Raw genomic sequence first — 48,720 nt, forward strand, 5'->3', positions numbered from 1 at the left:
ACCGCCGAGAACGATTCGAGCCCCGTCGTCCCCAGCACGCGCGACAGCGCCCCGCCAATCAGCTTCGAGAGGAACTGCAACACGCCCCAGTGCTGCAACAGCCCCAGAAGGGCTGCGACATAAACGATCTCCGGCAGAACCTTGAGCGCGAAGACGAAACTGTCATTGCCAAACAGCCCGTTCATCTTCGGCCCCACCAGCCCGCCGAAAAGGAATGCACTGCCCACATCCCCGTAAGACAGGACCTTCGTCACCGCATCGGACATCAGATGCAGCCCATGCGCACCCGCCGGCACCCACAGAACGACCGCCGCAATCAGCACCTGCAACAGCAGCGCCCGTCCTACGAAAGGCCAGTCAATGGCCCGGCGGTTGGTGGACAAAAGCGCACCCAGAATCAGAAGACCGGCCATGCCGACAAGGACGCGCAGGATCACGCAGGCAAACTCCTCACCCAAAAACAGAACGACGCACCCGGAACTGAACCTGAAACGACCTGAACCTGTCCGTCATGTCACGTCCTGTCCACCCCTCCTCTCTCGCCTGCACGCCCCCGAACCGCTAGGATGCCGCCGACTGATAGGGAGAAGCCCCATGACCTGTGCCTATGATTTCAGCCTTCCCGGCCTGTCCGGCGACACGATCGACCTCTCGGCCTATCGCGGACGACCGCTGCTGATCGTCAACACGGCATCAAAATGCGGCTTCACTCCCCAGTACGAAGACCTCCAGCACCTCTGGTCCCGCTATGGCCGCGACTACCCCGAAGGCCTGATGATCATCGGCGTGCCGTCAAACGATTTCGGCCAGCAGGAACCCGGCTCGTCGGAAGACATCAAGAATTTCTGCCACCGCAATTACGGCGTGAGCTTCCCCATGACCGCACGCCAGCATGTGCGCGGCCCCGAAACCACTCCGCTGTTCCGCTGGCTGGACAAACAGGGTGGCTTCCTCGCCCGCCCGCGCTGGAATTTCTACAAATACCTGACCGACCGCGACGGCAATCTGGCCAACTGGTTCACGCCCCTGGCCAAGCCCGCCTCAAACCGCGTCGAGGAAGCCGTCCGCAAGGTCCTGCTGGATCACTGACCCCTGAGCCGCCCCGCAAGCGCGGCTTCGATCAGCGCAATATTCCGCAGATCGGCCTTGAAAACCGTATCAAACAGATCCCCCGCCAGCGGTACGAGACCCACCACGGCCTCGATCGCCACATTGCCCAGCATCCGCTGCACGGTCTGGCGATCAACACCCATCCGGCGCCCTTCCCAGACAATATAAAGCGACAGCGCCGTCCCGATCAGCGCCCCGCCCCCCGGCAGAAGCCCGAGCAGCGTGTCCAGCCCCGCCCGCAGCCGCAGACCCGGAATCCGCGCGGCAGAGTTCAGAAGCCAGGCCAGACGCCGGATCCGATCCAGCCTCAGACGAAGCTCGGCGACACTCACAGGCGGCGAAATCGTTGAAAAATCGGTCATGGCACCCCCTATCACGCAACATCGACAGGGAAGTTCGTCTTTTTTCCTTGAACAACCGTATCGAAAGCCGCCACAGTTCAAGTCAGAAATGTGACAGGAGACATTTATGAAGGACTCACCCCTCCGCCCGATCCTGCCCCTTCTGGTTGTCGCCGCCCTCGGCGCACTGACCCCGGCCGTGGCCCATCACGTCACGACCTTCCTCGGCCTGTCCGGCATCTTCTGGGCCAGCGCCATGCTGATGCTTGAAGTCACGCTGCTCTGCATCGGCCTTGCCGCGATCCGCCCCACGATCCAGCAGCCCGCCAGAGCCGAAACGCCCCTGCACAACCGCGAAACGGTTCTGCGCTGAAGCCCATCCGTCACAGTGCGCTTTTCCTGTAACGGAGGATATGTCGCGGCGCTGAATGATCGGCTAGGATCGGGAAATGCTTCGCAATTTCCTGACAGTCGGCAGCTGGACCATGCTTTCGCGTGTCCTCGGCCTCGTTCGTGACCAGCTTCTCGCCGCGTTCCTTGGTGCCGGCCCCGTTCAGGATGCCTACCTGATCGCGCTTCGGCTGCCCAACATGTTCCGGCGCCTCTTCGGCGAAGGCGCGTTCAACGCCGCCTTCGTTCCGATGTTCACCGAACGCTACGAAACAAAGGGCCACCAGTCCGCCCTGCGCTTCGCGGGACAGGCCCTGTCCGGACTGATGCTCTGGCTCGCTTTGCTGACCATCCTGGCTGAAATCTTCATGCCGCTGGTCGTGAGTTTCATCGGCTCGGGCCTCACCGGCACCCGTTTCGAAACCGCGGTGCACCTGTCGCGAATCACGTTCCCCTACATGCTGCTGATCTGCGGCGCAGCGCTCGTCTCCGGCGTGCTGAACGGCCTCGGCAAGTTCACCGCAGCGGCCGCCGCCTATGTCACCTTCAACATCATCGGCATCGCCGCCATCCTCCTCGGCGCACTGGTCTGGCACAATACCGCCGTCGTCAGTGCCTGGGGCGTGACGCTCTCTGGCGTCGTCCAGCTCGGCGCCCTGTACTGGGCCGCCCGACGCGCCGGCATGGCTCCTCACCTGACATGGCCCAGCCTGTCGCCCGACATGCGCGCCCTCCTGCGCCGCATGGGCCCCGGCCTCGTCGGCTCCGGCGTCACCCAGATCAACCTGACCGTCGACACCATCATTGCCACGCACCTACCCGTCGGCACACCCTCGATCCTGTATTTCGCCGACCGCATCAACCAGCTCCCGCTTGGCGTGCTGGGCTCGGCGGCGGGCACGGCGCTGCTGCCACTCCTGACGCGCCACATCGCCAATAACGACCGCGCTGCCGTCCATTCGAGCCTCAACCGCGCCATCGACTACACGCTGCTCCTGACGCTCCCCGCCATGATCGGCATGATCGTTTTGGCCTCCCCCATCATGGCCGCCCTGTTCGGCTACGGCCATTTCACCGTCAGCGACGCCATCCTCTCCGGACAATGCCTTCAGGCCTACGCGCTCGGCCTGCCCGCCTTTGTCCTCATCAAGGTCCTCTCCCCGGCCTTCTTCGCGGAAGGCGACACCGTCACCCCCGTCCGCATCGGCTTCTTCACACTGGCGCTGAACCTCGTCCTCAACCTTCTGCTCTATCGCCCGCTCGGCCATATCGGCCCGCCGCTGGCCAGCACGATCGCCGCTTTCGTCAACTGCACACTGCTCGCCGTCATCCTGCACCGACGCGGCCTCTTCATCGCAGACCCGCTCCTGAAAGGCCGCGCCCTGCGCATTGCCGGTGCCGGCATCATGATGGCCCTGTGGGTCGCGGCCGCCGAAAAGCTCGTTGCCCCCGGCCTGCCCGCCTGGCACGGCGTGTGGCGTCTGGGCATGCTCACGGCGCTGATAATCTTCGGCGTGCTCGTCTACGCCGTGATGCTCGACGCCCTGAAAGTGGTGCGCCTGCGTGACGCCACCGTGGCTTTCCAGTCACGCCTGAACCGCCGACGCGCCCGCTGACCCCATCCCGCCGGTTCACACACCGGCGGAGAGACGTTATTTTCCCATCCCCTTCCCGAAATGACAGCCCGGAGACCGGACCCATCGGCACCTTCATGCCCCTGCCTACCGCCGAAAACGCCAGCCCCGCGATGGCCCAGTGGTTCGACCTCAAACACCAGGAACCAGACGCCCTCCTGTTCTTCCGCATGGGCGATTTCTACGAACTGTTCTTCTCCGATGCGCAGGCCGCCGCCATGGCGCTGGATATCGCACTCACCGCCCGCGGCACCCATCAGGGCGAGCCGATCCCCATGTGCGGCGTCCCCGTCGCGGCCGCCCCGGCCTATCTGTCACGCCTGATCCGCCGCGGCTTCCGCGTCGCCGTCGCCGAACAGACACAGGCCCCGCCGAAAAAAGGCGAAAAGCCCCAGAAAGGCCCGCTCGCCCGCGCCATTGTCCGCGTCGTCACCCCCGGCACCCTGACCGAAGACGAACTGCTCGAAGCCGGGCGCGCCAACCTGCTCCTCGCCATCGCCCGCAGTCCGGAAAAGCGCGCAAAGATGATAGGTGCGGCGTGGATCGACATCTCCACGGGCGCCTTTGAAACCGCCTCGGTCCCCGAAAGCGCCCTGCCCGAACTGATGGCCCGGCTCGACGCCGCCGAGATCCTGTCCGAACCCGACCTGATCCCGCCGGATTACGCCTCCCGACTGGCCCCCGTCGCCGTCCCCCCCACGCTCGACAGCGCCCGCACCCTGGTCGCCCGCGCCTATGGCGTCGCCCAGATTGACGCCCTCGGAGACTTCCCGCCCGAACAGGCCATCGCCTGCACCATGGCCCTGAACTACGTCCAGCGCAGTCAGGCCGGAGCACTCCCGCGCCTCTCCCGCCCCATCCCGCAGGGCACGGATGGCGTCCTTGGCATCGACCCCGCCACCCGAGCCAGCCTCGATATTCTCCGCACCCGCGACGGCGAGACGAAACACAGCCTCCTCGGCGCCGTCACCCGCACTGCCACGGCCGCAGGCTCCCGCCTGCTTGCCCAGTGGCTCGCCTCCCCCCTGACCGACGCCACCGCAATCACGGACCGCCAGAACGGCTGGCTCTGGCTGCAATCCATTCCCGGCCTGTCCGGCGCTCTCGGCGACATCCTGCGCCGCACGCCAGACCCCGCCCGCGCCTTGGGCCGCATCTCCGCCGGACGCGGCCAGCCGCGCGATCTCGCCGCCATCCGCGACACGCTGATCGCCGCCAACGACATCACCGCCCTGTTCCAGCCCGCCTGCGACCCCAACACGCCCACGCTGATCCGCACCCTCACCGCAGGCCTCTACGGCCGCGCCGACACCCTGCTGGAGCAGCTTCAGGCCGCCGTCGCCGAAACCCTGCCCGCCCGCATTGAAGACGGCGACTTCATCGCCCCCGGCTACAACGCCGAGCTGGACCGCTATCGCGGCCTGCGTGACGAAAGCCGCCGCATCATCGCCGCCATGCAGGGCGAGCTGTCCGAAAAATTCGGCGTCTCAAACCTGAAGATCAAACACCACGCGCAGCTCGGCTACGTGATCGAAGTCCCGTCCGCCGCCGGCACGAAACTGCGCGACAATCCGGAACTGTCCTTCCGTCAGGGCACGGCCAGCCTCGCCCGCTTCTCAACGGAAGAACTCGCCGGTCTGGACCGCGCCATCCTCGAAGCCGCCGACAAGGCGTCTGCACTGGAACGCCGCATCTTCGCCGAGCTCTGCGCCCGCATCCTGCAAACCCCGGCCCTCGATGAAGTCGCGGAGTTCCTGGCCCTCGCCGACGTCCTGCGCTCCTGCGGCCTGCTCGCCGAAGGCGGCTCATGGTGCCGCCCCACCGTCACGGACAGCACCGAGTTCAATCTCGTCGCCTGCCGACATCCCGTCGTCGAAGCCGCACTGGCCGAGTCGGGAAGCGCGGACGCCCGTTTCATCCCCAATGACTGCGCCCTGCCGCCCGAACACCGCGCCATGCTGCTCACCGGCCCGAACATGGCGGGCAAATCCACCTTCCTGCGCCAGACCGCCCTGGCCGTCATCCTCGCGCAGGCCGGCCTGCCCGTTCCGGCGAAATCCGCACAGATCGGCGTGGTAGACCGCCTGTTCTCCCGCGTCGGCGGCGCGGACGACCTCGCCCGCGGCCGCTCAACCTTCATGGTCGAAATGACCGAGACGGCGGCGATTCTCAATCAGGCCGGCCCCAAGTCCCTCGTCGTCGTGGACGAGATCGGCCGCGGCACCGCAACCCTCGACGGATTGTCCATCGCCTGGGCAACGCTGGAAGCCCTGCACACCCAGCTCGGCTCGCGGACAATCTTTGCAACACATTTCCATGAGCTCGGTGCCCTGACCGAATTCCTCCCCCGCCTCGCCCCCTACACGATGGCCGTAAAAGAGTGGCGCGGCGAGGTGATCTTCCAGCACGAGGTCCGCCCCGGTGCGGCCCGCAAAAGCTGGGGCCTGCATGTCGCAAAACTGGCGGGAATTCCCCAATCCGTCGTCAATCGCGCCAGCCGCCTCCTCACGCAGTTCGAGCGCGAACAGGCCGATTCCCGCTCCTCGCTGCCCCTTTTCGAAGCCGTGGCAGAGCCGGAAATCCCCCCCGCGCCCGAGCCCGCAGCGCCCCCCATTCCCACCCCGCTGGAAGACGCCATCAGGGCCCTGAACCCCGATGATCTCTCTCCCCGGGACGCGCTGGATGCGCTATACGAACTGAAACGCCTCGCCTCAGGAAACGGCACTTGAAAGAAACCTCTTTCTGGGGCGAAACTCCCTCTCTTTCCTTCGCTGACGATACGGATAAGCCCCTGTCTGACCGAACCGCCTCCCCCCCGTGCGACCCGGCCTCCTCCCTGCAGACCGCTCTCGATACGGCTGCGGCACAGGGGCAGACGACCCGCGAGAACGTCCTCTCGATCCTACGGCGGCATCTCGGCAGCGGTAACGCCACTGTCCGTCGCGAGTTCGAAAAGCGCAGGATGTCGGGAATCGACGCCGCCCGCGCCCTCGCCCGCCAGGCCGACGACATGGTTTGCGCGCTGGCCGAACTCGCCGCACAGAAACACGAATCCCCCGGCGAAACCCTCTGCCTCTGCGCCACCGGCGGCTACGGCGCGGGACTTCTCGCCCCCTTCAGCGACATCGACATCCTCTTCCTGATCCCCGGTGACCCGACCCCGGCCATGACCGCCCGGATCGAGTTCATCCTCTATGCCCTGTGGGATCTCGGCCTGCGCGTCGGCCACGCCACCCGCTCCATCGCCGAATGCGTCCGCGACGCCGACAGTGACCTCACCATCCGCACGGCTCTGCTGGACCTGCGTTTCCTTCACGGCGAGCGCGGCCTCGCCCGCGACCTGCGCTGCGCCCTCGGCGCCGATCTGCAGAACGACCGGCTCTGCGAATTCGTCATGGGCAAGATCGCCGAACGCGAACAGCGCCACCGCCGCTTCGGCGACAACCCCTACATGGTCGAGCCCAACATCAAGGAAGGCCGCGGCGGCCTGCGCGACCTGCAAACCCTGAACTGGATGGGCCGTGCCGCCCTGGGCTGCGCCGTCTCCACTCCGGATCGCAGCGGCCAGCCCGCCGAAGCCCCGCAAACCCCGTCCTTCGCCTCCTTCGGCCTGCTGACAGACCGCGAATCCCTGCGCGCCCGCCGCTCATGGGATTTCCTGTGGACCGTCCGCCTGCACCTGCACTACATCACCGGCCGCGCCGAGGAGCGCCTGACCTTCGACGTCCAGCCCGTCATCGGCGGCCGCATGGGCTACGCAACGCACGGTCGCCAGCGCGGCGTCGAGCGCTTCATGCGGCACTATTTCCTCACCGCCCGCGACGTAATGCGCCTCACCAGCGTGCTGCAACCCGTCGTGCTGATGCATCTTCAGGACCAGACCACGGGCGAGCCACCCAAGGTCGTCCCCGGCCCCGAAGAATTCCAGACCATCGCCGGCCGCATCTGCCCCATCGAGCCCGTCACCTTTGCAGCCCAGCCTCGCGAAATGTTCCGCCTGCTCGATTGCGGCCGCCGCCACGACCTGCCCCTGCATCCCATCGCGATGCAGCAGATCATCCGCAACGAACGCCACGCCGTCACCCTGCGCGACGATCCCGAAACCGCAAAAATCTTTCTGGACCTGCTCTGTGAGCCCAGCGCGGACGAAACCAAAGCCGTCCCCTTCTGGCTCCCGATCCTGAACGAGACCGGCCTGCTGGGCCGCCTCCTGCCGGACTGGTCCCGCGTCGTCGGGCAGATGCAGTTCGACAGCTACCATATCTATACGGTCGACGAGCATATCGTCGAAGCCGTGCGCATGATGGGCCAGATCGAAGCGGGGCGCATGGCGGACGAGATCCCCCTGGCCTACACGCTGGCCAGCGACCTGCGCTCCCGCCGCGCGCTCTACGTCGCCGTCCTGCTCCACGACATCGGCAAGGGACGCGGCGGCGACCATTCCGAAATCGGCGCCGATCTTGCACTCACGATCTGCCCGCAGCTCGGCCTCGACCCCGAGGAAACCGACACCGTCTCCTGGCTGGTCCTGCACCATCTCCTGCTGTCCCAGACTGCTTTCACCCGCGACATCGACGATCCCCGAACGATCCTCGATCTCGCCGATACCATCCAGTCCCCCGAACGCCTGCGCCTCCTCCTTCTCCTGACCATCGCCGACATGCGCGCCGTCAGTCCGAAGGTCTGGAACGCCTGGAAAGCCACCCTCCTGCGCGAGCTCTTCTCCCGCGTCGCCGAGGTGCTGGAAGGCGGACTGGCCGCCACCGAACGCGACAGCCGCGTCAATCACGCCCGCGAATTGGCCCGCGACGGCCTCACCGGCATCCTGCCCGAAAGCAGCATCGACCGCTTTCTGGACCTTGGCTATCCGAGCTACTGGCTCGGCTTCGACACCGACACCCAGATGCGCCACGCCCGCATGGTCCACGACTCAGACCGCTACCGCTCCCCGGTCACGGTCGAGGCCTATCCCATCCCCGAACGCGGCGTCACCGAACTCACCGTCCTCTGCGCCGATCATCCGGGTCTGTTCTCCCAGATCGCAGGCGCCCTCGCCGTGTCAGGCGCCTCCATCGTGGACGCCCGCATCCACACACTCAGCGACGGCATGGCGCTCGACACCTTCTGGGTGCAGGACGGAGAAGGCTGCTCCTTCGAGGAACCGCATCAGCTCGGCCGCCTGAACCATCTCGTGGAACAGGCTCTTTCGGGCCGTCTCGACATCCGCAAAGGCATCGAGGACGCCAGCCATCACAGCACCTCACGCCGGATGCGCGCGATCCACGTCCCACCCCGCGTCGTCATCGACAACACCGCTTCGGACCGTCACACCGTCATCGAAGTCAACGGCCGCGACCGTCCCGGACTGCTGCACGACGTCACCTCCGCACTCAGCAGCGCGTCACTCCAGATTTCCTCGGCCCATATCACGACCTACGGCATGCGCGCCGTGGACGTGTTCTATGTCCGGGACCTGCTGGGCATGAAGATTACCGATCCGGTCCGCCTCGCCCGCCTGCGCGAAACCCTGCTCGCCTCCCTCACAAGTGCTCCGGTCACCACACCCGCAAGCTAAGCGCCTCCGCAACATCCCGCAGCACGGCCTCCCATCCCGCGGCAACCGCCGCGCCGGAGGGCGGCCGGAACTGCCGGACATCCCCGTACCAGTCCACATCCTTCCACCGCCAGTCGCCCCCCTCACGGTTAAGCAGCCATAACGGCCGCCCCAGCGCGCCCGCGACATGCGCCACCAGCGTATCCACGCTGATCACCAGCGCACACCGCTCCACTTCCCGCGCCAGATCCACAGGCGTCTCAAGCGGAACCTGCTCCATCCAGTCCGGCACATCGCCGCGCTGAAGTGCCACAAACCGCACATCGGACACCTGCCGCAACGCGTCCAGACACTCCACCGGAACCGACCGCCGGCGATCAAACCGATAGGACGGATTCCCCAACCAGCAGACCCCGATCCGCCCCGCCTCGACCCGCTCCGGCACCGTCAGATAAGGCCGAACAGACGGTACATCCTCCATCCCAAGCACCGCCGGCAGACTCAGCAGACTGACCTCAGCCGCCACCGGCCCGTCCGCTGGCAGGATCCGCCCCTGATCCAGCTCCGGCATCAAATCCGCCAGCGCAGCAGCCCTGAACCTCAGCCGCAACGGTCTCCGCTTGGCCGCTTCCGTCAGAAACCGCAGAAACTGCACCTCATCGCCCAGCCCCTGCTCGCCCACAACGGCCACAGGCTCCTCTCCCGCCGAACCATCCCAGTGTGGAACATCCGAAACCAGACGCAGCAGCGACCGGCGACTTTCAAAATCCCGCCACCCTTCCGCAAACCGCCCCTGCCCCAGCAGAATGGTCGCCCGGTTGAAGCGCGCCCGATCCGCCTCCTCTCCGCTCTCGCGCATCATGATCGCCCCGAAAAGCGCCTCGGCCTCTTCCAGCCGCCCGATTTCCATCAGCACCGTCCCCAGACTGTTGGCGATCCGCCCATCCGAAGGCCGGAGTTGCAGCGCTTCCCGCAACGTCTCACAGGCCGCGCGAAGATCGCCCAGCGCCATCTCCACCAGCCCCAGACTGTTGAGCGTCTCCGCAGTCCGCGCCCCCCGCTCACAGGCCTGCGACAGAACAGTCGCCGCTTCGTCGAATGCATTGCAGGCAAATAACGCCGCCCCCAGATTGGCCAGCGCGCCCCCATCCTGCGGCCTGCGATTCACGACTTTCCGGAACTGTCCGACGGCCTGCCCGGACAACCCGTCCTCAAGAAACAGTCCTCCAAGCCGCGTTCTCACGAAACTGTCATCTGCTGAAAGAGCCGCCGCTTTTTCCAGCGCCGCACGCGCCTCGTCCCGACATCCCAGCCTTTCAAAAGCCTCGCCCAGAGCCGCATGCGCACGCGGATCGGAAGGCTGCAGAATCACCGCTACATTCAGCGCCGCACGCCCCGCTTCGGCATGTCCCTGAGCTATAAGCGCAAGCCCCAGCGTGATATGCATCCGGGCCTTCCGATCAGGAGAAATGCCGCTTTTCTGCAAGGCGCGCCCGACCAGCGCGATGGCCGTGGCATCCTGTCCACGGGCCCGCGCCAGACAGGCCATCCCATGCAGAGCATCCGGCTGTCCCGGCTGCCCGGCCAGAATAGCCCGGAACCCGGCCTCCGCCCCCGCAAGATCCCCGGCACTGAAACAGGCAAAGGCGGGCTCGGTGGGGTCATATGAAAACAGAGGTCTCATCAACTCTTCGTGCTCCAAAATTCCCGGAAAATCCACCTAGACATGCGTTAACGAAGTTTTCACAGTTCTTTGGTCAAAATGACAAATCCAAGTCAGTGTCAGAGGTTTTGAGACGATGCATCTTGAACAGAGAACCGGCCCGGTTCCGGGTCTGGTGTACGCGACTGTCCGACAGGGAATGACGACCCGTACGTTCCCCATCGAAGTCCGGCGCACTGCTTCGGATCACTACATTTCCCGCATGCCAGATAACCGCTGGTCAATCGAATGTCTGACCATCGAAGCCGCTCTTCTCATGCACGCCGCCGTTCTTTTCCCGGTAGAGCACGAACTCTCGCCCTGGCTCTCAAATCCACGCCCCGCACCTCTTGCCGTCGATCACATTCCAGGCCCCATCAAAAGCCCGATTGCTGACGGCCAGGAACTCCCAATGAGTGTTCCATCCAAAACCGAAGTGGACTCCTGACCTCACTTCTGACTTGCCAAACACGACTGGCAGGGCAATGTCAGAGGCATGAAAACCCGTCTCCTGCACGTCGCCGCCGCTACCGGCCTTGCGGCACTGGCCGTCATGGCCACCCCCGCCAGAGCGGATCATCCCTGGCAGGACGCTCCCGTTCAGGCGTCCATCACAGCAGACGCAACGCTCCCGGGCCTACAGCCCACAACGCTGCTCGCCGCCGAAAACGGGACCTATCTGGCCCTCGATACCAACGGACATCCCGTCCGGATCGACGCCACCAATACGGTCTCCCCCCTTCCCGGCCCCAGTCAGCCCACGGACCGCCTGGTCGCGCTGACCCGGTCCGGTACCGATCTCTGGGGCCTGGCAACCGGCGTACAGCCCGCCCTTATCCGGATGTCGCAGGACGGATCGGTCCAGTCCCGCATTCCCCTGAGCGGCGCCACGGTCCAGGGCAGCAACCTGGTCGCCCTTCAGGTCCACGATACCCACGCCTATCTAGCCGATGAAGGCAAACCCGCCCTCGTCGTGGCAAACCTCCAGACCGGCAAGGCCACCCGCTTCCTGCCCTACGACATGTCCCTCACCGGCCGTCACCCCCTCCTGCGCAACAACCAGCCGCGCATGGGACCGGACGGCGACCCCATGGCCGGCGGCAATGTGCGCTTCCTCATGCTGGATGCGAAAGGCCAGTGGCTCTTCTACCAGCCCGCCTGCGGCCCCATGTCCCGCATCGAAACCGCCCTGCTGACCGATACGACCTTCACCGCCGTCGAACAGCTCGACGGCATCACCGAGTGGCGGACAACCCCCAGCCTCGGCGGCGCGACCCTAACCCCGGATGACACCTTCTACCTGTCCGACATCACGATCGGCAGCATCCTGAAATTCGGCAGCGACCGCATCCCGCTACGGATCCTCCGTGACCAGCGCCTCTTCGATGCAGGCGCCCCCGCCGTCTCAGACAGCCACCAGATGGCCGTTCTGGCCACGGAAGATGGCACAACCCACATTCTTCGCATCGCCTTGCCCTGACAGGACGTGATATAAATTCCCCCATGCGCTACCGATCGACCCGCGGCGAGCTGACCGCCGACGCCCCGAACTTCTCTGACATCCTTCTCGCAGGCCTTGCGGGAGATGGCGGTCTCTACATGCCGGAGAGCTGGCCCAAGATCAGCCCGCAGACCCTGCGCGAGTGGCGCACGCTCTCCTATCCGGACCTCGCCGCCGAAGTCATTGCCCTCTTCACCGAAGGCGCGATCGACGTCGACACCCTGCGCGACATGACCCGTGACGCCTATGCGGATTTTGATCACGCCGCCGTCGTCCCGCTGGTCGAGGTCGAGCAGGATCTGTACTCCCTCGAACTGTTCCACGGCCCGACGCTCGCCTTCAAGGACATGGCGATGCAGATGCTCGGCCGCCTGTTCGACCACGTCCTGACCCAGCGCAACCGCCACGTCACGATCGTCGGCGCGACCTCCGGCGACACCGGCTCAGCCGCCATCGAGGCCTGCCGCGGCCGCGAACGCCTCTCCGTCGTCATCCTGCACCCCAAGGGCCGTACGTCTGACGTCCAGCGCCGTCAGATGACGACCGTTCAGGACGACAATATCCTCAACATTGCCGTCGAAGGCGATTTCGACACCTGTCAGGATCTGGTCAAGGCGATGTTCGCAGACCACACCTTCCGTGACGAAGTCTCGCTCTCAGCCGTCAATTCGATCAACTGGGCGCGCATCGCCGCCCAGATCCCGTATTACGTCCGCGCAGCCCTCGCTCTGGGCGCCCCGGACCGCGAAGTCTCCTTCTCGGTCCCGACCGGCAATTTCGGTAACGTCCTCGCCGCCTGGGCCGCAAAACAGATGGGCCTGCCCATCAAGAAGCTCTGCATCGGCTCCAACCGCAACGACATCCTCACCCGTTTCGTCATCGACAACGACATGAGCGTGCGCACGGTCGAGCCCAGCCTGTCGCCTTCGATGGACATTCAGGTTTCGTCCAACTTCGAGCGCCTACTGTTCGAACTGCTGGACCGCAACTCCACCCGCTGCGCCGCCATCATGCGCGAGTTCCGCGAGACCGGCCGCATGGCCGTCCCGCACGACGCCTGGACCCGCATGAAAGAGGTGTTCGAGGGCATGACCCTCACCGATGAACAGACCAGCGAAGCCATGCGCCTGTTCTATAACGAGAGCCTCTATCTCGCGGACCCGCACAGCGCGATCGGCCTCGCCGTCGGCAAGCGTTTCCAGGAACCCGGCATCCCCATGGTCGCGGCCGCTACGGCCCACCCGGCCAAGTTCCCGGACGCCGTCATCGCCGCCACCGGTATCCACCCCAAACTCCCGCCGCACCTGTCCGACCTGTTCGAGCGCACCGAGCGCTACGAGTGCATGGACAGCCAGATTGCCGGCCTTCAGGACGCCGTCCGCGCCCATATCAAGCGCGGCTGATCGTCCAACACAGGCTCCCCGGCCGGGGAGCCTGCCTTCCTTCGACAATACGGAACCTCATGCCCGATACGATTGAAGTCACCAGACTCGATAACGGCCTGACCATCATCACCGAACGGATGGACCGCGTCGAAACCGTCTCCTTCGGAGCCTATGTCTCCATCGGCACGCGCGACGAGACCGCCGACAACAACGGCGTCTCCCACTTCCTCGAACACATGGCCTTCAAGGGCACCGAGCGCCGCTCCGCCTCCCGCATCGCCGAGGAGATCGAGAATGTGGGCGGCTACATCAACGCCTACACCGCCCGCGAAACCACCGCCTATTACGTCAAACTGCTGAAGAACGACCTCGCCCTCGGCGTAGACATCATCGGTGACATCCTGACCCACAGCACGTTCCTCGATGCCGAAATCGAGCGCGAACGCGGCGTGATCCTTCAGGAAATCGGTCAGGCCAACGATACCCCGGACGACATCATCTTCGACCAGTTCCAGGAACGCGCCTTCCCCGAACAGCCCATGGGCCGCCCCACACTGGGCTCGGAAGAACGCGTCTCAACCATGACGCGCGACACGCTCATGTCCTACATGCGCGAGCACTACACGACCCACAACATCACCATCGCCGCTGCCGGGAACCTGCATCACCAGCAGGTCGTCGATCTGGTGAAAGACCACTTCCGCGACCTCCCAACCCATCAGACGCCCCGCCCCCGCGCCGCGTCCTATGAAGGCGGAGAACTCCGCACGACCCGCGAACTGGATCAGGCCCATCTCGTCATGGGCTTCCCCTCGGTCAGCTACATGCACCCCGACCATTACGCGGTCATGATCCTCTCGACGCTCCTCGGCGGCGGCATGTCCTCGCGCCTGTTCCAGGAAATCCGCGAGCGTCGGGGTCTGGTCTACAGCGTCTATTCCTTCGCCTCCCCCTTCAGCGACAGCGGCCTGTTCGGCCTCTACGCTGGTACGGGCGAAGAACAGACCGCCGAGCTTGTCCCCGTCATGATCGACGAACTCAAGCGCCTGCAGGACGGGCTGAGCGCAGAAGAGCTGTCCCGCGCTCGCGCCCAGCTCAAATCCTCGCTCCTGATGTCCCTGGAAAGTACCGGCAGCCGCTGCGAGCAGCTCGCCCGCCAGATCCAGGTCCATAACCGCCCCGTCCCCACGGCCGAAACGGTCGGCAAGATCGACGCGGTGACGGAAGAGGACATCCTGCGCGTCGCCCGCACCATTTTCTCTGGCACGCCGACCTTCACCGCCATCGGCCCCATCGACAACATGCCCTCGCTCGAGGACATCACAGCAAGGCTCGCCGCATGACCACAACGCCCGTCGAAGCCCTCCTCGCCGCAGCCCGCCGTCATGGCGCGGACCACGCGGACGCCATCCTCGTCCGCGACGAGTCCGAGTCCGCGCTCGTCCGCAAGGGCGTCCCCGAAGGCATCGAGCGCTCCGAGAGCGTCGCCCTCGGCCTGCGCGTCTTCCGCGGCAAGCGGGCGGCCACGGTTTCGACAAGCGTCCTGAACGAAGCCGAGTTCGACCGTCTGGCCGAACAGGCCTGCGCCATGGCCCTCGTGGTCCCCGAAGACCAGTATGCCGGCCTCGCCGAAGCCGCCCTTCAGGGCCGTTTCGACGCCGCCGGACTGGACCTCGAATGCAGCTCCGCACCGAGCATGGACGACCTCCTCGCCCGCGCCCGCGAAGCCGAGGACACCGCCCTGTCCTTTGAAGGCATCACCAACACCAACGGCGCCTCCGCCGGTCACGGCCGCACCTCCGTCATGCTCGGCACCTCCGCAGGCTTCTTCGGCGCCTACAGCCGCACCGGACATTCCACCAGCGCCAGCGTCCTCGCCGGCGAAGGCGCCACGATGCAGCGCGACTACGCCTTCCGCAGCGCCGTGCATCTCGAGGACCTCGAAAGCCCGGCCGTCATTGGCCGCGAAGCCGCCGAGCGCGTCCTGGCCCGCATCAATCCCGGCCGCCCCCGCACCGGCACGTACAGCGTCATCTACGACCCGCGCGTCTCCGGCACCCTGCTCGGCCATCTGGTCGGAGCCATCAATGGTGCCGCCATCGCGCGCGGAACGTCCTTCCTCAAGGACAGCCTCGGCAAGCAGATCCTCTCCGCCGGCCTGACCGTCCATGACGACCCGCGCCGCATCCGGGGTGCAGCCTCCCGCCCCTTCGACGCCGAAGGCTGCGCCGCCCTGCCGCTGGACCTGATCGCGGACGGCATCCTCCAGACGTGGCTCCTCGACTCCCGAAGCGGCCGTCAGCTCAACATGCCCACGAACGGCCGCGCGAGCCGCGGCGTCGCCTCACCGCCCTCCCCGAGTGTGACAAATCTTCATCTCGCAGCCGGAACCCTTTCTTCCGAGGCCCTGCGTTCCGATATCAGTGAAGGGATCCTGATCACCGAGCTCATGGGCTCGTCGGTCAACATGCTGACCGGCGATTACAGCCGTGGCGCTTCGGGCTTCATGATCCGCAACGGCGAAATTGCCGAACCCGTCGCCGAACTCACGGTCGCGGGCAACCTGAAAGACATGTTTGCCCGCATGATTCCGGGCAGTGATCTAATGTTCCGGCAGAGCGTTAATGCGCCAAGTATCCGGATCGACGGCATGAATATTGCAGGACTTTGATGCGTAAATTCCGACTTTCTACGACCGCCCTCGCCCTCCTCTGCGCTGTCAGCCTCGGCGCGCTGGGAACAGCGGATGCGCGTCCGGGCGGCGGCAGCTCCATCGGAAGCCGCGGCTCCCACACCTGGAGCGCCCCGCCGCGTACCTCCATCACGCCCGGCTGGGCCCGCCCGATGGACCAGTCCGCAACCCCGCGTCCCTCGCCCAATTACGGCTCACCGGACTATGCCTCTCCGGCCCGCCCGATGCCCGGCTTCGGCGCCCCAGCCTACAGACCCTCCTACCCGGTCCGCCATCCGTTCCTGAGCGGCTTTGCAGGCGGCTTCCTGGGCGCAGGCCTGTTCGGTCTGCTGAGCGGACACGGCTTCATGGGCGGCATGACCGGCGGCACGTCGTTCTTCGGCTTCCTGCTGCAGGTGCTCATCATCGGCGGCCTCATCGCCTTCGTCCTGCGGATGTTCGGCAACCGTGGCCAGCGCAGTCCGATGGGCATGCCCTCTTCCGCAGGCGCAACCCCCTTCGGCAACGCAGGCGGCAGCACACCCGTAACGCTGACCAATGACGACTACCTGAGCTTCCAGCGCCTTCTGCTCGATATCCAGGCCGCCTGGAGCGCACAGAACATGCGCGCCCTCGCCAGCATGGCGACCCCGGAAATGACGGGCTATTTCAACGCCCAGCTTTCCGATCTCGCCAGCCGTGGCGCCCGCAACATCGTCTCCAACGTCCAGTTCCAGCGCGGAGACCTCTCCGAAGCCTGGCGCGAAGGCAACCTGACCTACGCCACGGTCGCCATGCGTTACTCCATGACGGACGTCACCACCGACTCCATGGGCAACGTCATCGACGGCAGCTCCACCGAGCCCGTCACCGTGACCGAACTCTGGACCTTCGTCCGCGCCGACGGCCGCGGCAACTGGATCCTCTCCGCCATCCAGCAGGCCGGCTGAAAAGCCCCAGAAACAGAAAAAGCCCGGGAAACCCCCGGGCCTTTTTTATTGCCTGAATGCGAAGCTGAACGCCGGCCGTTACAGCCGCGTCAGCGTAATCACGTAAAAAATCACGGCCAGCAGCACCACGCCGCCAACAATCCCCGTAATCCGGCTCAGACGCCGCTTGCGGGCAAGATCAATATCAGTGGTCATATTCATCCGATCAGAACCCGGTCAACCAGCAGCCCACAGAACAGCAGGAACAGATAGACCAGCGAATACCGGAACGCGAACCGCGCCGGCTTGTCCTTCGTCAGGCTCGCCCCTTCCGCATCCTGCTTGTCCATCAACACCCGGAACGCGCAGAGAATGAACCCCAGATCCAGCAGACTGGTCACAACCGTATAGGTCAGCCCGACTTCATGCACGAAGCTCGGCACCAGTGATACGGCCGTAAGAATGAACGTGTAGATCAGGATCTGCCACCGCGTATGCCGCGCGCCCTTCACGACCGGCAGCATCGGAATGCCCGCCTTGCCGTAATCCTTGCACGCATACAGCGACAGCGACCAGAAATGCGGCGGCGTCCAAAGGAACACGATCGCAAACATCGCCACCGGCAGCACAGCCATGGAGTTCATGGTCGCAGCCCAGCCGATCATCGGCGGAAACGCCCCCGCAGCCCCACCAATCACGATGTTCTGCGGCGTGCTCCGCTTGAGCCACATCGTGTAGATGACGCTGTAGAAAAAGATCGAAAACGCCAGAATGTCAGCCGCCAGCGCATTCGTCGCCAGCCACAGCACAATCACCGACAGAACCGAGAGCACAACGCCATAAACCAGCGCCGCCTGCTCCGGCATCCGCCCGTCCGGAATGGGCCGCACGACCGTCCGCTTCATGATCGCGTCAATGTCGCGGTCATACCACATGTTGATCGCACCAGCGGCCCCGGCCCCGATGCAGATGCACAGAATGGTAATCAGCCCGATGGGAATGGACGGCCAGCGCGGCGCCACGGCCATGCCCGCAGCACCCGTAAACACCACCAGCGAAATCACGCGCGGCTTGAGAAGCGCCAGCCATTCGCGCAGAGACGGATCACCATCCTTGCCCGGAACGGAAAAAACCCCCGAAGGGGCTAAAGGTGTCGCCGTATCGCTCATGCCGAGACCCGGGCACGCCCGGTCTCCCTCAACAGGAACAGCCCGACCAGACCAAAGGCCAGCAGACTGATCCCCATAAGAACCTCACCATAGATCATGACGCCCGGCACGATCGAGCAGAACGCCCCGCCCAGCATCAGTCCGGCATGCAGCCGGCTCATCATCACGGGAATCCGACGGGGGAGAAGCATCTCAACCCAGGCATAGAACCCACCGCAAAGCGCCATGATACCGCCGAACGCCACAGCCGTATGATCGCCCGAATGTCCCGGAAGCCAGTCAGACAGCCATCCCGCCGTGAAAAGCAGAATGCTGCCGATCGCCCAGAGCGCGGCACCATCCAGATCCCGCTTCTGCTGCCACACATCCCGGCACAGCGCACCAATCAGCACCACCGACGGCACGATCTGCGTCACAAAAACAAGACTGGCCGTCACGCCAGCGGGAAGCGAGCCATACAGCCCGTCCATCCACAGAAGCGGTCCACCAATACCCATGACGCCAAAAACATAAGGCGCCACCGTCCAGGAAGCGCCCTCATTGGCCGAGCGCGACAGCAGCGCGGAGGCCACCAGCCCCAGAGCAGGCGTCAGCATCAGAGCGGTTTCCGGAAGATGCAGCGTCTCGATCAGGGCCGTGGTCGTAATCCCGTCCATCATGCCGCGCGTCACAACCGCCGCCAGAACCGGCGCCACGAGAACAACGCTGCACGCCGTCGCCAGCAGCGACCAGGCCAGCGGCGACATGTCACGGAAACGACAGGTCCGTCCCTCCAGGCATGTGGTGATCACGTCAATCGCCACAGCCAGAATCCCGACTGACCACAGCAGCAGAGCTACGAACGGCAGAACCGGAAGCAGCACCACACCGGAAGACAGGAACCCGAACCCCGCCATCGTCAGGCCCCGAAGCACCGTCCGGTCAGTCCCCAGCGCGGACGGCAGAAGCCACTGGCCAAAACCACCAAGCGCTGCCGGGCACATGACGAAGAACGTCATGAGAATACCGTGGCAGAACGCCTGACCGCTCGTGGGATGTGCCTGAAGAATTGGCAGAGCCAGCGACCCGCCCAGCAGACCGGCAAAAAGTGCCAGCAGAATGAAAGACGTTCCGACTCGGCGGCTGGAACGGGCTGGGGCAGTATCGACGGCCTGATAAGTCATGATCGCGTAATCGGTCCCTGAACTAGGAATACCGCAGCGAGCGTCGGAATACTCGGCGCCGACACAAGTGCGGAACCAAACGCCGATCAGGCGACCAGGGCTGCTGCGTCGCTTTTACTCTCGCATTGCGGCAATGTCACGAGTGTAAACAGCCCCGCGGGCGGAACCGGCGTCAGCGTGGCGCGGCGCAGGTCTTCCGGCGGCAGCAGCGATTCAATCGCAAAATCCGGATGCCAGCCCAGCGAACGCGACGCGCGGGCCATGCCCCGCTCGACCGAAAGACGCAGACCGCCCGTCGCCAGGAAGTGGTTGACGAACAGGATATGCCCACCCGGCTTCACGACACGCTTGAGTTCGGCCAGCAGCCGGTCCGGATGCGGCACGACGGAGGCGACAAACATTGCAACGGCAATATCGAAGCTGTCGTCTTCGAACGTCGTGGCTTCCGCATCCATTTCCAGCAGATCATCCACATTCGTCAGATGATCCTGCAGGACGCGGATGCGCGCACGCTCCAGCATGTCTTCGGAAAGATCGATTCCCGTGATCCGCTTGTCACGGGAATAGGACGGCAGGGCCAGCCCCGTTCCAACGCCGACTTCCAGAACCCTCTCGCCTGGCAGAGCATTGACCGCAGCCACTGCTCTCTTACGTCCGTATCCCGAAATACCGCCAAAAACAGTATCATAAACGCGGGCCCATCGGCGATAAGCCGTCTTGACGGCTTCCGCGTCCAGTGCCGAACGCGGGGAAAGGGTTGAGGACATGATGATATGCGACCTTCTTTGTCCGCCCGGCCCTCAACAGGCCAGAGCTGTCCGGAACATGTTCAATTGGCACCTTCTTGCCCTCCCGGATATGCATCTGGCAAGACACGCAGTGCGCAAGACGTTTCAAAGCGACACATCGGACAGGCCCGAGGAGGACAACAGTGCTGATCTATTCCCTCGTGGGGCTCACATTCATCATCTGGACAGGAATCTATTTCCTGTATTTCCGCCAGCAGGTTATCGCCTGGTTCAGCAACCGTTTCGGGAAAGACCGCCCCGTCCCCGTCGAGGACAATGCACCCGAAGCCCAGCTTCCGTTCAGTTACACGCCTCCGCCCAAAGACGATAAATCCTGACCGGGCCCCTCAGGCCAGAACACGCCTCTCGATCGCATCCCAGATCAGCCCGGCACTGTTGATCCCGTCAAAACGGTCCAGTTCCTGCAGACCCGTCGGCGATGTGACGTTGATTTCCGTCAGCCAGTTGCCGATCACGTCAATCCCCGTGAAAATCAGCCCGTGATCGCGCAGATACGGCCCGATCGACTCACAGATTTCCCTATCCCGCGCCGTCAGTTCCACGCTCATGGCCCGACCGCCAACATGCATGTTTGACCGTGCCTCACCCGTCGCCGGAACGCGGTTGATCGCGCCAATCGCCTTACCGTCCACCAGAATGATGCGCTTGTCGCCCTGACGCACGGCCGGCTCATAGCGCTGGATCATGAGCGGCTCACGCGACCGCGCAAAATGCATCTCCAGCAGCGCACCGAGGTTCTCATCATCCGGCTTGATCCGGAAAATCCCTGATCCGCCATTGCCGTAAAGCGGCTTGACGATGATGTCCTGATACTTCTCGCGGAACGCCAGGATTTCGCGCGTGTCCCAGGTCACGAGCGTCGGCGGCATCAGATGCGGAAAATGCGTCACCAGCAGCTTCTCCGGCGCATTGCGCACGGCGACCGGATCATTCACCACCAGCGACCGCCCCTCGCCCACACCATGCACATGCTCCAGCATGTGGGTAGCCGTGATGTAGCCCATGTCGAACGGCGGGTCCTGACGCATCAGGATCACATCCGTCTGCCCCAGATCCAGCACCTGCTCCTCACCGAACGTCGCATGATTGCCCCGCTCGCGCCGCACCTCGACACGCCGCGCCCGGGCCTGCACACGCCCGCCCTTGCCCTGCCCCTCGACAAGGCTCAGCGTCGTCACCGGATAGACCCACAGCTCATAGCCGCGCGCCTGCGCCTCAAGCATCATCGCAAACGTGGAGTCACCATCAATATTGACGTACTCCAGAGGATCCATCTGGACAGCAACGCGAAGAGAACGGGACATCGGAAAACTCCGGCAGGGAGAAAGAGGAGTGGTCCAGTCCTCTGTAACCGCATGCCCCGGTTTTTCAAAATCCCTCTTCTGCGAAGTTCCCGACCCTGACCGCGCCAAGCCCCACCCTGTTCCAAGGCCTCCGTCCGGCGCCGCGATTTCAACGGCTGGCAATTCATCGCAGCCGGCGAAACACCCCTGTTCCCGCTACTGGCCTGCACCACCATCCCGGTCAGCCATTTCGCAGCCCGCTCCGAATAACCGCCACTGCTCTACGCCATCCCCGAACATTGCTTCGAAGCCGACACCACCGGACAGATCCTCTCCGCCGCCCCCACGACCTGCATGTGGTTTTGCTACGAAAACGCCCGCCAGCACCTGACATGGGACTCCAGCAGCACGCCTGCACGCTGCTCCCAGAAGCGCTCAGTCCGTCGCCACAGCCACCGGATAAACAATCTTCAAAATCTCGATCTCGACCGGCCCCCGCGGCGTCTGCAACATCGCAACGTCCCCGACCCGCGTCCGCATCAGCGCCCGCGCCACAGGCGACATCAGACTGACCTCTCCCCGCGCCAGATCGGACTCGTCCACGCCGAGGATCGTCACCGTATGCTCGACGTCATCCTCGTCCACATACGTCACGGTCGCCCCGAAAAACACACGGTCCCGCGTCGTCTGGGCCGCAGGATCCACGATCACCGCATTCTCCAGCCGCTTGCCCAGAAACCGCATCCGCCGGTCAATCTCCCGCAACCGGCGCTTGCCATACTGGTAATCCGCATTCTCCGAACGATCGCCATTCCCCGCCGCCCAGGACACGATCTCCACAATCCGAGGCCGCTCCTTCTGCGCCAGCTCCTTTAGCTCGGCGCGCATGACGACCGCCCCCTTCGGCGACAGATAATGCGACAGCGGCGTCTTCTCAGCCATGCGCCCGACCTGCCCAGACCGAAGAAACCAGCAACGAAAAACCCATGTTCAGATCCTGAAAAAACCAGCCACGTCCAAAAACCGAAAAGACCGTATGGCCCGGATCAACGCCCTCGGCCACGCTTCTTCTTCGCCGGATCGTAGCCGCCCCCACCCGGTCCCAGCGGCACAGGCGTTTTCGGAGCCTTCCGCGCGCCCGGCCGCCCGGCGGTCGAGTTCGCAATCGGCGGCGGCTCCAGCCCCATATCGATCGCTTCCAGACGCTTGACCTCGTCGCGCAGCCGCGCCGCCTGCTCGAAGTCCAGATTGGCCGCAGCCTCCCGCATCCGCTTTTCCAGATCCTGGATCGTGGCCGGCAGGGACTTGCCAACAAACTGCTCCGTATCGCCAGATCCATCCGGCGCCACGGTCACATAATCCTGCTCGAACACCGAAGACAGCGCATCGCCAATCTTCGAGCGCACCGTCATCGGCGTAATTCCGTGCGCCTCGTTCCATTCCGTCTGCTTGGCCCGACGCCGCGCCGTCTCCTCGATCGCGTATTTCAGACTGTCCGTCATCTTGTCCGCATAAAGCAGCACACGCCCATCGACATTACGCGCCGCACGTCCGATCGTCTGGATCAGCGAAGTCTTCGAGCGCAGGAACCCTTCCTTGTCCGCATCGAGAATGGCCACGACCGAACATTCCGGAATATCCAGCCCCTCACGCAGCAGATTGATCCCCACCAGCACGTCAAACGCCCCAAGGCGCAGATCGCGGATGATCTCGATCCGCTCCAGCGTATCCACATCCGAATGCAGATACCGGACCTTGACGCCCGCTTCCCCGAGATAATCCGTCAGATCCTCGGCCATCCGCTTGGTCAGCGTCGTGACCAGAACACGCCCGCCCTTGCTGATCGCCTCGCGACATTCATGCAGCAGATCATCGACCTGCCCTTCGACCGGGCGCACATCCGTCACCGGATCAATCAGCCCCGTCGGACGAATGATCTGCTCGGCAAACACACCGCCCGTCTGCTCCATTTCCCAGGGGCCCGGCGTCGCCGAGACGAAAATCGACTGCGGCCGAAACGCATTCCACTCCCCGAACGCCAGCGGACGGTTGTCGATGCAGGACGGCAGACGGAACCCGTAATCCGACAGCACGCTTTTCCGCGCCCTGTCCCCGCGCTCCATCCCGCCAATCTGCGGCACCGTGACATGGCTTTCATCCACGATCAGCAGCGCATCTTCCGGCAGATATTCGAACAGAGTCGGCGGCGGATCACCCGGCCCACGCCCGGAAAGATAGCGCGAATAGTTCTCGATCCCCTTGCACGCCCCGGTCGTCTCGATCATTTCCAGGTCGAACGTGGTCCGCTGCGACAGACGCTCCGCCTCCAGCAGCTTCCCCTCTTCGGTAAACTGCGCCAGACGCTGCCGAAGCTCGTTCTTGATCCCGATCATCGCCTGATTGAGCGTCGGCCGCGGCGTCACGTAATGCGAATTCGCATAGACGCTGATTTCCGCCAGATCCGCCGTCTTGTTCCCCGTCAGCGGATCGAATTCCACGATCTGGTCAATCTCGTCGCCAAACAGCGACACCCGCCAGGCCCGGTCCTCGTTCTGCACCGGGAAGATGTCGATCTGCTCCCCCCGAACCCGGAACGTCCCGCGCTCGAACGCCGCATCATTGCGCCGGTACTGCAACTCCACCAGCGCCTTGATCAGCCGGTCGCGGTCAATCGACCCCCCAACCTCAAGCCGCACCACCATCTTCGAATACGTCTCGACCGACCCGATACCGTAAATGCACGACACGGACGCCACGATGATGACGTCATTGCGCTCCAGCAGAGCCTGCGTGGCCGCATGGCGCATCCGGTCGATCTGTTCGTTAATCTGGCTGTCCTTCTCGATATACGTGTCCGACCGCGGCACATACGCCTCCGGCTGGTAGTAATCGTAGTAGGACACGAAATATTCGACCGCATTGTCCGGGAAGAACTGCTTCATCTCCCCGTAAAGCTGCGCCGCCAGCGTCTTGTTCGGCGCGAGGATGAGCGTCGGCTTCTGCGTCGCCTCAATGACTTTCGCCATGCTGAACGTCTTGCCCGAGCCCGTAACGCCCAGCAGGACCTGATCCCGCTCGCCGCCCTCGACGCCCTGCACAAGCTCCGCAATCGCCGTCGGCTGATCGCCCGCCGGCTCGTAATCCGATTTGACAACGAATTTGCGCGTCTTCGCCTTCGCAGGCTGCCGCTCCGGCAGGAACTGGGTCAACGGCATTGCGGTCGCATTACGGACGGACGAGGATTCTTTTATGGCCATCATGCCAAGATGGGAAAGCGCATCACGGACAGCAAGAGCCTTCCCCACCCTCTTGCGTAAAGACAGCATTCCACCTGCGTATCTTTATGACAATTTACTGCTGAAAAGGATGGAGAGACTCGTTCCCCGGGGGTATCAACACTCCCGTATCTTTGAAGGAAGAACCGTCATGGACGTCCAGACGATCGAGCAGACCTACAACCAGCTCCAGCAACAGGCCCAGCAGTCCGCCCAGGCCCTTCAGGCCCTGGGGTCCAAGATGCAGGCCGCCGCCCAGGGTGGCGACATGCAGGCCCGCGAATGGTCCCTCGACCTGCGCGAACTCGCCCTCGCCTTCCAGGCCGAACAGCAGCAGGTCACAAACCTCCTGCAACAGCTCCACGCCGCCCTCGCCAACGCCCAGCAGGATTACGGCAGCCAGACCACCTATCAGGCCCCGACCCAGCAAGCTCCAGTCCAGCCGGTACCGGACAACAATTTCGTCTCGAACATCCTCAATTCCGGATTCGCCCGCTCCGTCGAAGCCGGCGCCGGCTTCAGCATCGGCAACGACCTGATCAAGGAAATCTTCTGATCGCTCCAGAGGCCCGGTACCCGTCCGGGCCCCCGGCATTTGCGTCAAAACATATCACACACATATTGTGATATCATGTTGATGATTATGTTATATATGCTCCTATAAACGTTACGTTTAACACAAGCACAGGCATGCCATGCATCGTCCTGATCAATCCGGATCCAAGGATTTCAGTCCGATGCTTTTCAGATCACCTCATCTCCCCTGCAGAACGGCACAGAGCCCGTCGCGCCAGACGCCTCCCTGCGCAGGAGGCCTGCCCAAATGAACAGCGGCCCCCGCACGCTCTCCATGATCATCGGGATTCTGGGCGTCCTCATGGCCGCCTTCCTGATCATCGAAGGCCTCCACCTCATCATCCTCGGCGGCTCATGGTTCTACACCCTCGCCGGCATCGCGCTGGCAGCCAGCAGCGTCTACATGATCCGTCGCAACATCCTCTCGACATGGATCGCCCTCGGCCTGCTTGTGGCAACAGCCCTGTGGTCGCTCGCCGAAGTCGGCACCAGCTTCTGGCCCAGCTTCTCCCGCCTGATCGTATTTCTGTGCGTCGCCCTGATCGCGACCCTCATGGCGCCCTGGCTCAGCGGCCCCGGCCGGCGCTACTTCACCCGCCCCGTCACAGGCGCCACCTCCGGCGCCCTCGGCGCGATCATCGTGGCTTTCCTCGCCGGCATGTTCCGGGTCCACCCCACCATCGCCCCGCAGGACACCACCCACCCGCAGGAAACCGCGTCCACCGCCGACTCCGACCAGCCAGGCCATGACTGGCCCGCCTATGGCCGCACGGCGTCCGGCACGCGCTACGCCAGCTTCACGCAGATCAACCGCGACAATGTCGGCAAGCTCCGCGTCGCCTGGACCTACCGCACTGGCGACATGGCGCTGAACGGGGCCGAGTTCCAGGGCACCCCCATCAAGATCGGCGACACGGTCTATATCTGCTCGCCGCACAACATCGTCTCGGCCCTCGACCCCGATACCGGCACGGAAAAGTGGAAGTTCGACCCCCACGCCCAGACGAAAGTCTGGCAGCGCTGCCGCGGCGTCGGCTACTGGCATGACAGCACGGCCACGGACGCCAACGCGCCCTGCGCCTCGCGCATCGTCCTCACCACGATCGACGCCCGCCTCATCACCATCGACGCCCGCACCGGCCAGGCCTGCACGGATTTCGGAACGAACGGCAACGTCAATCTCCTGACCGGCCTCGGCCCGACAGCCCCCGGTTCCTACTACCCGACCGCCGCCCCCCTCGTGGCCGGTGACATCGTGGTCGTCGGCGGCCGCATCGCCGATAACGAGCGCACCGGCGAACCCTCCGGCGTCGTCCGCGGCTATGACGTCCGCACCGGCGCGCAGGTCTGGGCCTGGGACGCCACCAACCCGCATCGCGGCACCACACCGCTGGCCGAAGGCGAGATCTATCCCGCCGAAACCCCCAACATGTGGGGCACCGCCAGCTACGACCCGAAGCTCAACCTCGTCTTCTTCCCGCTCGGCAACCAGACCCCCGATTTCTGGGGCGGCGACCGCAGCAAGGCTTCTGATGAATACAACGACGCCTTCGTCGCCGTGGACGCCAAGACCGGCGACGAACGCTGGCACTTCCGCACCGCCAACCACGACCTCGTGGACTACGATGCCACCGCCCAGCCCATCCTCTATGACATTCCGGACGGCCATGGCGGCACCCGCCCGGCGATCATCGCCATGACCAAGCGCGGCCAAATCTTCGTGCTCGACCGCCGCGACGGCACCCCGATCGTCCCCGTGGAAATGCGCAAAGTCCCGCAGGACGGCGCACCGGAACACCAGTACCTCGCCCCCGAACAGCCCTATTCCGCCCTCTCCATCGGAACAGAGCGCCTGAAACCCAGCGATATGTGGGGTGGTACGATTTTCGACCAGCTCCTGTGCCGCATCCAGTTCGCCTCCTACCGCTATGAAGGCGAGTTCACCCCCGTCAACGAGAAACAGGCCACCATCATCTATCCGGGCTATTACGGCGGCATCAACTGGGGCGGCGGCGCCGTGGATGAAAGCACCGGAACGCTGCTGGTCAACGACATCCGCATGGCCCAGTGGGGCAAGTTCATGAAGCAGGAAGAAGCCCGTCGCAGCGGCTTCAAACCCAGCTCGGAAGGCGAATATTCCGAACAGAAAGGCACCCCCTGGGGCGTCGTCCGCTCGATGTTCTTCTCCCCCGCCGGTCTCCCCTGCGTAAAACCGCCCTATGGCACGATGAACGCCATCGACCTGCGCAGCGGCAAGGTCAAATGGAGCATGCCGCTTGGCACGATCCAGGACATGCCGGTCCACGGCATGGTCCCAGGCCTCGCCATCCCGCTCGGAATGCCAACCATGAGCGGCCCGCTGGCCACCCATACCGGCTTGGTCTTCTTCTCCGGCACGCTCGACAACTACGTCCGCGCGCTCAACACCGACACCGGCGAGGTCGTCTGGAAAGCCCGTCTCCCCGTCGCCTCACAGGCCGCTCCGATGAGCTACATGTCCGACAAGACCGGCAAACAGTACATCGTCGTCACCGCAGGCGGCCTGACCCGCTCCGGCGTCGACAAAAACCGCGGCGACTACGTCATCGCCTACGCCCTGCCCTCCGAAGAATAAGAGCGCAGAACCAGGAAAAGGGGCGCTTCCTTTGCGGGAAGCGCCCCTTTTTTCATGACCCCAAACCTTCCAAGCGAAAACAGCGCCGCCGTCAGCCACCAAGGCCCGATCAAGGAAATCTTTAACGCCTTCTACAGATACCTCAGAAGCTCATGAGCCCATCAAAACTCTATTTCCGCTGAAAAATGGCAGCAAAAATACTCTTTTTGGGAGCTGCCATATGAGCGGAATGGGAAATGAGTTCATTTTCCACAGTTTTGACTCCAACATTATTGGACTGAACAATTTCATCTTCCATTTTAATATTAATACAATAATCAATCTCTGGATTTTTTGGTAAACAAAAAAAACATTTCCCAACTCTTAAGGTTCTGAGAATCAAGAACCATTCCGCCACCGGGAACAGAGATCATGTATCCCAAACTTGTCTTTACATAATAAATATAATTGAAATCGTCACACTGCCTGACTTGAAGAGCGCTGGCATTCTTACTTTCAGACACGGATAGGTGACCTTCCCGCTCACAGACGTATAATTTCTGACCATTGATCACAATGAACAGAAAACCACCCTCCGGCTCTGAAAAAAGAAAATGAGCATCATTTGTATCGAATATTGAATGACAAAAAATGAAATTATACGAAATCACGTCAAAACATACTATTCTTCCATGAAAATCCATGATGTAAGCACCATCCAGAGGCGTACTCAGGTCCCTACAAACAAATGAATTTTTCTTTTCTCTCAAAGAAATATTCATTGCAAGGTTATAATGAAGCTTTGCAGCCTCTTTGGTTCGTCCTGTACGTAAAAGCGCTCCTACAATCGGCATGATTGTATCTTTTTCCGCAAGAATACCCATGCATTTCTTGTATTTATTAATAGTGGTCCCCATCAACCCCTGGAACACCAGGAAAGGTTTTAGGGTTCCATATCTCTTGAATTTGTTGCTGACGTTCTCTCTATTCTTCAGTCTTACTCTGACAATTGTCTCAACGACATCTGCATTTGAACCGTATGCCAGAGCCTTTATAACAGACCCGAATTCCTGAGTTCCAGAAAGGCTTCTTATAATCAGATGTCCCGCAAAGAACATCTTGATAAGACTTACATCAAACCCCTTAAGCTCCTCCTCTATGAGGTGGACATGGTATGCGTCATGCCCCTCCCCTGGATCTAGAGCGATAAAGATCCGTCCGGAAACATTTTCTTTCCTGACGGCCATTCCCTCCATTCCTGGACGAAAATGGTTGTCGACATAGCCCTGCAGAATACCGCATTCATTCGGATCAAGTGAATATTTCGGGCACATCGACAAAACAGTCGTGGCCCCAAGTGCACGCGACCAGGCAAGAGCCGGATGGCCACCCATCGACATCCCAATCAGGATTACGTTTCTGTAAGGGGCTAGTCTTTCCTGCAAAAGGGAAATAACGACAGGTGCCTCATCGCAGACATACCAGAAATCAGCCTTAACTGTAACGCCGTATGCTGTTATATTGTTTTTAACGAGGACATTTTCTGCAAAAAACGTGCTCAACGCATTTTTTGTTTCATGGGCACCAACGAAAGTTACAACAACGTAATTTGTTTCGCCCTGATGGTGATGTAGAACAAGCTCGTTCCCCTCGTATATAATAGACAACTAAGCCCGCAAAATCCTGTTTCGAGTATCCGGAATCGAAAATTGGACCTTAACAAGATTTTTAATTTATGAATGCCTTATTTGCCTCACAATCACTATTGGCATGCCAGCGCCATTCCCCGCCCGCGACTAAAGAGGGTAAGGAATTCAAAGTCCCTTCAAAAACAGGCAAATGAGGCACAGGACGGGAAAACCCGATACTATACCTCCCGTCATTCAGAGCGAAGACAGCGCCGGCGGCACCTTCGCCTTCGCCAGAGCCTCCTGCTGACGCTGCGCCAGCACATTCACGTCGAAGCCCTCGATCAGTTCCTCGAACATCTGGTGCCAGTTCAGCCGCGCCTCCAGACGCAGAAACGCACTTCCCAGCCCGATCGCCGAACGGTCCATCAGCACGAACTCACGCGGCAGCTTCACACCGCCCGTCCGCTTCAGCCCGTCATAGACCTTCTCCAGAACCTGCCGCGCCTCGGCCGGATCATTGCTCTCCTGCATGGAGCACACCCGGTCCGTCATCAGCGGCCGGTAGAAGAACCGCGCCCATTCATTCAGAATGCTCGCCGTCTCGCGCGAAATCCCCTGAAAGCCCCACTTGCTATACGCATGGAACGCCAGTTCCTCGTTGTTCTCCCGCAGCGCCGTGAACAGGTCGATAACCCCTTCCACAAAACGCGGCGAAAAGATCCGAACAGCCCCGAAATCCAGCAGATTCAGGCCATAATCGTCCCGCACGGTGAAATTGCCCATATGCGGGTCACCGTGAATGACACCATAGCGATAAACCGGCGTGTACCAGGCCTTGAACAGCGCCGTCGCCATCGCGTTCCGGTCTTCCTGCGGCAGGTTCTCGCCCAGAACGGTCCGCATGCTGCGCCCGCTCACCCAGTCCATGGTCAGCAGCCGCCCCGTGGACAGAGCCTCAACCGGAGCCGGCACCGTCACTTCGGGTGTATTCGCCAGCATGTCCCGATACAGCCGCAGATGGCTCGCCTCACGCCGGTAATCCAGCTCTTCCCGAAGCCGGTCCGCCAGCTCGGTATAAACCTCGTCCTGACGGATCGCGGTCTCGAACTGCCTGTAAATGCCCAGCGCCGCCCGGAACTGCCGCAGATCCGAATCCACGGCCGCCTGCATGTCCGGATACTGCAGCTTGCACGCCACTTCGCGCCCGTCCGCCAGACGCGCCCGATGCACCTGCCCAAGCGACGCCGCCGCCACGGCCTCATGACTGAAGGAGCGGAAATGCTTTTCCCATCCAGCGCCAAGCTCGGCCTGCATGCGACGGCGCACAAAGCTCCAGCCCATCGGCGGCGCATTGGACTGCAGATGCGCAAGCTCTTCCGCGTATTCGTCAGGCAGAGCGCCGGGAATGGTCGAAAGGAGCTGGGCCGCCTTCATCAGCGGCCCCTTGAGATTTCCCAACGCCGACTTCAGGCCCTCTGCATGAACGCCCTTGTCCGTCTTGAAGCCCAGACGGCTGCCCGCCATCCGCGCCGCAATGCCGCCGACCGCGCCGGAGGTCCGCGCCATGCGACGCAGCTCCCCCATGAGGCCGGTGTTGTCGAGATCCCTCGCCATGATGCTCCTCAGTCCTCCTGCTCGAGCTGATCAATCAGTCCCGAGATCACATCCAGTCCTTTACGCCAGAAACCCGGATCTGTCGCATCAAGTCCGAACGGCGCGAGCAGCTCCTTGTGACGCAGCGTCCCGCCCGCTTCGAGCATGGTCCGGTATTTCGCAGCAAAACCCTCTGGTTTTTCCTGATAAACGCCATAAAGCGCATTCACCAGACAATCCCCGAAAGCATACGCATAAACATAGAACGGGGAATGCACGAAATGCGGGATATAAGACCAGTAGAGGTCATAATCCGGTGTGAAATGGAAGGCAGGCCCCAGACTCCGGACCTGAACCTCACGCCAGATTTCCCCCAGACGCTCCGGCGAAAGCTCACCCTTCGCCCGCTCGTCATGGACCTTCACTTCAAACTGATAGAACGCGATCTGCCGGACAACCGTATTCAGCATGTCCTCGACTTTCGCCGCCAGCATGTGACGACGGCGCTTCGGATCGCTCTCCGCATCCAGCAGGGACTGGAACGTCAGCATCTCGCCAAACACCGACGCCGTCTCCGCCAGCGTCAGCGGCGTATCGGCATTCAGATAGCCCTGCTTCTGCCCGGCCAGCGTCTGATGCACGCCATGCCCCAGCTCATGCGCCAGCGTCATGACGTCGCGCGGCTGCCCGCGATAGTTCATCAGGATATACGGATGCACCGACGGCACGCAGGAATGGGAGAACGCCCCCGAAGACTTGCCCGCCACGGACGCCGCATCAATCCAGGGATGCGTCAGGAACCGGTTCACGATCTCGCCCAGACCCGGATCAAACCCGGCATAGGCCGTGCGCACGATCTCCTTGCCCTGCACCCAGTCGATCTTCCGCGCCTCCACACCCGGAAGCGGCGCATTGCGGTCCCAGTGCTCCAGCTTTTCCAGCCTAAGCCACTTCGCCTTGAGCGCATAATACCGGTGTGCCAGCCGAGGATAGGCCTCGTCCACAGCGCCCACCAGCGCATCGACGACCTCGTCCTCGACCATATTCGCCAGATTGCGCGCACTGGTGGGGCGCGGATAACCCCGCAGCTTGTCCCCGATCGCCTTGTCCTTGGCGAGCGTATTGGTAATCATCGTCAGCAGACGCGAGTTCTCACCCAGCACTGCGCTGATCTGCTGCGCCGCAGCCTCGCGCTTTGCGCGGTCCGTGTTCGTCAGCAGATTGAATGCATCCCCGAGCGGCTTTTCCTCACCGTCGATCGTGACACTCAGCGTCGCCATGGTCTCGTCAAACAGCCGGTTCCAGGCATTCCGCCCCGTCACCGACTTATCCATCAGCACCTGCTCGACCTCGTCGGAGAGCTGATACGGCCGGTACATCCGCAGATCCCGCAGATACGGATCCCATTTGCGCATCTCCTGCGCTTCGCAGATCCGCGCCAGCACCTCGTCCGGAATCCGGTTCAGCTCCAGCGTGAAGAACATCAGATCGGAGGCCACTTCCGTCATCCGCTCCTGCACACCCTGCGCAAACCGCCCCCAGACCGGATCGGTCGTATGCGCCGCAAAGCCAAGGCTGGAGAAAGACCCGATCTTCCCGAGCCCCTCCTCGATCGCTTCGTACTCCGCAAACGCCTTCGCAAGCTCCGCACCCGTCAGCGTCTCCAGACGTCCCTTGTACGTTTCGCAGAAACTCCGCGCCGCCCCGGCCCAGCGGTCAAAATCCGACGCCAGAACCGGATCTTCCGGCGAGGCATAGAGGTCAGAGAGATCCCACCGGGGAGGCATCTGCTCCCCGGAGGACGAATGCGGCGTGCCGTCAGCGGCAGAAAAGAGCATGGTCATATCCTGACCTTAAAGCCACAATCCCCCCCGTCAAACGGGATGTTGATGACAAAACCGTAGTGTAAAACCGCCGCAAAGCCCGCAACCCCGGATCTTCCGCCACTTCATGCAAATATACCCCCCCCAGGCATCAGAGACACTGACATCGTTTGAAAACCTGAAGGCGCGAATCGCAGGTCCCGATCTGGTGCGCACGGTCGCCATCCTCGATGTCCTGATCTGCCATGACGGAATCCTGTTCTCTTCCTGGTGGCACCACAGCCTCCCATTCCATCTGGCGGTGCTCGGCTTCTACGGCGTGATGCTGTTCTTCGTCCTCAGCGGCTTCCTGATCGGCACGATCATGCTGGACCTGCTGGAACGCGGAACCTCCCTGAAAGGCTGGGGCGTCTTCCTGCTCCGCCGCTGGCTGCGCACCCTGCCCGCCTATTATTTCTGGCTGTTCGCGCTGCTCATCCCGCTCGCTTATTTCGGCCCCTACGGCGTGCGATGGGATGAAGCCCGCCACGCCCTGCCCTGGTTCCTGACCCTGACGCAGAGTCTCGGCTGGCCCATGGTCTCGAACTGGTACGGCGTCACATGGTCGCTCTGCGTGGAGGAATGGTTCTACATCGCCTTCCCCGCCCTGCTGCTCACGCTCCTGGCCTGCCGGATCAGACCCGCCACAGCCTTCGGAACCACACTCGCGGCCTTCTTCATCGTCCCGCTCTGCTGGCGCCTGTCGCTCCCCACAGCCGTCAACTGGGACGAAGTCACCAGCAAAATCGTTCCCTGCCGCTTCGACTCGATTGCATGGGGCATCGCCGCCGCCTGGCTCTACCGGTGCAAACCCGCCATCACCCGCTACAGCACATTGCTCGCCGCCGCAGGCACCGCGATCGTGCTCACCGTCTGGTGGCGCAACACCGGAGATGGTGCCCTCTGGCCCCCGCGCTTCGGCGCCATAGCCTCATTTGATGTCACGGGACTGGGCTATGCCCTGTGCATGCCCGCCATGATGCGCCTGCGAACCCTGCCGCCCCTGATCGGCCCGGCAGTCCGCAGCATCAGCACCCACAGCTATGCACTCTATCTGTGCCATCTCCCGCTGGCCCTGGCCGCAGGAGACCTTCAGGCCCGCTACGGCCTCGGACGCAGACACGCCCTGATCCTCACGATCCTGACCACCATCGGCGGTGCGATCCTGTCATGGCGCCTCGTGGAACGCCCCTGCCTGAAACTCCGTCCCAGGCAGGGATAACGCCCGTCAGGCCGAAAGCTGGGACAGGTCTTCCTGAACATAGCCGATGATCCGCGCATAATCGCGCGGCACGACATGCCAGAACCGCTCCAGCGTCCGCTCCCAGCAATGCAGCAGATCCGCGGCATAGGTGCTGCCCGTCTCCGCCACATGCCGCTCCACCAGCGCCCGAAGCTCCTGATCCCAGCGGCTGCCGGCCTGAACGCGGTTCCAGATCACCGTATCCGGGTTGATCTGCGCCTCGAACAGCCCCTTCACGTCCAGCACATAAGCCATGCCCCCCGTGAAGCCGGCGCCGAAATTGTCGCCCGTCTCCCCAAGGATCACGACCGTCCCGCCGGTCATGTATTCGCAGCCATTCGAGCCACAACCCTCGACCACAGCCGTCGCACCGGAGTTACGCACCGCAAAGCGCTCACCCGCCTGCCCGGCCGCAAACAGCGTCCCCGCCGTCGCCCCGTACAGAACCGTATTGCCGATGATCGCGCTCTGCTCGGACGCCCACTGCGCCGCCGGTGACTTGCGGACAACAATCGTCGCCCCCGAAAGCCCCTTGCCGACATAGTCGTTGGCATCGCCCTCGACCTCGATCTTGAGCCCCTGCACACCAAACGCACCCAGAGACTGCCCGGCAGACCCCCGCAGCGACAGCGTGAGCTGCCCTTCCGGAAGCTCCTTCATGCCGAACTTGCGCGTAATCAGCCCCGAAACCCGCGTCCCGATCGCACGATGCGTGTTCTGCACCGTGTAATGCAGATGCAGCTTCTCCCGACGCTCGAACAGCGCCGTCGCATCCGGGATGATCTGCCCGTCCAGCGTCTCGGGAACCTCGTTGCGCCCTTCACGGGTGCAGAACCGCGCATGACCGCCCGGATCGGCCTGAACCAGCAGCGAGTTCAGATCCAGATCATCCAGATAATCCGCACCACGCGACACCTGACGCAGCATATCCGTCCGCCCGATCACCTCTTCGAGAGACCGCACACCCAGATCCGCCAGAATATGCCGGATGTCTTCCGCAATCAGCGTGAACAGGTTGATAACCTTCTCAGGCGATCCCCCGAACTTCTCCCGCAGCTTTTCGTCCTGCACACACACACCCACCGGGCAGGTGTTGGAGTGGCACTGACGCACCATGATGCAGCCCATCGCCACAAGCGCCGCCGTACCGATACCGAACTCTTCCGCGCCCAGCATCGCCGCCATGACAACATCACGCCCCGTCTTGATGCCACCATCAGTCCGCAGCACCAGACGATGACGCAGCCGGTTCAGCATCAGCACCTGATGCGCCTCCGACAGCCCCATTTCCCAGGGCAGACCCGCATAATGGATCGAAGACTGCGGGCTCGCACCCGTCCCGCCCGAATGGCCGGAAATCAGGATCGCATCCGCCTTGGCCTTCGCCACACCGGCCGCAATCGTGCCGATACCGGTCCGCGCCACCAGCTTGACCGTCACGGTCGCCGTCGGATTGATCTGCTTGAGATCATAAATGAGCTGCGCCAGATCCTCGATCGAATAGATGTCATGATGCGGCGGCGGCGAAATCAGCGTCACCCCCGGCGTCGCATGACGCAGACGACCGATCAGCTCCGTGACCTTGAAGCCCGGAAGCTGCCCGCCCTCGCCGGGCTTCGCACCCTGCGCCATCTTGATCTCGATCTCGCGGCAGTCATTCAGATACTGCGCGGTGACGCCAAAACGCCCGGACGCCACCTGCTTGATAGCCGAAGACGCATTGTCCCCGTTCGGACGCGGCTTGGAGCGCTCGGCATCCTCGCCACCCTCACCGGAATCGGACTTCGCACCGATCCGGTTCATGGCAATCGCCAGCGTCTCATGCGCCTCCGGGCTCAGCGCGCCCAGCGAAATCCCCGGCGCCACCAGACGACGGCGGATCTGCGTGATGCTCTCCACCTCGTCCACCGGAACCGGCGCATGGGCCGGCTTGAAATCCAGCAGATCACGCAGCGCCACAGGAGGCATCTGGCGCACCGCATCCGCATAACGCCGGTACAGCGTAAAGCTGTTTGCCGTCACTGCACTCTGAAGCATGTGCACGAGCTGCCCCGAGAACGCATGCGTCTCACCCTGACGCCGCAGCTTGTAACGCCCACCAACAGGCAGAGCCTCAACCTTCCGGTTCCACGCCGCCGCATGCGCGCCAAGAATGTTACGCGCAATCCCCGGCAGCCCAATCCCCGAAATCCGCGACGGCATGCCCGGGAAGAACTCTGCCACCAGCGCGCGGGACAGCCCGATCGCCTCGAAATTATATCCGCCACGATAAGCCGAAATGATCGAAATGCCCGACTTGGACATGATCTTCAGCAGACCCTTGTCCACGGCTTTGCGATACCGCTCCATCGCCTCACGCAGCGACATCTTGCCAAACAGCCCGCGCCGCAGCCGGTCCGCCACGCAATACTGCGCCAGAGCCGGATTCACCGTCGTTGCCCCAACACCGATCGTCACCGCAATCGCATGAACGTCGATTGCCCCGGACGTCCGCACGTTCAGAGACGTGAACGTCCGCAGCGAATTGCGCACCAGATGGATATGCACGGCCGCGGTGGCGAGGATCATCGGAATCGCAACCCGTGTCGCATCCGTATTGTCGTCCGTCAGGAACAGATGCGTGCACCCACCACGAACATGATCCTCAGCCTGCGCCCGGATGGACGCAATCGCCGCCCGCAGACCTTCCTCACCCTCTTCAGCCGGGAAGGTGCAGTCGATCACACCCGCATTCTCACCACAGACCTTTAGCAGTTCATCGAACTCACCGATCGTCAGGACAGGGCTCGGCAACTGCAACAGATCACACTGCTCCGGCGCCTGATCGAGGATATTTCCCAGATTGCCCAGCCGCGTGACCAGACTCATCACCCGCGTCTCACGCAGCGAATCAATCGGCGGATTCGTGACCTGACTAAACCCCTGACGGAAATAATGCGCCAGCCCGCGATAGATCGTGGACAACACCTGAAGCGGCGTATCATCGCCCATCGACCCCAGAGCCTCGGCCGCATTCTCCACCATCGGGTGCAGAATGGTCTCCAGCTCCTCATGCGTCAGACTGACCGCCACCTGATGCCGCCGCAGCAGATCCGGATCGAGCGCCTCCGGCTCAACCACATCACGCACAATCGGCTCGATATCGCGGATCCGCTTCACCCAGCCCCGGAAATCCTGACGCGACGCCAGCATCTCCAGAAGTTCCTCGGACTGGTAAAGCCGCCCTTCCTTCAGATCCAGCGCCAGCGTCTGCCCCGGACCAAGCCGCCCGCGGCTTTTGACCCGCGCATCCGGCACCCGAACCATCCCGGTCTCGGACCCCACAATGAGCAGACCATCCTGCGTGATGCTGTACCGCAGCGGACGCAGACCCGCACGGTCCAGCCCCGCCACAACCCAGCGCCCATCCGTCGCACACAGCGCCGCCGGACCATCCCAGGGCTCGATCACCGCATTGCAGTACCGGAACAGCGCCCGCGCCGCGTCCGACATCGCCGAGTTCGCACCGCCAGAGGCCGGCACCAGCATCGTCTTCGCCATCGGCGCATCCCGCCCGGCGAAAGTCAGCAGCTCGAACACATTATCCAGCGCCGCCGTATCCGAACCCGCAGCCTGCACGACCGGCTTGAGATCCGCCATGTACGGATCCAGTTCCGGATGCGCGAGCCGCGTCTCATGCGAGCGCATCCAGTTCGTATTGCCGGAAATCGTGTTGATCTCGCCGTTATGCGCCACCTTGCGGAACGGCTGGGCCAGCTTCCAGGTCGGGAACGTGTTGGTCGAATACCGCTGATGGTAGATCGCAAACCGCGACACAAACCGCTCATCCAGCAGATCCGGATAGAAATCCGTCAGGTTCTCCGCCAGGAACATGCCCTTGTAGATCACCGAGCGGCAGGACATCGAACACACATACAGATCAACCTGCTGCGCCGTCGCCTGCTTCTCGATCCGCCGGCGCAGCACATACAGGTCACGCTCGAACTCATCCTCGGACCGGCCAAGCCGGTTGCGGATCATGATCTGCTCGATCTCCGGCCGCGTCTGGTTGGCCTTCTCGCCAATACACGCCGTATCGATCGGCACCTGACGCCAGCCATAAATCCCGTAACCGAAGTTCAGGATCTCCGTCTCAATGATCTGACGGCCCCGCTCCTGCGACCCCAGATCGGTCTTGGGCAGGAACACCATGCCTACCGCAATGCGCCCGTCGATCGTATCGTCGCTGGAGCCATTATGGATCGCCTCGGCAAAGAAATCCTGCGGGATTTCCACATGAATGCCCGCACCATCGCCGGTCTTGCCATCGGCATCGACCGCACCGCGATGCCAGATATTGCCCAGCGCCTCGATACCCGCCTGAACCACACTGCGCGACGGCTTGCCATCCAGCGACGCGACCAGACCCACACCACAGGAATCGCGTTCCTGCGACGGGTCATACAGCCCCTTCAGGCGCTCGACATTCTCGGCATACTCGCGGATGAAATCGTTATTCTGTGTCATTCCGCGGCCTCCAGAGAACCGGTTACTGTTTCAGTCAGATAATGATGGATCGCATCGGCCGCATCCCGGCCATCCTTGATCGCCCAGACGACCAGGCTCGCCCCGCGCACGATATCGCCCCCGGCAAACACACCAGGCAGGCTCGTCTCAAAGCCCCCCGGCGGCACCGTCAGCGTGCCCCAGCGCGTCACGGCCAGCTCAGGCTCATTGAACTGCCCCGGCAGATCCTCGGGATCAAACCCCAGAGCCTTGATGACCAGATCGCCCTCGATCACGTCATGCTGCCCCGTGCCTTCAATAGACCGGCGCCCCGACGCATCCGGAGCCCCCAGCCGCATCTTCAGCACCCGCACACCCGACACACTGCTATCGCCCAGAAACGCCTCCGGCGAGCCCAGCCACTCGAAATGCGCGCCTTCTTCCTCGGCATTGTAAACTTCCTGCCGCGACCCCGGCATGTTCGCCCGGTCCCGACGGTAAACACAGGTCACACGCTCGGCACCCTGACGGATCGACGTGCGCACGCAGTCCATGGCCGTGTCACCACCACCAATAACCACGACCCGACGCCCCTTCGCATGAAGTGCTGCGTCCTCGCCCGGATCTTCGTCATAGCCCCGACGGTTCGACGCCGTCAGGAAGTCGATCGCATCGACAACACCCTCAAGCCCGGCCCCCGGCACCTTCACATCGCGCGAGCGATACACACCCGTCGCGAGAAACACCGCATCATGCCGCGCCCGCAGATCTTCAAGCGATGTCTCGCCCTCACCCGAACCAACAGGCGTGGAGAGATGGAACACGATGCCCTGCTCTTCCAGCAGCGCATGACGCCGCGCCACCACATGCTTTTCCAGCTTGAAGCTCGGAATCCCGTAAGTCAGCAGCCCGCCCACACGGTCCTGACGCTCATAGACATGAACCTCATAACCCTGCGCCCGCAGCCGCTCCGCACAAGCCAGACCCGCCGGCCCGGATCCCACGATCCCGACACTGCGCCCCAGATCCCGATCCGGAAGCGCAGGCTTCACCCAGCCCTGCTCGAACGCGTTTTCCGTGATGAACCGCTCGACAGCCCCGATGGTGACGCTCTCGAAGCCCTTGTTGATGACGCAGTTGCCTTCGCACAGCCGGTCCTGCGGACAGATCCGCCCGCAGATCTCCGGAAACGTATTCGTCGCGGACGACATCTCATACGCTTCCTCCAGCCGGTCTTCCGCCGTCAGCTTCAGCCAGTCAGGAATGTTGTTCCCCAGCGGACAATGCACGGAGCAGAACGGAATCCCGCACTGCGAGCAACGCGACGCCTGCTCTTCCGCACGGCTGCGCGCGAACCCACGGTAAATCTCCCCGAAATCCTGACGGCGTTCAGCCGCATCGCGCTTCTCGGGAAGCACCTGGGGGTGGGTAACGAACTGCAACATGCGTTCGGCCATGCGTCGTGTCTCCTGCAAAACATGCCCGCCCGACCACAAACCCCGGACGCACATCAGACCTGTCCGAAAGCAGCTATTCCGTCACTTTATCCAATAACAGTCAGTGACACTGACCTTTCAGAAAGATTATCCCATCTCAGCCTCAGGAACGGGATTTTTCATCCAATTTATTAGGTCCGTTTCGGATCATTCGCCCTCAATACCCCCGTCAATCGGGGACACATTGGCCCTGTGCTGCAACCGCTACACCCCACCCGTTCACGCATACGAGCGTCCCAACCGAACATCCCGGCAATACATTTTCTATTGCCACTGAGGCCACGGCTGCTGATTGTAGATCTGCAACTCCAAATCCGACATATGCATTCTGTTTTTAATATTCCTGGTCATTATCTGTCTTTTTTTGATGTAATCACTCACCTGTCGATCCGTCATGGCATATCTAGAGCCAGTGACCTTATCCCATTTACTCAGACATGATATCGAATCGTCCGGCAAAATCTTGTACTTCACACAGAGATTATCGCCAGCAAGGTAATATTTATCGCCAATCATAACCGGGACCGGCTTCTGCGCACATCCTGAAGTCAGTAGTGAACAACACAGAATGGCTAAAGAAATTTTCCGCACCAGCTTTGCTCCACCAAGTCCAGGGCTGAACTCCTGCCTGAAACAGGCCGCAAAAAGACGTTACGTTGCCGTTCAGTCCGCCGCAAGTTTTCCCGGCGGACACCCCTAATCAAAGCGGAAAATCTTCGCCCCACTCCTCGCAGGACAAGTCAGGGCAACAGCCCGTTATTTACGGAACCGCCGCCAGCTCTCACAAATACTGCCTTTCAGATAATCCGGCACCACACTCCGCATCGCCGTCGGCGTAATCCCGAGCGACTGGAGATCATCCGCCCCCGGCTGCACCACATTATCCAGCCCCATCATCACAACCTGATCCCGCGTCAGCAGATGCCCCGGCAACGGCTCCAGAATTTCCGCCTCGAGCTTCGCCACACAGTCCGGCACCGGCAACAGGAAGCGACGCCGCCCCGAAGCCTCAAGCACGAACGCCATCAGCTCTTTCATGGTCAGCACATCCGGCCCACCCGCCTCGACCGTCATGCCCGCACGCTCCGGCGTCACCAGCGCCATCGCCGCCCGAGCCACATCCCCAACATAAACCGGCTGGAACCGCGTCCCCGCCGCAAACACCGGGAGCACCGGTGAGAGCTTGGCAATCAGCGCGAACATGTTGAAGAAACTGTCCTCAGGCCCAAAAATCACCGAAGGCCGCAACAGCGCCGCTTCCGGAAACACCTCCCGCACCACCCGCTCGGCCAGCCCCTTGCTCCGCCCGTAATTTCCCGGCGACTGTATCGAAGCCCCGATGGCCGACATGTGCAGATACTGCTCCACCCCCTCGCGCCGGGCCACCAGCGCCGCCAGCCGCGCCCCTTCCACATTGACCCGATGCATCGCCTTCACATCCGGCGACATGATCGACACGAGATTGATTCCCGCATCAGCCCCGCTGAACAGATGCTCCAGCGAGTCCGCGTCATTCACGGACGCTTTGATGAATTCCACACGCCCGTCACCCGGAAAGCGGGCCAGCGCCTGATCGGCCTCGGGATTGCCACTGCCGACACGCACCACATGCCCCGACGCCACCAGCCGGCCCACCAGTTCGCGGCCAACAAAGCCCCCGCCGCCCAGAACCGCCACAACGCGCCCCACGGACTGCGCGCCCCTGTCCGGCCCGCTCCCCTCATAAATCCCCTCATCCATGCCGCCACCGGTGCCCTCTACGGAAAAATTTGTACGCATTTTTGCTTTTCTTTCAGTTTGGCTGTTGACGCCCCACACGTGCAGGGGTAAACGCCTCTTCACCGAGCCGGGATGCCTCAGGAAACTGAAAAAAAACCGGTGCTTTCTGAGCCCAGATGGCGGAATTGGTAGACGCGCAGGTTTCAGGTACCTGTGTCCGAAAGGACGTGGAAGTTCGAGTCTTCTTCTGGGCACCACAGACGATCAGGCGACATATCGCCTCGATCCTCTGGTGATCAAAAAAACTTGGTGACAATAGAATGAGCCAGCAGAACGCCATCCATCTTTATGACGGCGATCTGCCAGACGACTTCGATCTCGGCCCCCTTGTCGCCATCGATACCGAGACCATGGGTCTCAATCCCCATCGTGACCGCCTCTGCCTCGTCCAGCTCTCAGCCGGCGACGGTGAAGCCCATCTCGTTCAGATCAAACCGGTCTCCATGGGCGGCCGCGGCTATGACTGCCCGAACCTCAAGGCCCTCCTGACAGACGATTCCGTCACCAAGCTGATGCATTTCGCACGCTTTGACGTCGCAGTCCTGCAGAACGCCTTCAACATCACAATCCCGTCGGTCATCTGCACCAAGATCGCCGCCCGGCTGGTCTACACCTTCACCGACCGCCACGGCCTGGCCTATCTGTGCCGCGACCTTCTGGGGGTCGAAATCTCCAAACACCAGCAGAGTTCGGACTGGGGCGCACAGACCCTCACCCCCGACCAGCTCCGCTATGCCGCTTCGGACGTGCTGTATCTTCACGCATTGTGGGATAAGCTCGAAGCCATGCTGATCCGTGAAAACCGCCGTGACCTCGCGCAGGCCTGCTACGATTTCCTTCCGGCCCGCTGCCGGCTGGACCTCATGGGCTACGAAGAGCCCGACATTTTCTCGCACCGCGCCTGATTTCCGGTCTGGCCTGAACATGCACCGTCCGTCGCCCCGCCCCTTCCGTACTGCGCTCGATTCGGCGCTCCAGACCGTCTCCATCGAGCGCGAAGGCCTTCAGGCCCTCGAACATGCCCTCTCCGGCCCGCTCGGAGAAGCCTTCTGCGAGGCCGTGAACCGCATCGCAGAAAGCGAAGGCCGTCTGATCGTCACAGGGATCGGCAAATCCGGCCATATCGCCCGCAAGGTTCAGGCCACCCTCGCCTCCACCGGCACGCCGTCCCTTTTCCTGCACCCCGCAGAAGCCGCCCATGGCGATCTCGGCATGGTGGCCCCCGGCGACCTGATCCTGGCCTTCTCCAATTCCGGCGAAAGCACCGAACTCGCCGCGATTCTGGCCTATGCCGCCCGACAGAACCACTGCGTGATCGCCATCACCTCGGTCGGCACCTCCGCCCTGGCCCGCGCCTCCGAAATTCCGCTGGTCCTCCCCAGCAGCACCGAGGCCTGCCCGATGGGCCTGGCGCCCACAACCAGCACCCTGCTGCAACTCGCCCTGGGCGACGCGCTCGCCCTCGCACTGCTCGAAAAACGCGGCTTCACGGCCCGTGATTTCGGCGCCTTCCACCCCGGCGGCCTCCTCGGCGCCCGCCTGCGCCCCATCAGCGACCTGATGCACACGGGGGACGCCCTGCCTCTCGGACAGGGCAGCCTCCCGCTGCGCTCCGTCATTCTCGAGATGACACGCAAGTCATTCGGGTGCATGGGTGTGACTGATGACAATGGTATACTTCAGGGCCTCATCACGGACGCCGACCTGCGCCGCGCCCTCTCTGGTGACCTCGACACGACCACGGCGAAGGACGTCATGAACGCCGCCCCCGTCACCGCCACCCCCACCACACTGGCGCAGGACGTGCTGCAGCTCATGAACCAGCGCGAGCGCCCCATTACGAGCCTCTTCATCGTCGATGAAGACCGCCGCCCCACGGGCATCGTCCACGTCCACGACCTCCTGCGAAGCGGCCTGTCATGAACGGCCCCAACCCGGACGCTCCCGGCCCCAACGCTCCGGGTTCCGAAAACGGCGAGCCCCGCATCCGCCGCGAGGATTTCGATCCCGACCGCGCCGAGAGCCTCGCCCGCCTCGACAGCCTGCGCCGCGCAGCCTTCCAGCGCATCCGCCAGGCCCCCGACGCCGAACAGCTCGCCCGCCGCCGCTCCCTTCTGGGATTCGCCAAATGGGCGCTGCCGGGCCTGGCCCTCGTCCTGCTCAGCTCCATCGCCGCCTGGCCCGAGATTTCCCATCTCATGAACCAGAACCGCGCCGCCCTGAAGGAAATGGCCCGCCTGCGCGTGGAAAGCGGCAACATGGAACAGGCCACCTATCGCGGCCTTGATGCCCATAACCACCCCTACATGATCACCGCCCGCACCACCCACCAGCAGGGCCCCGATCGCGTGGATCTGGTCGATCCCGTCGCCGACATCCAGCTCTCCGGCAACTCCTGGGCCCATATCCACTCCGACCGCGGCGTCTACATGCAGCACGAACAGACGCTCGATCTCGACGACCACGTCGTGCTCTACCGTGACGACGGCCTCCTCATGAACGGCCCCTCCGCCGATCTCGACCTCAAGGCCGACGTGATCGCATCGCGCGACTGGGTCCACGCGGAAGGCCCCTTCGGCCGGCAGGACGCCCAAGGCTATTTTCTGGACCAGCATGCAGGTATCATGCAGTTTACAGGACCGGGACTGACGGTCCGCAACGATGACAACGGCCCTCCGAGTGCGGCGGCCCGCCTGCACCTGCAAGGACTGAAGACCGAAAAATGACCCCCCGCCCCGCAGCCCTCCTCCCCCTCCTCATCGCCCTGCCGCTCGCACTTCCCCCCGCCCCGGCGCATGCGGACGGACTGGACATGTCCCACGGCGAAGCCGTCCAGCTCTTCTGGAAAAAAGAAGAGATCTACGACCGCAACGCCCAGACCGTGACGCTTACGGGCGGCGCGCGGGCCGTGCGTGGAGATGTGACAGTCGATGCGGATACGCTGATCGGATATCTGCGCAAGAAAACGCCGCCTCCGGGGCAGCCTGCTCCTCCACCGCCCCCGGCCACCGCCAAGGATAACAGCGGCGACCCGATGGGAGGCTCTCTGGAGCTGTACCGGATCGAGGCCCGCGGCAACGTCCATATCTACAACCAGACCGATCAGGGCTGGGGCGATCATGCCCTGTACGACATGGATCAGGCGGTCATGGTCATGACTGGCAAACATCTGAAGCTGACGACCCCGCAGGACGTCCTGACGGCACGTGACGTGATGGAATATCATTCGAAAACGCGCATGTCGGTGGGCCGGGGTGACGCCACCGTCACCACCAATGACGGCAAGCAGGTCAAGGCGGACGTGCTGGTTTCCTTCAGCAAACCCAGCGATGCCCCTGCTCCGGGGCAGCCGCAGTCGGCCAAGCCGACCCAGGCCGCCGATTCCTCCAACCCGATGGGCGGCGGCGCCTCGAAGCTCGACCGCGCCTATGGCTGGGGCCATGTCGTCCTGCGCACCCAGACCCAGACCGGCACCGGTGACCGTGGTGTCTATGTTTTCGATACCCAGATCGCGCGCCTGATCGGACATGTCCATGTCACGCAGGGCCAGAACCAGAACAACGGCTCGCAGGCCATCGTGAACATGAAGACCGGCATTGCAACCATGCTGCCAGGCACGGACTCGCCCATCCAGGGGCTCGTCGTGCCGAACGAGGCCAACAGCAGCCAGGCACCCAAGTGACAGACAGCTACATTCCCTCTTCGCCGCCCCCAACAGGTCTCGTCGCAAGCGGCATCGGCAAGTCCTACAAGAAGCGCGCCGTCGTCAAGAACGTCTCGCTCCAGGTCCAGCGCGGCGAAGCCGTGGGCCTGCTTGGCCCGAACGGCGCGGGCAAGACGACCAGCTTCTATATGATCGTTGGCCTCGTGCAGCCTGATACCGGCACCATTACGCTGGACGGCGCCGACATCACGCAGCTGCCGATGTATCGCCGCGCCCGCCTCGGCGTTGGCTATCTGCCGCAGGAAGCCAGCATTTTCCGCGGCCTGAACGTCGAGCAGAACATTATGGCGGCCCTCGAAGTCGTCGAGCCCGATCCGGAAAAGCGCGACCTGATGCTTAATGGTCTGCTGGCCGAGTTCGGCATCACCCATCTGCGCCGCTCACCCTCGCTGGCCCTGTCCGGTGGTGAACGGCGTCGTCTGGAAATCGCCCGGGCTCTGGCCAGCCAGCCGAACTACATTCTGCTCGACGAACCACTGGCCGGTATTGATCCGATCGCCGTTGGAGAAATCCGTGATCTCGTCTCGCATCTGAAGGATCGTGGCATCGGCGTGCTGATTACGGACCATAACGTCCGCGAAACGCTCGAAGTCATTGACCGCGCCTATATCATGCATGGTGGTCAGGTGCTGATGGAAGGTACCCCCGAAGCCATCGTCGCGAACGAAGACGTCCGTCGGGTCTATCTCGGAGAGAATTTCTCGCTGTAACATGCCGGGATGCTTGTCCCGGGCCTAATCCAGCGTCAGTCGCAGTCTCTCGTCATGACGCCTCAGCTGCGTCAGGCGATTGCGCTGCTGCAATACACGCAGACCGATCTCGCCCAGCATCTCCGGCAGGTCTGCGAAACCAACCCACTCCTCATCCTGGAGCCCGGCGACACAGTCCCTGAAGCCGTCCCCGCGTCGGAAGACTTCCACGACGACGACCCGGACCGCTTCACCACCGCCTCCGACCGCCCGGAAGCGGCAGCTCCGCCTCCGTCCGACCGCGACGAGCTGATCCTCCAGATCCGCCACTCCATCCCCCCGGAGGAGCAGCACGCCGCCTTTCATCTGCTGGACAGTCTCGACGAAACCGGCCGCCTCCCCGTCTCCGTTACGGACCTTGCCGCCGAACTGGGCATGGACGCACCGAAACTCGAAGCGATCCGCCAAACTCTCATGCATCTCGAACCCGCAGGTCTCTTCGCCCGTTCACTCGAAGAGTGTCTGGCCGCCCAGCTTCGGGTCCGTAATCGCCTCGATCCCGCGATGCAGACCCTGCTCGACAATCTGGATCTGCTCGCCCGGCGGGACTGGCGCAGACTGCGTGAAAAATGCGCTCTCGATCAGGATGACCTGCTGGACATGCTGGCCGAGATCCAGGCCCTCGATCCGCGCCCTGGCCTCAGCCTGCCACCACCCGCACCGCCTATTGAACCCGACCTGATTGTCCGTCCCAATGGCACCGGCTTCCGCCTGACCCTCAACACGCGCCTGCTGCCAGCAGTCCGGCTCGACGACACACTGCGCGCGCAGATCGACGGCCATACGGAAGCTGGCAGAATGCTGCTGGCCTACGCAGGCGAAGCGACGGCCCTCATCCGCGCGCTCCACAGTCGCAAACAGTCGCTCCTGAATGTCGGCCGCGCCATCGTCCAGCATCAGGCTGCTTTCTTACGTGACGGCCCGACCGCGCTCCGCCCCCTGACCATGCGCGAAATCGCCGAACGCACGGAACTGCATGAAAGCACCATCAGCCGCATCGTCAGCAGCAAATATATCGATACGCCCCGCGGTACTGTTCCACTCAAACTGTTCTTCTCAACCGCCCTGGCATCCGAAGACGGCACCACCCAGAGCGCCCATGCCATCCAGCACCGCCTCCAGGCCCTGGTGGCCGCCGAGGGCGATAACGTCCTGTCCGACGACGCCCTGACAGGCCTGCTGCAAAAGGAAGGATTTTCCATCCAGCGCCGTACCGTCGCCAAATATCGCGAAGGTCTTGGTATCGCGAAATCCAGTCAACGCAAGAGACTGCGCCGCATATCCTGAGAAACCGGAAGAGTTCATCCTGCGCTCAATACGGTTCGCGACAGACCAATTTTCGAGATCTCTATTGAAAACCATTTATGTCAAACCACGTTTAACAGACAGACGGCAGCCATTATGGGTGCTGAATTGACAGGAATATTTCTAATGTCCAACGATCCCATCCCCCACGAATCTTCAAGCCTGCATCACCTTGCCGAAAAGGCGCATCGTCAGCCCAAGCTGCTGACGAAAAGCGAAGTCGAGGAACTGGCTCATTTCGTTCTCAAGGGCGCTGAAGGCGCGACCGAAGAGCAGAAGGAAATCGCCAAACGCGCCCTTCGCAATCCCGAAGGCATCGAAAGCGCCGACATCACTGCCCTCGCCACCCAGATCCTGACACGGAAGTAAGACCATGACCGGCCATTCCCACGAACTCCCCTCCCAGCAGAAACTCGAACACCGCCTGAAAGAAGTCGAACGCGACCTCGCCCGCGCTGAGAAATCAGACCCGGAGCGCATCCATACTCTCAAGGCTGAAATTAAGAAAATCCAGCATAAAATGTAGCATTTACTCCCTTAAAGAAATTCAGATATTTAATAAATATATTCACACTAAAATGGTATTTTAATTACAATTATTATAAAAAATAATATTTATTATTGTTTATTTTATCCTCACGAAGATATTTTCTTTCTGATGAACATTGCCTTCCCTATTAACTATTTTATTTTAAAATTTTATCCTATCTTTTACAAAGAAGGCTTTGTCCAAAGCGTTCAACAGGCATGAGAAATTACAGATGTTAG

General features: G+C 62.6%; 38 protein-coding genes and 1 tRNA gene (1 of these 39 running past the window's edge). 24 read left to right on the forward strand and 15 right to left on the reverse strand.

What is annotated here, in order from left to right; genetic code table 11:
• On the reverse strand, positions 1-437 hold the start of the coding sequence (locus GOX01_RS03670; protein WP_011253397.1) for a NupC/NupG family nucleoside CNT transporter. It extends 769 nt beyond the left edge of the window; only the first 437 of its 1,206 coding nucleotides appear in the window; it begins with the start codon at positions 435-437; the stop codon falls past the left edge of the window.
• Between the two features lie 157 nt (positions 438-594).
• On the opposite strand from GOX01_RS03670, the gene GOX01_RS03675 reads away from it, so the two are divergent.
• Entirely contained in the window at positions 595-1,089 is a 495-nt protein-coding gene (locus GOX01_RS03675) for a glutathione peroxidase (RefSeq protein WP_011253396.1), read from the forward strand.
• Here GOX01_RS03675 and GOX01_RS03680 read toward each other — a convergent pair.
• Positions 1,083-1,472 (reverse strand): DUF4112 domain-containing protein, encoded by a 390-nt coding sequence (locus GOX01_RS03680; protein ID WP_011253395.1) that lies wholly within the window; start codon positions 1,470-1,472, stop codon positions 1,083-1,085. The genes GOX01_RS03675 and GOX01_RS03680 overlap by 7 nt on opposite strands.
• A 106-nt stretch (positions 1,473-1,578) precedes the next feature.
• Between GOX01_RS03680 and GOX01_RS03685 the strand changes: the two genes are divergently transcribed.
• From GOX01_RS03685 to GOX01_RS03700, 4 genes are all read left to right on the forward strand, one after another.
• Complete coding sequence (locus tag GOX01_RS03685) at positions 1,579-1,824, forward strand: hypothetical protein (RefSeq protein ID WP_011253394.1); 246 nt, start codon at positions 1,579-1,581, stop codon at positions 1,822-1,824.
• Positions 1,825-1,900: 76 nt separating this feature from the next.
• Positions 1,901-3,457 carry a murein biosynthesis integral membrane protein MurJ gene (gene murJ, locus GOX01_RS03690; RefSeq protein WP_011253393.1) on the forward strand — a complete coding sequence of 519 codons (1,557 nt, stop codon included), beginning with the start codon at positions 1,901-1,903 and terminating at the stop codon, positions 3,455-3,457.
• Positions 3,458-3,552: 95 nt separating this feature from the next.
• Positions 3,553-6,204 (forward strand): DNA mismatch repair protein MutS, encoded by a 2,652-nt coding sequence (gene mutS, locus GOX01_RS03695; protein WP_011253392.1) that lies wholly within the window; start codon positions 3,553-3,555, stop codon positions 6,202-6,204.
• A complete protein-coding gene (locus tag GOX01_RS03700; RefSeq protein ID WP_011253391.1) occupies positions 6,201-9,050 on the forward strand; it encodes a [protein-PII] uridylyltransferase in 2,850 nt (949 codons plus the stop codon). The genes mutS and GOX01_RS03700 overlap by 4 nt, the downstream gene beginning before the upstream one ends.
• On the opposite strand, the gene GOX01_RS03705 is transcribed toward GOX01_RS03700, so the two are convergent.
• On the reverse strand, positions 9,031-10,713 hold the full coding sequence (locus GOX01_RS03705; RefSeq protein ID WP_062269279.1) for a tetratricopeptide repeat protein: 1,683 nt from the start codon (positions 10,711-10,713) through the stop codon (positions 9,031-9,033). The genes GOX01_RS03700 and GOX01_RS03705 overlap by 20 nt on opposite strands.
• Before the next feature lie 178 nt (positions 10,714-10,891).
• On the opposite strand from GOX01_RS03705, the gene GOX01_RS03710 reads away from it, so the two are divergent.
• Genes GOX01_RS03710 through GOX01_RS03735 form a run of 6 tightly spaced genes read left to right on the forward strand, consistent with a single transcriptional unit; the run spans position 10,892 to position 17,238 of the window.
• A complete protein-coding gene (locus tag GOX01_RS03710; RefSeq protein ID WP_228119192.1) occupies positions 10,892-11,179 on the forward strand; it encodes a hypothetical protein in 288 nt (95 codons plus the stop codon).
• A 48-nt stretch (positions 11,180-11,227) separates the two neighbouring features.
• Entirely contained in the window at positions 11,228-12,211 is a 984-nt protein-coding gene (locus GOX01_RS03715) for a hypothetical protein (RefSeq protein WP_062269277.1), read from the forward strand.
• A 23-nt stretch (positions 12,212-12,234) separates the two neighbouring features.
• Complete coding sequence (thrC, locus tag GOX01_RS03720; RefSeq protein WP_062269275.1) at positions 12,235-13,635, forward strand: threonine synthase; 1,401 nt, start codon at positions 12,235-12,237, stop codon at positions 13,633-13,635.
• A gap of 59 nt (positions 13,636-13,694) precedes the next feature.
• On the forward strand, positions 13,695-14,960 hold the full coding sequence (locus GOX01_RS03725) for a M16 family metallopeptidase (RefSeq protein WP_011253386.1): 1,266 nt from the start codon (positions 13,695-13,697) through the stop codon (positions 14,958-14,960).
• A complete protein-coding gene (locus tag GOX01_RS03730; RefSeq protein WP_011253385.1) occupies positions 14,957-16,288 on the forward strand; it encodes a TldD/PmbA family protein in 1,332 nt (443 codons plus the stop codon). Before GOX01_RS03725 ends, GOX01_RS03730 begins: the two co-directional genes overlap by 4 nt.
• The gene (locus GOX01_RS03735; protein WP_011253384.1) at positions 16,288-17,238 is read left to right on the forward strand and encodes a Tim44 domain-containing protein; all 951 of its coding nucleotides are present in this window, start codon (positions 16,288-16,290) and stop codon (positions 17,236-17,238) included. Before GOX01_RS03730 ends, GOX01_RS03735 begins: the two co-directional genes overlap by 1 nt.
• A 197-nt stretch (positions 17,239-17,435) precedes the next feature.
• Here the strand turns inward: GOX01_RS03735 and GOX01_RS03740 are convergent, their stop codons facing one another.
• The 3 genes from GOX01_RS03740 to GOX01_RS03750 all read right to left on the reverse strand — a co-directional run bounded on the left by GOX01_RS03740 (position 17,436) and on the right by GOX01_RS03750 (position 20,316).
• Positions 17,436-18,386 carry a heme o synthase gene (locus GOX01_RS03740; protein ID WP_062269273.1) on the reverse strand — a complete coding sequence of 317 codons (951 nt, stop codon included), beginning with the start codon at positions 18,384-18,386 and terminating at the stop codon, positions 17,436-17,438.
• Positions 18,383-19,549 (reverse strand): cbb3-type cytochrome c oxidase subunit I, encoded by a 1,167-nt coding sequence (locus tag GOX01_RS03745; RefSeq protein ID WP_011253382.1) that lies wholly within the window; start codon positions 19,547-19,549, stop codon positions 18,383-18,385. Before GOX01_RS03745 ends, GOX01_RS03740 begins: the two co-directional genes overlap by 4 nt.
• 86 nt (positions 19,550-19,635) lie before the next feature.
• Complete coding sequence (locus GOX01_RS03750) at positions 19,636-20,316, reverse strand: class I SAM-dependent methyltransferase (protein WP_011253381.1); 681 nt, start codon at positions 20,314-20,316, stop codon at positions 19,636-19,638.
• A gap of 164 nt (positions 20,317-20,480) precedes the next feature.
• Between GOX01_RS03750 and GOX01_RS03755 the strand changes: the two genes are divergently transcribed.
• On the forward strand, positions 20,481-20,675 hold the full coding sequence (locus tag GOX01_RS03755) for a hypothetical protein (RefSeq protein ID WP_024717089.1): 195 nt from the start codon (positions 20,481-20,483) through the stop codon (positions 20,673-20,675).
• 9 nt (positions 20,676-20,684) lie between these two features.
• Here GOX01_RS03755 and gshB read toward each other — a convergent pair whose 3' ends face one another.
• The 3 genes from gshB to uvrB form a co-directional block, all read right to left on the reverse strand.
• The gene (gshB, locus tag GOX01_RS03760) at positions 20,685-21,662 is read right to left on the reverse strand and encodes a glutathione synthase (RefSeq protein WP_011253380.1); all 978 of its coding nucleotides are present in this window, start codon (positions 21,660-21,662) and stop codon (positions 20,685-20,687) included.
• Between the two features lie 414 nt (positions 21,663-22,076).
• Positions 22,077-22,583 carry a transcription elongation factor GreB gene (gene greB, locus GOX01_RS03765; protein ID WP_011253379.1) on the reverse strand — a complete coding sequence of 169 codons (507 nt, stop codon included), beginning with the start codon at positions 22,581-22,583 and terminating at the stop codon, positions 22,077-22,079.
• A gap of 104 nt (positions 22,584-22,687) precedes the next feature.
• Positions 22,688-24,901 carry an excinuclease ABC subunit UvrB gene (uvrB, locus tag GOX01_RS03770; RefSeq protein ID WP_049750786.1) on the reverse strand — a complete coding sequence of 738 codons (2,214 nt, stop codon included), beginning with the start codon at positions 24,899-24,901 and terminating at the stop codon, positions 22,688-22,690.
• Positions 24,902-25,067: 166 nt separating this feature from the next.
• Between uvrB and GOX01_RS03775 the strand changes: the two genes are divergently transcribed.
• Together GOX01_RS03775 and GOX01_RS03780 are read left to right on the forward strand one after the other, a co-directional pair.
• Positions 25,068-25,472 carry a hypothetical protein gene (locus GOX01_RS03775; protein ID WP_024717091.1) on the forward strand — a complete coding sequence of 135 codons (405 nt, stop codon included), beginning with the start codon at positions 25,068-25,070 and terminating at the stop codon, positions 25,470-25,472.
• A 267-nt stretch (positions 25,473-25,739) separates the two neighbouring features.
• Positions 25,740-28,106, forward strand: a complete 2,367-nt coding sequence (locus GOX01_RS03780) for a glucose/quinate/shikimate family membrane-bound PQQ-dependent dehydrogenase (protein ID WP_062269271.1) — start codon at positions 25,740-25,742, stop codon at positions 28,104-28,106.
• Between the two features lie 317 nt (positions 28,107-28,423).
• On the opposite strand, the gene GOX01_RS03785 is transcribed toward GOX01_RS03780, so the two are convergent.
• The 3 genes from GOX01_RS03785 to GOX01_RS03795 form a co-directional block, all read right to left on the reverse strand.
• Positions 28,424-29,752 carry a hypothetical protein gene (locus GOX01_RS03785; RefSeq protein ID WP_131973801.1) on the reverse strand — a complete coding sequence of 443 codons (1,329 nt, stop codon included), beginning with the start codon at positions 29,750-29,752 and terminating at the stop codon, positions 28,424-28,426.
• Between the two features lie 216 nt (positions 29,753-29,968).
• Positions 29,969-31,330 (reverse strand): ABC1 kinase family protein, encoded by a 1,362-nt coding sequence (locus GOX01_RS03790; RefSeq protein ID WP_011253374.1) that lies wholly within the window; start codon positions 31,328-31,330, stop codon positions 29,969-29,971.
• A gap of 8 nt (positions 31,331-31,338) precedes the next feature.
• Positions 31,339-33,147, reverse strand: coding sequence for a M3 family oligoendopeptidase (locus GOX01_RS03795; protein WP_062269280.1), 1,809 nt, complete (start codon positions 33,145-33,147; stop codon positions 31,339-31,341).
• Between the two features lie 112 nt (positions 33,148-33,259).
• Between GOX01_RS03795 and GOX01_RS03800 the strand changes: the two genes are divergently transcribed.
• Positions 33,260-34,393, forward strand: coding sequence for an acyltransferase family protein (locus GOX01_RS03800; protein WP_062269269.1), 1,134 nt, complete (start codon positions 33,260-33,262; stop codon positions 34,391-34,393).
• Between the two features lie 6 nt (positions 34,394-34,399).
• Here GOX01_RS03800 and gltB read toward each other — a convergent pair whose 3' ends face one another.
• From gltB to GOX01_RS03815, 3 genes are all read right to left on the reverse strand, one after another.
• On the reverse strand, positions 34,400-38,920 hold the full coding sequence (gene gltB / locus GOX01_RS03805; protein ID WP_011253371.1) for a glutamate synthase large subunit: 4,521 nt from the start codon (positions 38,918-38,920) through the stop codon (positions 34,400-34,402).
• Positions 38,917-40,356 (reverse strand): NAD(P)-dependent oxidoreductase, encoded by a 1,440-nt coding sequence (locus GOX01_RS03810; protein ID WP_011253370.1) that lies wholly within the window; start codon positions 40,354-40,356, stop codon positions 38,917-38,919. Before GOX01_RS03810 ends, gltB begins: the two co-directional genes overlap by 4 nt.
• A gap of 795 nt (positions 40,357-41,151) precedes the next feature.
• Entirely contained in the window at positions 41,152-42,174 is a 1,023-nt protein-coding gene (locus tag GOX01_RS03815; RefSeq protein ID WP_228119191.1) for a complex I NDUFA9 subunit family protein, read from the reverse strand.
• A gap of 110 nt (positions 42,175-42,284) precedes the next feature.
• Here GOX01_RS03815 and GOX01_RS03820 point away from each other — a divergent pair.
• The 9 genes from GOX01_RS03820 (at position 42,285) to GOX01_RS12845 (ending at position 48,478) form a co-directional block, all read left to right on the forward strand.
• Positions 42,285-42,371, forward strand: a tRNA-Leu gene (locus tag GOX01_RS03820).
• 63 nt (positions 42,372-42,434) lie between these two features.
• On the forward strand, positions 42,435-43,079 hold the full coding sequence (locus GOX01_RS03825) for a ribonuclease D (protein ID WP_011253367.1): 645 nt from the start codon (positions 42,435-42,437) through the stop codon (positions 43,077-43,079).
• Positions 43,080-43,098: 19 nt separating this feature from the next.
• A complete protein-coding gene (locus GOX01_RS03830) occupies positions 43,099-44,097 on the forward strand; it encodes a KpsF/GutQ family sugar-phosphate isomerase (protein ID WP_062268807.1) in 999 nt (332 codons plus the stop codon).
• Positions 44,094-44,900: an LPS export ABC transporter periplasmic protein LptC gene (gene lptC / locus GOX01_RS03835; RefSeq protein WP_011253365.1), complete on the forward strand. Its 807-nt coding sequence runs from the start codon at positions 44,094-44,096 to the stop codon at positions 44,898-44,900. The genes GOX01_RS03830 and lptC overlap by 4 nt, the downstream gene beginning before the upstream one ends.
• A complete protein-coding gene (locus GOX01_RS03840; RefSeq protein WP_024716846.1) occupies positions 44,897-45,856 on the forward strand; it encodes an LptA/OstA family protein in 960 nt (319 codons plus the stop codon). The genes lptC and GOX01_RS03840 overlap by 4 nt, the downstream gene beginning before the upstream one ends.
• Entirely contained in the window at positions 45,853-46,608 is a 756-nt protein-coding gene (gene lptB, locus GOX01_RS03845; RefSeq protein ID WP_011253363.1) for an LPS export ABC transporter ATP-binding protein, read from the forward strand. The genes GOX01_RS03840 and lptB overlap by 4 nt, the downstream gene beginning before the upstream one ends.
• 9 nt (positions 46,609-46,617) lie before the next feature.
• Positions 46,618-47,934 (forward strand): RNA polymerase factor sigma-54, encoded by a 1,317-nt coding sequence (rpoN, locus tag GOX01_RS03850; protein WP_081107006.1) that lies wholly within the window; start codon positions 46,618-46,620, stop codon positions 47,932-47,934.
• Between the two features lie 144 nt (positions 47,935-48,078).
• Positions 48,079-48,321 (forward strand): hypothetical protein, encoded by a 243-nt coding sequence (locus tag GOX01_RS03855; protein ID WP_062268752.1) that lies wholly within the window; start codon positions 48,079-48,081, stop codon positions 48,319-48,321.
• 4 nt (positions 48,322-48,325) lie between these two features.
• Entirely contained in the window at positions 48,326-48,478 is a 153-nt protein-coding gene (locus GOX01_RS12845; RefSeq protein ID WP_165919956.1) for a hypothetical protein, read from the forward strand.
• Positions 48,479-48,720: the final 242 nt, after the last annotated feature.

This window comes from Gluconobacter oxydans (assembly GCF_006539685.1).
In the GTDB taxonomy this organism is placed as follows: domain Bacteria; phylum Pseudomonadota; class Alphaproteobacteria; order Acetobacterales; family Acetobacteraceae; genus Gluconobacter; species Gluconobacter oxydans.

Bases quoted from the DNA above. Each gene is read 5' to 3' on its own strand.
- GOX01_RS03825 (WP_011253367.1), top strand. From the start codon at position 42,435: ATGAGCCAGCAGAACGCCATCCATCTTTATGACGGCGATCTGCCAGAC.
- rpoN (WP_081107006.1), top strand. From the start codon at position 46,618: ATGCTTGTCCCGGGCCTAATCCAGCGTCAGTCGCAGTCTCTCGTCATG.
- GOX01_RS03685 (WP_011253394.1), top strand. From the start codon at position 1,579: ATGAAGGACTCACCCCTCCGCCCGATCCTGCCCCTTCTGGTTGTCGCC.
- thrC (WP_062269275.1), top strand. From the start codon at position 12,235: ATGCGCTACCGATCGACCCGCGGCGAGCTGACCGCCGACGCCCCGAAC.
- GOX01_RS03710 (WP_228119192.1), top strand. From the start codon at position 10,892: ATGACGACCCGTACGTTCCCCATCGAAGTCCGGCGCACTGCTTCGGAT.
- greB (WP_011253379.1), bottom strand. From the start codon at position 22,583: ATGGCTGAGAAGACGCCGCTGTCGCATTATCTGTCGCCGAAGGGGGCG.
- GOX01_RS03675 (WP_011253396.1), top strand. From the start codon at position 595: ATGACCTGTGCCTATGATTTCAGCCTTCCCGGCCTGTCCGGCGACACG.
- GOX01_RS03725 (WP_011253386.1), top strand. From the start codon at position 13,695: ATGCCCGATACGATTGAAGTCACCAGACTCGATAACGGCCTGACCATC.
- GOX01_RS03855 (WP_062268752.1), top strand. From the start codon at position 48,079: ATGTCCAACGATCCCATCCCCCACGAATCTTCAAGCCTGCATCACCTT.
- GOX01_RS03730 (WP_011253385.1), top strand. From the start codon at position 14,957: ATGACCACAACGCCCGTCGAAGCCCTCCTCGCCGCAGCCCGCCGTCAT.
- gltB (WP_011253371.1), bottom strand. From the start codon at position 38,920: ATGACACAGAATAACGATTTCATCCGCGAGTATGCCGAGAATGTCGAG.
- GOX01_RS03790 (WP_011253374.1), bottom strand. From the start codon at position 31,330: ATGGCGAGGGATCTCGACAACACCGGCCTCATGGGGGAGCTGCGTCGC.
- gshB (WP_011253380.1), bottom strand. From the start codon at position 21,662: ATGTCCCGTTCTCTTCGCGTTGCTGTCCAGATGGATCCTCTGGAGTAC.
- lptC (WP_011253365.1), top strand. From the start codon at position 44,094: ATGAACGGCCCCAACCCGGACGCTCCCGGCCCCAACGCTCCGGGTTCC.
- GOX01_RS03810 (WP_011253370.1), bottom strand. From the start codon at position 40,356: ATGGCCGAACGCATGTTGCAGTTCGTTACCCACCCCCAGGTGCTTCCC.
- GOX01_RS03735 (WP_011253384.1), top strand. From the start codon at position 16,288: ATGCGTAAATTCCGACTTTCTACGACCGCCCTCGCCCTCCTCTGCGCT.
- GOX01_RS03780 (WP_062269271.1), top strand. From the start codon at position 25,740: ATGAACAGCGGCCCCCGCACGCTCTCCATGATCATCGGGATTCTGGGC.
- GOX01_RS03705 (WP_062269279.1), bottom strand. From the start codon at position 10,713: ATGAGACCTCTGTTTTCATATGACCCCACCGAGCCCGCCTTTGCCTGT.
- uvrB (WP_049750786.1), bottom strand. From the start codon at position 24,901: ATGATGGCCATAAAAGAATCCTCGTCCGTCCGTAATGCGACCGCAATG.
- GOX01_RS03745 (WP_011253382.1), bottom strand. From the start codon at position 19,549: ATGACTTATCAGGCCGTCGATACTGCCCCAGCCCGTTCCAGCCGCCGA.
- GOX01_RS03680 (WP_011253395.1), bottom strand. From the start codon at position 1,472: ATGACCGATTTTTCAACGATTTCGCCGCCTGTGAGTGTCGCCGAGCTT.
- GOX01_RS03750 (WP_011253381.1), bottom strand. From the start codon at position 20,316: ATGTCCTCAACCCTTTCCCCGCGTTCGGCACTGGACGCGGAAGCCGTC.
- murJ (WP_011253393.1), top strand. From the start codon at position 1,901: ATGCTTCGCAATTTCCTGACAGTCGGCAGCTGGACCATGCTTTCGCGT.
- GOX01_RS03775 (WP_024717091.1), top strand. From the start codon at position 25,068: ATGGACGTCCAGACGATCGAGCAGACCTACAACCAGCTCCAGCAACAG.
- GOX01_RS03830 (WP_062268807.1), top strand. From the start codon at position 43,099: ATGCACCGTCCGTCGCCCCGCCCCTTCCGTACTGCGCTCGATTCGGCG.
- GOX01_RS03840 (WP_024716846.1), top strand. From the start codon at position 44,897: ATGACCCCCCGCCCCGCAGCCCTCCTCCCCCTCCTCATCGCCCTGCCG.
- GOX01_RS12845 (WP_165919956.1), top strand. From the start codon at position 48,326: ATGACCGGCCATTCCCACGAACTCCCCTCCCAGCAGAAACTCGAACAC.
- GOX01_RS03815 (WP_228119191.1), bottom strand. From the start codon at position 42,174: ATGCGTACAAATTTTTCCGTAGAGGGCACCGGTGGCGGCATGGATGAG.
- GOX01_RS03715 (WP_062269277.1), top strand. From the start codon at position 11,228: ATGAAAACCCGTCTCCTGCACGTCGCCGCCGCTACCGGCCTTGCGGCA.
- mutS (WP_011253392.1), top strand. From the start codon at position 3,553: ATGCCCCTGCCTACCGCCGAAAACGCCAGCCCCGCGATGGCCCAGTGG.
- GOX01_RS03800 (WP_062269269.1), top strand. From the start codon at position 33,260: ATGCAAATATACCCCCCCCAGGCATCAGAGACACTGACATCGTTTGAA.
- GOX01_RS03795 (WP_062269280.1), bottom strand. From the start codon at position 33,147: ATGCTCTTTTCTGCCGCTGACGGCACGCCGCATTCGTCCTCCGGGGAG.
- GOX01_RS03740 (WP_062269273.1), bottom strand. From the start codon at position 18,386: ATGAGCGATACGGCGACACCTTTAGCCCCTTCGGGGGTTTTTTCCGTT.